The 55,824-nt window shown below is 64.6% G+C and carries 57 protein-coding genes (1 of these 57 only partly in view); 25 read left to right on the top strand and 32 right to left on the bottom strand.

All coding sequences use genetic code 11. The annotated features are described in order from the left end of the window. Positions 1-232 precede the first annotated feature (232 nt). The gene (locus tag FJ414_RS14265) at positions 233-469 is read left to right on the top strand and encodes a hypothetical protein (protein WP_140645019.1); all 237 of its coding nucleotides are present in this window, start codon (positions 233-235) and stop codon (positions 467-469) included. An 8-nt stretch (positions 470-477) separates the two neighbouring features. On the opposite strand, the gene FJ414_RS14270 is transcribed toward FJ414_RS14265, so the two are convergent. The 9 genes from FJ414_RS14270 to FJ414_RS14310 form a co-directional block, all read right to left on the bottom strand. After that, positions 478-2,085, bottom strand: a complete 1,608-nt coding sequence (locus FJ414_RS14270) for an FGGY-family carbohydrate kinase (protein ID WP_140645020.1) — start codon at positions 2,083-2,085, stop codon at positions 478-480. A gap of 152 nt (positions 2,086-2,237) precedes the next feature. Continuing rightward, positions 2,238-2,966: an SDR family oxidoreductase gene (locus FJ414_RS14275; protein ID WP_140645021.1), complete on the bottom strand. Its 729-nt coding sequence runs from the start codon at positions 2,964-2,966 to the stop codon at positions 2,238-2,240. A gap of 24 nt (positions 2,967-2,990) precedes the next feature. Then, positions 2,991-4,244 carry a sugar ABC transporter permease gene (locus tag FJ414_RS14280; RefSeq protein ID WP_140645022.1) on the bottom strand — a complete coding sequence of 418 codons (1,254 nt, stop codon included), beginning with the start codon at positions 4,242-4,244 and terminating at the stop codon, positions 2,991-2,993. Beyond that, positions 4,241-5,077, bottom strand: coding sequence for an ATP-binding cassette domain-containing protein (locus tag FJ414_RS14285; protein WP_140645023.1), 837 nt, complete (start codon positions 5,075-5,077; stop codon positions 4,241-4,243). Before FJ414_RS14285 ends, FJ414_RS14280 begins: the two co-directional genes overlap by 4 nt. A gap of 67 nt (positions 5,078-5,144) precedes the next feature. Beyond that, positions 5,145-6,227 (bottom strand): sugar ABC transporter substrate-binding protein, encoded by a 1,083-nt coding sequence (locus FJ414_RS14290; RefSeq protein WP_140645024.1) that lies wholly within the window; start codon positions 6,225-6,227, stop codon positions 5,145-5,147. A gap of 323 nt (positions 6,228-6,550) precedes the next feature. Continuing rightward, positions 6,551-7,435 (bottom strand): AraC family transcriptional regulator, encoded by an 885-nt coding sequence (locus tag FJ414_RS14295; protein WP_140645025.1) that lies wholly within the window; start codon positions 7,433-7,435, stop codon positions 6,551-6,553. A gap of 238 nt (positions 7,436-7,673) precedes the next feature. After that, positions 7,674-8,624: an ABC transporter permease gene (locus FJ414_RS14300; protein ID WP_140645026.1), complete on the bottom strand. Its 951-nt coding sequence runs from the start codon at positions 8,622-8,624 to the stop codon at positions 7,674-7,676. Positions 8,625-8,640: 16 nt separating this feature from the next. Further along, positions 8,641-10,203, bottom strand: a complete 1,563-nt coding sequence (locus FJ414_RS14305) for a sugar ABC transporter ATP-binding protein (RefSeq protein WP_181181619.1) — start codon at positions 10,201-10,203, stop codon at positions 8,641-8,643. 66 nt (positions 10,204-10,269) lie between these two features. Then, a complete protein-coding gene (locus tag FJ414_RS14310) occupies positions 10,270-11,376 on the bottom strand; it encodes a sugar ABC transporter substrate-binding protein (protein WP_140645028.1) in 1,107 nt (368 codons plus the stop codon). Between the two features lie 332 nt (positions 11,377-11,708). On the opposite strand from FJ414_RS14310, the gene FJ414_RS14315 reads away from it, so the two are divergent. Both FJ414_RS14315 and FJ414_RS14320 read left to right on the top strand, forming a co-directional pair. Next, complete coding sequence (locus tag FJ414_RS14315) at positions 11,709-12,911, top strand: SGNH/GDSL hydrolase family protein (protein ID WP_140659548.1); 1,203 nt, start codon at positions 11,709-11,711, stop codon at positions 12,909-12,911. Positions 12,912-12,956: 45 nt separating this feature from the next. Next, positions 12,957-14,117, top strand: coding sequence for a glycoside hydrolase family 25 protein (locus FJ414_RS14320; protein WP_140645030.1), 1,161 nt, complete (start codon positions 12,957-12,959; stop codon positions 14,115-14,117). A gap of 6 nt (positions 14,118-14,123) precedes the next feature. On the opposite strand, the gene FJ414_RS14325 is transcribed toward FJ414_RS14320, so the two are convergent. Next, complete coding sequence (locus FJ414_RS14325; protein WP_140645137.1) at positions 14,124-14,966, bottom strand: AraC family transcriptional regulator; 843 nt, start codon at positions 14,964-14,966, stop codon at positions 14,124-14,126. A 247-nt stretch (positions 14,967-15,213) separates the two neighbouring features. On the opposite strand from FJ414_RS14325, the gene FJ414_RS14330 reads away from it, so the two are divergent. The 6 genes from FJ414_RS14330 to FJ414_RS14355 all read left to right on the top strand — a co-directional run bounded on the left by FJ414_RS14330 (position 15,214) and on the right by FJ414_RS14355 (position 24,209). Beyond that, entirely contained in the window at positions 15,214-16,680 is a 1,467-nt protein-coding gene (locus FJ414_RS14330; RefSeq protein ID WP_140645031.1) for an alpha-glucosidase/alpha-galactosidase, read from the top strand. 105 nt (positions 16,681-16,785) lie between these two features. Further along, positions 16,786-18,864 (top strand): ABC transporter substrate-binding protein, encoded by a 2,079-nt coding sequence (locus tag FJ414_RS14335; RefSeq protein ID WP_140645032.1) that lies wholly within the window; start codon positions 16,786-16,788, stop codon positions 18,862-18,864. Between the two features lie 110 nt (positions 18,865-18,974). After that, on the top strand, positions 18,975-19,982 hold the full coding sequence (locus FJ414_RS14340) for an ABC transporter permease (RefSeq protein ID WP_140645033.1): 1,008 nt from the start codon (positions 18,975-18,977) through the stop codon (positions 19,980-19,982). Next, positions 19,983-21,137, top strand: coding sequence for an ABC transporter permease (locus FJ414_RS14345; protein WP_140645034.1), 1,155 nt, complete (start codon positions 19,983-19,985; stop codon positions 21,135-21,137). Positions 21,138-21,146: 9 nt separating this feature from the next. Next, complete coding sequence (locus FJ414_RS14350) at positions 21,147-22,817, top strand: ABC transporter ATP-binding protein (RefSeq protein WP_140645035.1); 1,671 nt, start codon at positions 21,147-21,149, stop codon at positions 22,815-22,817. Positions 22,818-22,838: 21 nt separating this feature from the next. Further along, positions 22,839-24,209 carry an alpha-glucosidase/alpha-galactosidase gene (locus tag FJ414_RS14355; RefSeq protein ID WP_140645036.1) on the top strand — a complete coding sequence of 457 codons (1,371 nt, stop codon included), beginning with the start codon at positions 22,839-22,841 and terminating at the stop codon, positions 24,207-24,209. On the opposite strand, the gene purD is transcribed toward FJ414_RS14355, so the two are convergent. Next, positions 24,210-25,481: a phosphoribosylamine--glycine ligase gene (gene purD, locus FJ414_RS14360; RefSeq protein ID WP_140645037.1), complete on the bottom strand. Its 1,272-nt coding sequence runs from the start codon at positions 25,479-25,481 to the stop codon at positions 24,210-24,212. Positions 25,482-25,664: 183 nt separating this feature from the next. Further along, a complete protein-coding gene (locus tag FJ414_RS14365; protein WP_140645038.1) occupies positions 25,665-26,459 on the bottom strand; it encodes a phytanoyl-CoA dioxygenase family protein in 795 nt (264 codons plus the stop codon). Positions 26,460-26,548: 89 nt separating this feature from the next. Here FJ414_RS14365 and FJ414_RS14370 point away from each other — a divergent pair, with 89 nt between their 5' ends. Further along, the gene (locus FJ414_RS14370; protein ID WP_140645039.1) at positions 26,549-27,460 is read left to right on the top strand and encodes a LysR family transcriptional regulator; all 912 of its coding nucleotides are present in this window, start codon (positions 26,549-26,551) and stop codon (positions 27,458-27,460) included. Positions 27,461-27,541: 81 nt separating this feature from the next. Next, entirely contained in the window at positions 27,542-28,525 is a 984-nt protein-coding gene (gene ubiA / locus FJ414_RS14375; protein ID WP_140645138.1) for a 4-hydroxybenzoate octaprenyltransferase, read from the top strand. 207 nt (positions 28,526-28,732) lie between these two features. Here the strand turns inward: ubiA and FJ414_RS14380 are convergent, their stop codons facing one another. The 3 genes from FJ414_RS14380 to FJ414_RS14390 form a co-directional block, all read right to left on the bottom strand. Further along, on the bottom strand, positions 28,733-29,299 hold the full coding sequence (locus tag FJ414_RS14380) for a DUF6101 family protein (protein ID WP_140645040.1): 567 nt from the start codon (positions 29,297-29,299) through the stop codon (positions 28,733-28,735). Between the two features lie 184 nt (positions 29,300-29,483). Beyond that, positions 29,484-30,917, bottom strand: a complete 1,434-nt coding sequence (locus FJ414_RS14385) for an FAD-binding oxidoreductase (protein ID WP_140645041.1) — start codon at positions 30,915-30,917, stop codon at positions 29,484-29,486. Between the two features lie 19 nt (positions 30,918-30,936). After that, positions 30,937-31,899, bottom strand: a complete 963-nt coding sequence (locus FJ414_RS14390) for an L-threonylcarbamoyladenylate synthase (RefSeq protein WP_181181621.1) — start codon at positions 31,897-31,899, stop codon at positions 30,937-30,939. Positions 31,900-32,073: 174 nt separating this feature from the next. Here FJ414_RS14390 and FJ414_RS14395 point away from each other — a divergent pair, with 174 nt between their 5' ends. Further along, positions 32,074-32,583, top strand: coding sequence for a hypothetical protein (locus FJ414_RS14395; protein WP_140645043.1), 510 nt, complete (start codon positions 32,074-32,076; stop codon positions 32,581-32,583). Positions 32,584-32,687: 104 nt separating this feature from the next. Further along, the gene (locus tag FJ414_RS14400; protein ID WP_140645044.1) at positions 32,688-33,077 is read left to right on the top strand and encodes a hypothetical protein; all 390 of its coding nucleotides are present in this window, start codon (positions 32,688-32,690) and stop codon (positions 33,075-33,077) included. A gap of 114 nt (positions 33,078-33,191) precedes the next feature. Here FJ414_RS14400 and FJ414_RS14405 read toward each other — a convergent pair whose 3' ends face one another. From FJ414_RS14405 to FJ414_RS31790, 3 genes are all read right to left on the bottom strand, one after another. Then, positions 33,192-33,551 carry an ATPase gene (locus tag FJ414_RS14405; RefSeq protein ID WP_140645045.1) on the bottom strand — a complete coding sequence of 120 codons (360 nt, stop codon included), beginning with the start codon at positions 33,549-33,551 and terminating at the stop codon, positions 33,192-33,194. Between the two features lie 264 nt (positions 33,552-33,815). After that, positions 33,816-36,086, bottom strand: a complete 2,271-nt coding sequence (glyS, locus tag FJ414_RS14410; protein ID WP_281405799.1) for a glycine--tRNA ligase subunit beta — start codon at positions 36,084-36,086, stop codon at positions 33,816-33,818. Continuing rightward, a complete protein-coding gene (locus FJ414_RS31790; protein WP_348640002.1) occupies positions 35,974-36,639 on the bottom strand; it encodes a DUF559 domain-containing protein in 666 nt (221 codons plus the stop codon). The genes glyS and FJ414_RS31790 overlap by 113 nt, the downstream gene beginning before the upstream one ends. A gap of 182 nt (positions 36,640-36,821) precedes the next feature. On the opposite strand from FJ414_RS31790, the gene FJ414_RS14420 reads away from it, so the two are divergent. Beyond that, entirely contained in the window at positions 36,822-37,004 is a 183-nt protein-coding gene (locus FJ414_RS14420) for a hypothetical protein (protein ID WP_140645047.1), read from the top strand. Here the strand turns inward: FJ414_RS14420 and FJ414_RS14425 are convergent. Further along, the gene (locus FJ414_RS14425; RefSeq protein ID WP_176480037.1) at positions 37,001-37,924 is read right to left on the bottom strand and encodes a glycine--tRNA ligase subunit alpha; all 924 of its coding nucleotides are present in this window, start codon (positions 37,922-37,924) and stop codon (positions 37,001-37,003) included. The genes FJ414_RS14420 and FJ414_RS14425 overlap by 4 nt on opposite strands. A gap of 189 nt (positions 37,925-38,113) precedes the next feature. Between FJ414_RS14425 and FJ414_RS14430 the strand changes: the two genes are divergently transcribed. Beyond that, complete coding sequence (locus FJ414_RS14430) at positions 38,114-38,575, top strand: GNAT family N-acetyltransferase (RefSeq protein WP_140645048.1); 462 nt, start codon at positions 38,114-38,116, stop codon at positions 38,573-38,575. Positions 38,576-38,865: 290 nt separating this feature from the next. Here the strand turns inward: FJ414_RS14430 and FJ414_RS14435 are convergent, their stop codons facing one another. The 6 genes from FJ414_RS14435 to FJ414_RS14460 form a co-directional block, all read right to left on the bottom strand. Beyond that, entirely contained in the window at positions 38,866-40,641 is a 1,776-nt protein-coding gene (locus FJ414_RS14435) for a tetratricopeptide repeat protein (RefSeq protein WP_140645049.1), read from the bottom strand. Between the two features lie 10 nt (positions 40,642-40,651). Then, positions 40,652-40,906 carry a hypothetical protein gene (locus tag FJ414_RS14440; RefSeq protein ID WP_140645050.1) on the bottom strand — a complete coding sequence of 85 codons (255 nt, stop codon included), beginning with the start codon at positions 40,904-40,906 and terminating at the stop codon, positions 40,652-40,654. Between the two features lie 43 nt (positions 40,907-40,949). Continuing rightward, positions 40,950-41,366 carry a DUF1284 domain-containing protein gene (locus tag FJ414_RS14445; RefSeq protein ID WP_140645051.1) on the bottom strand — a complete coding sequence of 139 codons (417 nt, stop codon included), beginning with the start codon at positions 41,364-41,366 and terminating at the stop codon, positions 40,950-40,952. Further along, positions 41,363-41,971 (bottom strand): biotin transporter BioY, encoded by a 609-nt coding sequence (locus tag FJ414_RS14450; RefSeq protein WP_140645052.1) that lies wholly within the window; start codon positions 41,969-41,971, stop codon positions 41,363-41,365. The genes FJ414_RS14445 and FJ414_RS14450 overlap by 4 nt, the downstream gene beginning before the upstream one ends. A 336-nt stretch (positions 41,972-42,307) precedes the next feature. Continuing rightward, a complete protein-coding gene (locus FJ414_RS14455) occupies positions 42,308-42,973 on the bottom strand; it encodes a GntR family transcriptional regulator (RefSeq protein WP_140645053.1) in 666 nt (221 codons plus the stop codon). Between the two features lie 107 nt (positions 42,974-43,080). Further along, positions 43,081-44,094, bottom strand: a complete 1,014-nt coding sequence (locus FJ414_RS14460) for a polyprenyl synthetase family protein (protein ID WP_140645054.1) — start codon at positions 44,092-44,094, stop codon at positions 43,081-43,083. 178 nt (positions 44,095-44,272) lie between these two features. Here FJ414_RS14460 and FJ414_RS14465 point away from each other — a divergent pair, with 178 nt between their 5' ends. From FJ414_RS14465 to FJ414_RS14495, 8 genes are all read left to right on the top strand, one after another. After that, the gene (locus FJ414_RS14465; protein ID WP_027164594.1) at positions 44,273-44,497 is read left to right on the top strand and encodes a DUF2007 domain-containing protein; all 225 of its coding nucleotides are present in this window, start codon (positions 44,273-44,275) and stop codon (positions 44,495-44,497) included. Then, positions 44,497-45,294, top strand: coding sequence for a methyltransferase (locus tag FJ414_RS14470; RefSeq protein WP_181175342.1), 798 nt, complete (start codon positions 44,497-44,499; stop codon positions 45,292-45,294). The genes FJ414_RS14465 and FJ414_RS14470 overlap by 1 nt, the downstream gene beginning before the upstream one ends. A 3-nt stretch (positions 45,295-45,297) precedes the next feature. Further along, on the top strand, positions 45,298-45,534 hold the full coding sequence (locus tag FJ414_RS31490; protein ID WP_181181622.1) for a hypothetical protein: 237 nt from the start codon (positions 45,298-45,300) through the stop codon (positions 45,532-45,534). Beyond that, entirely contained in the window at positions 45,531-46,388 is an 858-nt protein-coding gene (locus FJ414_RS14475; RefSeq protein WP_140645055.1) for a S49 family peptidase, read from the top strand. The genes FJ414_RS31490 and FJ414_RS14475 overlap by 4 nt, the downstream gene beginning before the upstream one ends. Positions 46,389-46,472: 84 nt before the next feature. Continuing rightward, positions 46,473-46,658 carry a membrane protein gene (locus tag FJ414_RS14480; protein ID WP_027164591.1) on the top strand — a complete coding sequence of 62 codons (186 nt, stop codon included), beginning with the start codon at positions 46,473-46,475 and terminating at the stop codon, positions 46,656-46,658. Positions 46,659-46,680: 22 nt separating this feature from the next. Next, complete coding sequence (locus FJ414_RS14485; protein WP_140645056.1) at positions 46,681-47,577, top strand: 4-(cytidine 5'-diphospho)-2-C-methyl-D-erythritol kinase; 897 nt, start codon at positions 46,681-46,683, stop codon at positions 47,575-47,577. Then, a complete protein-coding gene (moaB, locus tag FJ414_RS14490) occupies positions 47,564-48,121 on the top strand; it encodes a molybdenum cofactor biosynthesis protein B (RefSeq protein WP_140645057.1) in 558 nt (185 codons plus the stop codon). Before FJ414_RS14485 ends, moaB begins: the two co-directional genes overlap by 14 nt. Before the next feature lie 124 nt (positions 48,122-48,245). Beyond that, positions 48,246-48,671, top strand: coding sequence for an aldehyde-activating protein (locus FJ414_RS14495; RefSeq protein WP_140645058.1), 426 nt, complete (start codon positions 48,246-48,248; stop codon positions 48,669-48,671). 48 nt (positions 48,672-48,719) lie between these two features. Here the strand turns inward: FJ414_RS14495 and FJ414_RS14500 are convergent, their stop codons facing one another. Next, complete coding sequence (locus FJ414_RS14500) at positions 48,720-49,223, bottom strand: glycosyltransferase (RefSeq protein WP_140645059.1); 504 nt, start codon at positions 49,221-49,223, stop codon at positions 48,720-48,722. Between the two features lie 149 nt (positions 49,224-49,372). Here FJ414_RS14500 and FJ414_RS14505 point away from each other — a divergent pair, with 149 nt between their 5' ends. Both FJ414_RS14505 and FJ414_RS14510 read left to right on the top strand, forming a co-directional pair. Beyond that, positions 49,373-50,527: a PA0069 family radical SAM protein gene (locus FJ414_RS14505; protein ID WP_140645060.1), complete on the top strand. Its 1,155-nt coding sequence runs from the start codon at positions 49,373-49,375 to the stop codon at positions 50,525-50,527. Between the two features lie 196 nt (positions 50,528-50,723). After that, a complete protein-coding gene (locus FJ414_RS14510; protein WP_140645061.1) occupies positions 50,724-51,419 on the top strand; it encodes a ribonuclease HII in 696 nt (231 codons plus the stop codon). A 446-nt stretch (positions 51,420-51,865) separates the two neighbouring features. On the opposite strand, the gene FJ414_RS14515 is transcribed toward FJ414_RS14510, so the two are convergent. The 6 genes from FJ414_RS14515 to FJ414_RS14540 all read right to left on the bottom strand — a co-directional run. Further along, a complete protein-coding gene (locus tag FJ414_RS14515; protein ID WP_140645062.1) occupies positions 51,866-52,357 on the bottom strand; it encodes a F0F1 ATP synthase subunit B in 492 nt (163 codons plus the stop codon). A 12-nt stretch (positions 52,358-52,369) separates the two neighbouring features. Continuing rightward, positions 52,370-52,951, bottom strand: coding sequence for a F0F1 ATP synthase subunit B (locus FJ414_RS14520; protein WP_140645063.1), 582 nt, complete (start codon positions 52,949-52,951; stop codon positions 52,370-52,372). 61 nt (positions 52,952-53,012) lie between these two features. After that, entirely contained in the window at positions 53,013-53,237 is a 225-nt protein-coding gene (locus FJ414_RS14525; RefSeq protein WP_027164582.1) for a F0F1 ATP synthase subunit C, read from the bottom strand. Between the two features lie 76 nt (positions 53,238-53,313). Beyond that, complete coding sequence (locus FJ414_RS14530) at positions 53,314-54,075, bottom strand: F0F1 ATP synthase subunit A (protein WP_140645064.1); 762 nt, start codon at positions 54,073-54,075, stop codon at positions 53,314-53,316. Positions 54,076-54,140: 65 nt separating this feature from the next. Then, the gene (locus tag FJ414_RS14535) at positions 54,141-54,533 is read right to left on the bottom strand and encodes an AtpZ/AtpI family protein (RefSeq protein WP_140645065.1); all 393 of its coding nucleotides are present in this window, start codon (positions 54,531-54,533) and stop codon (positions 54,141-54,143) included. A 289-nt stretch (positions 54,534-54,822) separates the two neighbouring features. Then, on the bottom strand, positions 54,823-55,824 hold the 3' portion of the coding sequence (locus FJ414_RS14540; RefSeq protein WP_140645066.1) for a cell wall hydrolase. Its footprint extends 174 nt past the window's final position; the window shows 1,002 of its 1,176 coding nt (coding positions 175-1,176); its start codon lies beyond the right edge, outside the window — the gene reads right to left on this strand; its stop codon occupies positions 54,823-54,825.

The raw sequence follows: 55,824 nt of genomic DNA on the forward strand, positions 1-55,824 counted from the left end.
AGGCGTTACCACGGTCCAGAATTCTGCTCCGCTGCATCCCTCGCGCGAGATCACGGAATGGATCCTCGGGTCTGCGCCCCGTCGCTTCGCTCCTTGCTTCGCCATAGAATGACGAAATCGCGACGGCCAAGGCCAATTTTCAAGGCTGCAATTGCCGCTGAAAATTTCTACGACGAACTGTATCCGGCTGGTATTATCGGCGATTGCAGACCAAAGCGAACCGGAACACCCCATGCTTGCCAGACCCGACGCCTATCGCTGCATCGAATGCGGCCTGCCTTACCGGGCGCCCGGGTTCTCGTACTATCACGGCATGATCGAGGAAGGCCCCGCCTACTGGACCGATCCCGGCCTATTGTGCTCGCCGCAATGCTCGCTCGCGCGTCACAAGAAGCGCAAGGCGGAAGGCACGCTGCCGCAGGAGCCGGCGCCCGATCCGTTCGAAGTCCCGTCGCTGTTTAGGCGCTGATCGATCCCTCAGCGTATGCTGCGACCCACCGCCTGCAGCGCCAGAAAGGCCTCGTAGCGGCGATCGTGCCACGTCCGCATGGCGTCGGCCGCCGGCCTGAAAACATCACCAAGCCGGGACATGGCAGGCATGGCGGTCGAAAGGTCCGCATACCGGCCGGATGCCACCGCTCCGAGCATCGCGGCACCCAGCAGCACCGGCTCGGGCGATTGCGGGGCGGCGACCGGCAGGCCGGCAGCGTCGGCAAGCAACTGGCGCACCAGCGGCGACTGCCCGGCGCCACCGCTGATGACGATGGTGTCGACGGCAAGACCGGATGAGGCCATCGCCGCCACGATCTGACGCACGCCATAGCCGAGGCCGCAAAGCCCGGCGACATAAAGGCCGACGAGACTTTCGACGGAACGGTCGGTGCCGAGCCCGGCGATCAGGCCGCGCGCATCCGGATCAGCCAATGGCGAACGATTGCCGAGGAATTCTGGTACGACATGGATGCTTCCCGCAAGCGTGGCGGCAGCCGACAGGTCGGGCGAAGCCGCCGTGGCGGCCGCGGCCAGCCAATCGACCAGCGATTTGCCTTCGGCCGCGGCGCGCTCGGAAGCCTCCGCTGCGGCCGGATGGAAACGCACCAGCAGATCGATCGCCGCCCCGGCCGCCGACTGACCGCCCTCGCTCAGCCAGAATCCCGGCACCATGGCGGAATAATAGGGTCCCCATACACCCGGGACGAAGGCCGGACCTTCGCTGCTTGCCATGGTGCAGGCCGAGGTGCCGAGCACATAGGCCATGCGTGAGGCGATGGTACCGGCATCGCCGGCAGCGCCCACCGTGCCGACGCCGCCGGCATGGGCATCGATCAGCCCGGCGGCCACGATTGTGCCCGCAACCAGTCCCAGTTCGGCCGCAGCCTTCTCCGTCAGCCCGGCGCCAAGCGCCGTGCCGGGATCGACCACTTCGGTGCCGATGCGGGCAAAGCCCTCGTCGGCAAGCTCGCCGAGCCCGACGGCATGGAAATAACTGTCGTCCCAGCGCCGCTCATGGCCGAGATAGGTCCATTTGCAGGCCAGCGTGCAGACCGAGCGGGCAAGGCTGCCCGTGGCGCGCCAGGTCAGGTAATCGGCGAGGTCGAAGAAATGCCGCGCCCCGGCGAAGGTCGCGGGCAGGTTCTCCTTGAGCCACAAAAGCTTCGGAGTCTCCATCTCCGGCGAAATGACGCCGCCGACATAGTCGAGGACCGGAAGCCCCAGGGCGTTGATGCGCCTGGTCTGGTCGAGGGCGCGATGGTCCATCCAGACGATGATGTTTCGATCGCTGTCTCCCGAACGGCCGACCGGCAAGGGCTCGCCATCGTCGCCGACCACCACCAGGGAACAGGTCGCGTCGAAGCCGATGCCGCAGATTTCCCGGGGATCGACGCCCGCCTTCCCGACCGCCTCGCGCACACTGGCGCACACCGCCTGCCAGATGTCGCGGCTGGATTGCTCGGCGATCTCGCCGGGCTCGACGAACAGAGCAATGTCGCGCTTGGCGGAAGCAAGGAGTTCGCCGCGCTCGTCAAAGACGCCGGCGCGCGCGCTGCCGGTGCCGACATCGATGCCGAGGAAATGGGAAGGCATGGGAACCTCAAAGGTAAGGCAGTAGGCAGTAGGCAGTAGGCAGTAGGCAGTAGGCAGTAGGCAGTAGGCAGTAGGCAGTAGGAGATGGTCAATGCTGGATGGCCGGACGCAAGGGCCTCTTTCCCTATTCCCTACTGCCTAATTCCTATTGCCTACAGATCATTGCTCTGCGGCAGGATCACCAGATCGCGAATGGTGATGTTTCTTGGCCGCGTGAGCATGAACAGGACGGCTTCCGCGACCTCGGTGGGCTGCATCAGCCCGCCGGCCGCCAGCTCGTCCTCTAGCTTCTGCTTTGGCCAGTCGCTGATCAGCGCCGTCACCACCGGCCCTGGCGCGACTGCGCCGACGCGCAGGCCGTGCTTGGCCACCTGCCGGCGCAGCGTGTGGACGAAGGCCTGTATGGCATGCTTGGAGGCCGTGTAGACCGGCTCCCAGACGACAGGCACAAGACCCGCGATCGAACTGGTGACGACGATGTCGCCGGTCTTGCGCCCGACCATGTGCGGCAGCACCGCGTGCACCGAGCGGAACACCGAATTGATGTTGAGGTTCAGCATGCGGTCCCACGCGTCCGGATCGCCGTTGAGGATCTCACCGCCGACATAGGAGCCGGCATTGGCGTGAAAGATGTCGAGCTGGCCGGTCTTTTCGAGGATACCGGGCAGCATGGTCGCCACGCTGGCGGGGCTGGTGAGGTCGACCACCAGCGGGATCGCGCCGGCGCCGAGCTCGGCGACCACCTCCTTCAGCCTGTCCTCCGCGCGGTCGACCAGCACGACGCGGGCGCCGGCGGCAAGCATCGCCCTGGCGCATTCGAGGCCGATGCCCGATGCCGCGCCGGTGACCGCGGCGACTTTTCCCGAAAGATCTTGAGCCATGTGTACCCTTCTCGTTTGAACTGTTCAGGCGCGGCCGTGCGAAGCACGGGAACGGCGCGCTAGGGAGTCGACGATCACGGCGATGGCCAGAACGGCACCGGTGATCATGTAGCGAAGCGACGAGGACAGATCGAGCAGCGTCAGCCCGCTGGCGATCGACTGGATGACGATGATGCCGAGCAGCGCGGAATAGGCGCTGCCGCGGCCGCCGAACAGGCTGGTTCCGCCGATGACCGCGGCCGCGATGGCGTTCAGGTTGACGTCGCCGGTGCCGGCCTGCTGGCTGGCGGAAGCGAGCCGCGCGGCGGCCAGCACGCCGCCCAGCGCGGCGAAGAGCGAGCACAGCGCGAAGGCGCTGAGGTAGATGGCGCGCACCTTGATGCCGGCGCGGCGCGCCGCCTCGCGGTTGCCGCCGACGGCCGTCATCGAACGCCCCCACTTGGTCCGGGTGAGCGCATAGTTCATCGCCACGACGAGGCCGACGAAGAGGCCGAACATCCACGGGATGCCACGTGACTGGTTGAGATAGGCGACGATCAGCTCGAGGCCGACGGTAATGATGGCGACGCGCACGATGAGCCCGGTCGCGGACGGTGCCGACAGGTTGGCCGCCCGGCGGCGCGCGAAGGTGCGAAGCCCGGAGATCAGCAGCGCCAGGCCCGGGATCGCGGCCAGCGTGTACGATACCCATTTCGGCATCACCATCAGCTGGCCGAAATCCACCAAAGCGGAGCCGTATGGCAGGTTGATCGAGCCGGTGGAGCCGAGGATGTAGAGCTGCATGCCAAGCACCGCGAGCAGACCGGCCAGCGTCGAGACGAAGCTCGGCATGCCCAGACGGTTGAACAAAAGGGCATAGAGCGAGCCGATCAGGGCGCCAAAGGCGAGCGCCGCCAGGATGGCGAGCGCGACGGGCCAGCCCTGGTTCACCCAGAGCGTGCCGACCATTGCCGAAGCGAAGCCGCTGATCGAGCCGACGGAGAGGTCGATCTCGCCGACCATCAGCACGCAGACGATGCCGAGCGCGATGACGCCTACCGTCGAGCAGTCGAACAGGAGATTGACCAGATTGCTGCTGGAGACGAAGACGGGGTTGAGGCTGGTGAAGACAGTCCAGATGACCACAAGCCCGACGATGACCGGCAGGGAGCCGAGATCGCCGCTGCGCACGCGATCCAGGAAGGCGCGGAGCGCGCCGCCGAAGCCGGCTTCATGCTTCACCCGCGCATCGGCGCGGTCGAGCGCCATTGGGGCGGAGGTGCTTTTCTCTGCCGTCATGGGCGCTGCTCCCCCGCCTGTGCGCTGCCGCTGCGATCGCGCTCCGTGCGCAGGCGCTCGACCCGGCGCGACACCGCGTTGTTGGACGCGCCGGTGATGGCGCTCACCAGATCCTGGTTCGAGGCGTCGGGCTCGAAGACACCGTTGTTGCGCCCCAGCCGCAGCACCACGATGCGGTCGGCGACGGCGCGGACATCCTCCATGTTGTGGCTGATCATCACGACGCCGAGGCCGCGCGCGCGGACGCGGTCGATGAGGTTGAGCACTTCAGCCGTCTGGGCGACGCCAAGTGCGGCGGTCGGCTCGTCGAGCAGGATGAGTTTCGGTTCGAGCAGCAAAGAGCGCGCGATGGCGACGGTCTGGCGCTGGCCGCCGGACAGCGAGGCGACCGCCTCGCGCACGCTCGGGATGCGCGCCGACAATTCGTTGAGCAGCGTCCAGGCGCGCATCTCCATCGCCACCTCGTCCAGCCGCAGCGGGCTGAGCTCGTTGCCAAGGAAAATGTTGGCGACGACGTCGAGGTTCTCGCAGAGCGCGAGGTCCTGGAACACCGTGGCGATGCCGAGCGTCAGCGCCGCGCGCGGGTCGGGCAGCGTCACCGCCCTGCCGCGGAAATTGATCGTTCCCGAGCTCGGCTGATGCACGCCCGCGAGGATCTTGACCAGCGTCGACTTTCCGGCGCCGTTGTCGCCGACCAGCGCGACGACCTCGCCGGCATGGACGTCGAAATCAATATCGGTCAGCGCCGAGACGGCGCCGAAATTCTTCGATATGCCACGCAGGCTGAGCACCAGCTCGCCGACGGAAGCCGATCTTTCGAAACTCTCACTCATGCGCCGCCTTTCGTGACAGTCGTTCCCTGGACATCCGGCCGCCGACGGGCGGCCGGATGTCCTATGATCAGTTGGTGATGCCGAGCTTCTTGCAACCCTCGGCATAGCGGTCGACGCACAGCTCGGCGGCCGTGTTGATCTTCTTGTCGATGATCTCGGCCTTGAGGTTCTCCTGCGTCACCACCGCCGGCGTGAAGAGCTGCGAGGGCGTGTCGTAAAGCGTCATCTCGGCCTTCGGCGTCTCGCCCGACAACAGCTTGACGGCAACGTTGGCGGCAGCCGCGGCGACGATCTCGCTCGGCTTGGAGATGGTGTTGTACTGGTCGCCGGCGATGATCAGTTGCAAGGCCGCGATCGTCGCGTCGTTGCCGGTCACCGGCGGAACCGGATCGACGCCGGCCGCCTTGAAGGCCGCGATCGCGCCGCCGCCGGTGCCGTCATTGGCGGCGACGACGCCGAGGATCTTGGCGCCGAAGCGCGTGATCTGGCCGCTCGCCCATTGCTGGGCCTTCGGCGGCGCCCATTCCGGCGTGTCGAACTCTGCCAGGATCGGATAGCCGCTGTTGTCGAGGCCTTCGTGGATGCCCTTCTTGATCAGGCCGGCGGCCGCGTCAGTCGGCGAGCCGTTGATCTGCAGCAGGCCGCCGCCGGCCGGGTCGACCTTGAGGGCTTTCAGATGCTCGACCAGCGAGTCCGCGATCGCCTTGCCGATGCCTTCATTGTTGAAGGACACGTAGAAATCGGCGGGCGCAGTCGGGATCGGCCGGTCATAGGCGATGACCTTGACGCCCTGGCTCTGCGCAAGCTTGACCAGCGAGGCGGCGGCGGTCGAATCGACGGGATCGAGGACGATCGCCTTGGCGCCCTGCGAGATCACAGAATTGAACTGCTGCTGCTGGCGCGCCGCATCGGCATCGGCGTTCTGGTAGATCACCTTGCAGACCGGGCAGAGCTTCTTCATCTCGGCGACGAAGCCGGGATAGTCGTGCTGCTCGTAGCGGGTCGATGCCTGGTCGGGCATCAGGAAGGCAATCGTGGCGTCGGTGACCGTGTCGGCGAATGCCGCCGTGGCGCCGAGCAGCGAGAGCGCGAACGCGGCCGCGATTGTCGATTTCAAGGCAAACGGCGATTTCCATGCATATCTGGTCATTCGAATGTCTCCGTTTTCAAGCAATGGTTTCACGAGGACCTGCGCGATGGCTGGCGCGTCAGGCCTGACTGCATGTCGAACTGTTGGAAGGAGTATGATCAGCGACGGCCAAGGATCGATCCGATCCCCATAAGCCGCGCAAACATCCTCCTGAACGTGCTGGATCTCGGGACAAGCGATCCCCAGCACAGGGTGACCTGCACCCCGCGTCCTTCCTTCCCTGAATGTCTCTCTGTTTGACGCAATTCCGGACGGAGGCTACGGCAAGGTCGCCGCGTTCAACCGCTTCGTAATTGCTCTAAGCTCCTCCCGCTTCCTCCCTGTTAGGCGGCAATCTCCGCGTTGATGTTCTCAGCCAGCAAGGCCCTGAAGCGCGAAGGCGACATGCCCTTCTGCGCCAGGAACTGGCGGTTGAAATTCGAGATGTTGTTGTAGCCGGCGGCGTAGCAGATTTCGGTGATCGACATCTGCGCCTCGCTCATCAGCAGCTGGCAGGCGAGGTTGATGCGCAGCCGGTTGACATACTGCACCAGCGCCATTCCGGTGTGCCGTCGGAAGCTGCGCGAGAAGGCGCTCGGACTGCGCCCGGCGATCTCGGCCAGAGTGCCTTCGCTGAAGGGCTCGGTCAGGTGGCAGTTGATATAGGCGAGCGCCTGGTTGATGCCGGCCGACATGAAGCCGGACGGGTCGGGCAGATAGCCCGCGCTGGCCAGCGTGCGGACGTCGCCGGCGCGGTTCAAGATATCGAGCACGGCCATGAACAGCGACAGCCGGCGCACGCCCTGCGCCTCGGTCAGCTCCGCCAGCAAGGGCGCCGCGAGCTCAGCCGTCGCCGCCGAGAACAGCGCGCCGCGGCGGCTGGTTTCGAGGATGCCGGCGCAGGCGGCAAGTTCGGGCAGCGCGGAGGAAGCCTCGGCGATGAATTCTTCGGAGAACTGCACGACGCGGCCGCGCAGCGGCACGGTTTCGCCCGGCGGTACGTCGCTGACCCAGTTGTGCGGCAGGTTGGGCCCGGTGAGCACCAGATTGCCCGGCTCGAACTCGCCGATGAAGTCGCCGACGAAATAGCGGCCGGTGGTGGCGACGACCAGATGCAGCTCGTATTCAGGATGGAAGTGCCAGCGCACGGTGCGGAAAGGATAGCCGTGGGCCCAGGCCTTGAACGACTCTCCCTGTCTGATCTGGACGACTTCCAGGTCCGGATTCATCTTCATTTCCTCCCCGCGCGGGTCCGGTCTTGTGACCGGTTGCTGCGCTTCGTTGGGCAACCCGTGTATTCCCACTGGCCGCCTCTATTGAAAGCTTAGGCGGCAATTGAAGCGCCTGCCACCACGGCTTGTCCACCCGACCGATACTTTTTTGACGTTTCGGAGCAGGTGGAGAACGGCTCACGAACATAAACAGCGACGGATGCGGTGTGCGGCGCGCACCGAGAAACACCCGCACTCAGACCGATCCCTGCTCCTCGCCACGCACCCGGAAAGCGTCGACGGCAATCGCCAGCAGGATCATCGCGCCGCCGATCATCTGAATGTAATAGGCGGACACGTTGATCAGCTGCAGCCCGGTCTGGATGACCGTGATGAGGAGCGTGCCGCCGAGCATACCGAGCACCCGTCCGCGCCCGCCAAGCAGGGATACGCCGCCGATGACAGGAGCCGCGACCGCGTAGAGCAGGGTCGTGCTGCCCACGGTGACGCTCACGCCGCCGAGATAGGACGCGTAGAGGAAGCCGGCGAGACCGGCAAGGAAGCCTGACGCGGCGAAAGCGCCGAGCCGAACGCGCCGCACGTTGATGCCGGCCGCATGCGCGGCCCGCCGGTTGCCGCCGGTGGCGTAGAGATTGCGGCCCCAGGCCGAATAGGCAAGCACGATATGCGCCGCCAGATAGATAACGAACAGCGCGACCGGCATAATCGGCCATGTGCCGATCGTCGCGCTGCCGATATAGGCGTATCCTTCATCGGCTATGACCAGCGTGCGGGCCTGCGTGGCGCCGAGCACCGCGCCCTGCAGGAACAGGCCCATGGCCAGCGAGGCGATGAGCGAGTTCATCCGCATGTAGGAGACGAAATAGCCGTTGACGGCGCCAATAAACGTGCCCGTCAGCACGGTCACCGCGACGGCGGCGGTCCAGTGCGCGCCGTATTCCTGCATGGCATAGGCGCCGATCATGCCGGAAAAGACGAGATTGCCGACGACCGACAGATCGATTTCGCCGATCAGCAGCGTGAAGGACACGGCCAGCACCAGCACGCCCAGCGTGGTGGCCTGCACCAGCACGTTCTGCAGGTTGCCTTCCGACAGGAAGAACGGATTGAGGACGCCGGCAAGGAGGCTGAAGACGATGATCAGTATCCACACCACATTGTCGAGAAGGAATTTCCTGCCGTTCATGTCGTCCTGCGTCCTGTCATGGTTTTTCCCTCAGGGACCTGGCGTCGGCGATGGCGCCGACCGTCAGGCCCTCGGCCGAAAGCGAGCGTTCGATGCGGCCCTTGGAAAAGACGACCACGCGGTCGACCAGCCGCTGCATCTCGTCGGGATCCTGCGCGATCAGCAGGACCGCGACGCCGCGTTTGGTGGCGTCATCGATGAGGCGATGGATGTGTTCCTTAGCCGCCACGTCGACGCCGATCGTCGGTTCGTCGAGCAGCAGGATCGCCGGGTTTCGCTCCAGCAGGCGGCCAAGTAGGATTTTCTGTTGGTTGCCGCCACTGAGCTTGCGGATTTCCTGATCCGGCCCGTCCATCACGACGTCCATTGCCGCGCGCGCCCGGCGCACGCGGCCGAGCATGCCGGAGCGGCTGATCGCCCATCCGGCCTGGCGAGGCCAGTTGCCGAGGCTGAGGTTTTCCGCGATGGACATCGAAGCGACATGCCCTTCGCCGATACGGTCATGCGTCAGATAGGCGATGCCGGCGGCAAGGCTATGGGCCGGCGAACCGAGCCGGACTGGACGGCCGTCGACCAGAACGCGGCCGGACATGACCGGGAGGAGCCCGCCGAGCGTGCGCAGCAACTCTTGCGGGCCCTCGCCAAGCAGCCCGACAAGCCCGACGATTTCGCCGCGACCGATGGTGAGATCGACCGGGCCGCCGCCGGGGAAGCACAGATCGTCTATCTTGACGACCGGGGGCTTTGGTGCCGCCGACCTGGCGCGCCGGAATTCCTTCACATCGCTTCCGGTGATCAGCCGCGCCATGCCGTCGGCGGACAGCGATCCTGCGACGCCGCCTGCTGCGACCTTGCCGTCGCGCAGCACGGTGTATTCGCTGCAAAGCTGGCGGACCTCGTCATTGTGATGCGAGATATAGACGAAGGACGTGCCTTGGGCGGTCAGCGCCTCGACCCATTCCATGAGATGCTGGCGCTCGCGCGCCGCAAGCCCCGCCGTCGGTTCGTCGAGGATGATCAGCCTGGCATCGCCGGCCACGGCCTTGATGATGGCGAGCCGCCTGCGGTCGCTGGCATTGAGATCCCCCGCGCGCCGCCGCGAGGGGACGTGCATGGCGTGACTTTCCAGGAGAAGGGCGGCCTGCCGGTGCAGTTTGCCCCAGTCGACCAGGCCGCGGCGGCGCGGTAGGTTCGGCAAAAGCAGGTTCTCGCCGATCGACAGGTCCTCGAAAATTTCGGAGTGCTGCGACAGCAGATACAACCCACGCTTGTTGCGCGCGGTGAGCGACAGCGACGAGACATCCTCGCCGTCGAGCAGGATATTGCCCGCGTCGGCGCGCACGAAGCCGGCGACGACATTGGACAGCGTCGATTTGCCGGCGCCGTTCTTGCCGAGCAGGCCGTGGATCGCGCCCTTGCGTACAGACAGCGACACGCCGTCGAGCGCCGAAACCGGCCCGTATGCCTTAAAGACGTTGTCGACGACCAGCACGGGCCGGCCGGACGGCGTCGCCGCGGCAAACGGCCCTTCGCGTGTCCGGCGTGCGCCGTCTGCCGGCTCGCGATCTGACTGCGTCATCGGCCGCCTCCCCATTCCAGGTCAAGGAGGGCGCGGCCGATACCGCGCGCCCTCGCCCGCCGGTTCTCAACCGGCGTTCTGTTCCATCTTCCAGACCTTGGTGACGACGTTGGCCCAGTGGCGCGGATCGTCGGCGTTCTCCTTGGTCAGGAAGTAGGGTGGTATGGTCAGGAGCGGCCCGGACGGGCTGTCGGCGATCGTTCCCTTCTCCCAGAAGTACTTCTTGTTCTCATACGGGCCGGTCGGCACCAGCTGACCCTTGAGCGTGTACTGCTCCAGCAGATCCACGACGATCTCGACATAGGCGATCGGATCCTGGGCGATGTCGGCATCGATCTCGCCGGCCTTGACCCATTCGAGCGCGTTGGGCGAGGCGTCGATGCTGGTCAGGATGATGTGCTTCTCATGACCGACCGGGAAGAGCCGCTTCTGCGTCTCCATGGCCTTGCGGGCATCGACGACGAAGATGTCGGTGGGCATGTGGATGGCGTCGAGGTCGGGGCGCTCGCGCAGTGTGGCGGAGACGACGGCCAAAGCCTCTTCATGCTGGTTGTTCTGCGGCCGCGAGATGATCTCGATGTCCTTGTATTTGGACTGCAAGGTCTCCTCGAAACCCTCCTTGCGGTTGCGCAGGGCGACCGCCGTCAGCGAGCCGTAATTGTTCAGCACGCTGCCCTTGGGCGAACCATATTTCTTGGTCAGCAGTTCGGCCGTCTTTTCGGCCGCCATGACGCCCGACTGACGATTGTCGAAGGTGACCGAAGCGGCGACGGTGCCGCCGGTGAGCGGCGTGTCGACCATGCCGACCGGAACGCCAAGCGACTTGGCCTTCTTCGTAAGCGGGATGAGCAGTTCGGAATCGAGCGCGTCCGAGATAAGGTAGCGCGGCTTCTGCAACAGCAGGCTGTTCCAGTCGTTCACCTGCGCGTTGGAATCGCCGTTGGCGTCCTTGCCGACGAATTGCAGTCCCAGGCTTTCGGCCTTGCGCTTCAACGCCTCCTGCAGGACGACGAAAAAGAAAAAGCCGAGATAGGGCGTTTCCCAGGCCACCACTTTCGAGAGCTCCTGCGCGCCGGCGGAACCGCTTCGGGCCATTACGCCAGCGGCGGCGCCCGCCGCGGCGCTTGCAAGCAAAGCTCGGCGGCTCAGTCTGAAATTCATGATGTTCGACATGGTTATCCTCCCTTCCCAAAGGCAATTGACCGGTCGCGGGTGCGACACGCACCAGCCCGCGAAACCGCTCGCTGGCCGGCAAAGGCTCCTCCACTGCCGGCTGCTACGACGGAAAAGCTAACCAAGCGAAAATGGCGATGCCACCACGCCCCTGACGCATGACCGATACTTTCTTGTGCTTCGAGCGCGACCGTGATGGCGGCGGTCCTGCGCTGGATGCAGAGGCAAGCCGCGAGAGCAAGAAAGTACCAGGCAGGCATCGGATTTCTGGTGGTGAAGCCAATTGCGCGTTGCTAGCGTTGCCGCTGCTCGATCCACGAGGAGGCGACGGGATGACCGGACATTGGATGGGAACGTGGGCCGCCAGCCCGATGAATGTCTGGCCGGGCGATGCCGTTCTTTACGGCTTCCACAACCAGACGGTCAGGCAGGTTGTGCGCATCAGCAAGGGTGGCACGCGCTTTTGTGTGCGGCTTTCGAACGAGCATGGCAGCGACCCGATCGACATCGGCGCGGCATCCATCGCCAGGGCCGCCGACGGCGGCAGCATCGAGGGCGGGAGTTTGCGCCGGTTGACCTTCGGCGGCTCGCGCGCAGCCAGGATCTTGCCCGGCGCGCCGCTTTTGAGCGACCCGGTCGAGCTCGCGGCCGGCGACCTCTGTGACGTCGCCGTCAGCCTGTATTTCAGCGGTTTCGCGCCGATCCAGACCTATCACTACGAGGCCCAGCAGACCGCCTATATTTCCGATTACGGCGAGTTCGTTCACGCCGAGCGCATGCCCTTGCAGCAGACCTCCACCAGCCGCTATTTCCTGACGGCCGTTCTTGTCGAATGCGAGGCCGACAGCCGCTCGATCGTCTGCTTCGGCGATTCCATAACCGACGGCTTCGGATCGACGGTGGATGCGAACGCCAGATGGCCGGATCGCCTGGCCGAGCGGCTTTCGGCGGCCGGATTGCTTGGCCGTCTCGGCGTTCTCAACCATGGCATCGGCGGCAACCGGGTGACCGCGAGCCGGGCACGCGGCGCGAGCGCGCTCGCTCGTTTCGACCGCGATGTGCTCGGCCTGCCCAATGTCGGCCAGATGGTGCTTCTGGAAGGCATCAACGACATCGGCTGGCCAGGAACGATGCTGGCCGGGCCGGCCGAGGCCGTCTCGCTGGAGGATCTGGTCGGCAGCTACCGGCAACTGATCGCGCGCGCCCACATGCGCCGCATCAAAGTCATCCAGGGCACGCTCACGCCCTCTGCCGGCGCGTTCGCGGGCGAGGCCCTGCGCACGTTCCACTCGCCCGAGAAAGAACGGGTGCGCCGCTCCGTCAACGATTGGATAAGAGCCTCCAGTCCCGCCGATGCCGTCATCGATTTCGACCGGGCGCTGGCCGACCCGAAAGACAGCTCCCGCATTCGTCCGGAATTCGACTGCGGCGACGGCCTGCACCCGTCCGATGCCGGCTACAAGGCGATGGCCGATCTCTTCGACCTCGATCTTTTCGGCCCGCCGACGACACAGGCGATCGAAGCACTTCCTTAACCATAGCGGTTCAGGATCGTCCCCTGGTCAGTGGGGACACCCTGATTGAAAAAGCCGGCGCGCCCTCTTCGCCGCCTGGCGCTTCTCGCGGCGGCGATTGCGCTGGGCACGGCGGCACAGGCCTCGGATTTCTCCGAGCCGTGGAAGAATGCCGACCGCCCGCTGGTCATCGACGCCTACGAATACAATTCGATCGACTGGCAACAGCTCGTGACCGACAAGCGTGTCGCCGGCTTCATCAACAAGGCGTCCGACGGGCTGCCGCCGCCCTATTTCTGCTTCGGCGCCGAGGCCGACGTCAAACTCTGCAAGGCGCAATGGAAGCGCTACGCGGTGACACGTGAGTTGTTCCAGACGCGCAAGGTGGTGGCCAAGGCGCTTGGCCTGAAATGGGGCGCCTATCACCTCGCCCGCCCCGGCAACCCGGTCGAACAGGCCAACAATTTCATCGATTTCGCGGAACCGGCTCCGGATGAACTGATGGCCCTCGACATCGAAGGCATCGACGCCACGCAATGGATGTCGATGGAGGACGCGGAGGAGTTCGTACGCCAGGTGCATCGCCGCCTCGGCCGCTTCCCGGTGCTCTATGTCAACGGCAAGACCGCCCAGTACATCGCCGAAAATCGCTACCAGTATCGGCTCTTGTCGCGGCTGCCGCTGTGGTACGCTCGCTACAAGCCGGACATCGACGTGCATTTCCCGATGGGCAACTGGCAGGGCTACGCACTGTGGCAATTCTCGGCGCAGGCCAATTGCGGCCGTTTCTCCTGCCCTTACCGGGTGCCCGGCACGCCCCACGACATCGACGTCAACGTCGCGCCGATGAGCGCCGACGAATTGCACCGGCAGTGGGCCTTCGGCGGGCTGATCGACGTGCCGACCGATTACCTGGCCTCGATCCCGGTGCCGCTGTCGCGCCAGGCGGCGCTCGCCGGGAAGGTCACCATCACCTATGCCGATGTGGCGACGCCGCCGACCGTCGAGGAGATGGTCGCGGTGCTCGGGGCGCGCTGGGAGAAATTCCGCGACGGGTTCCGCATGCCGGTGGTGAAGACGGTGCCGACGCGGCCGGGTATCGGCATCGTGCAATATGTCGCCTGGAAACGGTCCGGGCAGCGCACGCCCGAACAGATCGACGCAGCGTTTGCCGCGGCGGCCGACCCGGTGAGCACCGCCTCGACAACGCTTGAGGCCAAGCGCTGAAATGCTTCAGCGGTGGCTGCCCAGGCTGGCATACATGCCGGTGGTGCGGAACTGCGTCGGGTTGATGCCGTAACAGCGGCGAAAGACCTTGGAGAAGTAGTTCGAGTCCTCGAAGCCGCACAGCACCGCGACTTCCTTGACCGGCAGGAAATCCGCCTTGGTCAGGAGTTTCGCCGCCCGCTGCAGTCGCTGCTGCAGGACGAATTCGGCCGGCGGCAGTCCTTCGCTCTCGGCAAAGCAGCGCGAGAAATGGGCGCGGCTGAGGCCGCTGATTTCCACCAGCTCCGCCACCGGCAGCGGCTTGTCGAGATTGGCGTTGATGTGGTCGATGACGGGCTGCATGGCGCTCTGCTTCTCTGCGAAGGCGTGTGAGCCGAAGATGTCGTCGTAAAGCGCCATCGCCGCCTCATAGGCGATCGCCGAGGCGGCGCCGGGCGAAGCCGCACCCTTGATCAGGCGCAGGCTGCAATCGGCAAGGTGATCGATGGTCGCCGGCTGCAGCCGGAATACCGGGCCCGAGACGCTGAGGATCGACTTGTGGATGCGCAGCGCCTCCTCGCCGTTCATCGAGATCCAGAAATATTCCCAGCGATCGCCCTTCGCGAGCCAATAGCGATGGTTGTGCGGCACCAGAACCAGCAGCGTGTCGTTCGCCTGCAGGCGATAGTTGCGGCTCTCGTAGCGCAATTGGCCGGTGCCGCTGATCGTATGCTGGAGGACCGTGAACGGGGTCTGGCCGCGCTTCCTGCCGTCCCAGTCGTAGGTCTCGTCCTCGCGCAGCTCGTAGCCCGTGCTGGTCGGCATGGCATGCAGGCGCTGGCGGCCGCGCGGCAGCGAGATCGTGCGCATCAGCTTTCCGTTGGCGATCAGGTCCTGCAGCACAAAATTACCCTCGAAAGCATAATCCTTCTCTGGCCGCGCCGGCGAATAAGCGCATAATCCGGCCCTCAAGACGCGAAAGACCCGCGGTCGAGGAGCGGGCGGGAGGAGAAAAGAGCCGGATTTCCGGCTTTGAGTGGCGGGCGCGCTGTTGCGTGCGGCCATATCCTCCCTTGCTGCTCCTTGCCTAGCATTCGATTGGATCGAGGTGAAGGTGATGAGTTTCAAAATCGCTATTATCGGCGCCGGCAGCGTCGGATTCACCAAGAAGCTGTTCACCGACATCCTGTGCGTGCCGGAATTCAAGGACATCGAATTCGCGCTGACCGATGTCAGCGAGCACAATCTGGCGATGATCAAGGCGATCCTCGACCGGATCGTCGAGGCGAACAGATTGCCGACCAGGGTGACGGCGACCACGAACCGCCGCGAGGCGCTGGAGGGCGCGCGCTACATCATCAGCTGCGTGCGCGTCGGCGGGCTCGAAGCCTATGCCGACGACATTCGCATCCCGCTCAAATATGGCATCGACCAATGCGTCGGCGACACGATCTGCGCCGGCGGCATTCTCTACGGCCAGCGCAACATTCCGGTGATCCTCGACTTCTGCAAGGATATAAGGGAGGTCGCCGCCACCGGCGCCAAGTTCCTGAACTATGCCAACCCGATGGCGATGAACACATGGGCGGCGATCGAGTACGGCAAGGTCGACACGGTCGGGCTCTGCCACGGCGTCCAGCACGGCGCCGAGCAGATCGCCGAGGTGCTCGGCGCGAAATCGCCCAAGGAGCTCGACTATGTCTGCTCCGGCATCAACCACCAGACCTGGTTCATCGAGCTCAGGCTGAACGGCCGGCCGATCGGCAAGGACGAGCTGGTCGCCGCCTTCGAGGCGCATCCGGTCTATTCGAAGCAGGAAAAGCTGCGCATCGATGTGCTGAAGCGCTTCGGCGTCTACTCGACCGAAAGCAACGGGCATCTGTCGGAATATCTGCCCTGGTACCGCAAGCGTCCCGAGGAGATCACGCGCTGGATCGACATGTCCGACTGGATCCATGGCGAGACCGGCGGCTATCTGCGCTACTCGACGGAAACCCGCAACTGGTTCGAGACGGAGTATCCGCAATTCCTCGAAGCGGCGTCGAAGCCGATCGACCCGGCCAAGCGCTCCAACGAACACGCCAGCCACATTCTGGAAGCGCTTGAGACCAATCGCGTCTATCGCGGCCATTTCAACGTCAAGAACGACGGCGTGATCACCAACCTGCCGCAGGACGCCATCATCGAGTCGCCCGGCTTCGTCGACCGTTTCGGCATCAACATGGCCGCCGGCATCACGCTGCCGGAGGCCTGCGCGGCGACTTGCATGGCCTCGATCAACGTCCAGCGCATGTCGGTGCACGCGGCGATCGCTGGCGACATCGACCTGCTCAAGCTCGCCGTGCTGCACGATCCGCTGGTGGGTGCGGTATCGACGCCGGAAGAAGTCTGGCAGATGGTGGACGAGATGGTCGTCGCCCAGGCGCAGTGGCTGCCGCAATATGCCGATGCCATTCCGGCGGCAAAGGAGCGGCTCTCGAAATCCAAGGTCAAGACCCGCGAATGGGCGGGCGCGGCGCGCCGCAGCGTCCGCTCGATCGAGGAATTGCGCGCCGAAAAGGCGGCGCTCAAACAAGCCGGCTGAGATCCCCGGCAAGCAGGCGGACGCGCAGGAGGCGCGTCCGCCGGATCAGCCGTCCAGAAACAAGAGGCGGGCAGCAGCAGGCGTCCAAACAACTGGGAGGAGACGATGAGGACCTTACGCAGAATTGGCTTTGCCGCCGGACTGGCGATGAGCGTTGCCGTTCCGGCATACGCCTTGGCATCCGAGCCGACGATCCCGCCGGAGCCGGCGACGTTCCCGGCCGAGGGCAAGATCCACTATGTGGCGCGCGACTCCATCCTGGAGTTCAAGGCGCTGCCCGAATATCACGAGCCGGACTGGGTGACGGAGAGATACGTCAAGACCGGCAAGCTGCCGCCGGTCAAGGACCGGTTGCCCAAGGAGCCGCTGGTCTTCAAGACGGGCAACATGCCGGACGGCATCGGCGTCTACGGCGACACGATGCGTCACGTCATCGGCGGCAGGCCGGAGGGCTGGAACTACGGCGCAGGCCAGACGCAGGGTTGGGGCGGGATCGATATCGGCCTGTCCGAATGCCTGACGCGCACGGCGCCGCTGTTCCAGGTCGAAGCCAAGGACACCGAGCCGCTGCCCAACCTCGCCAAGAGCTGGGACTGGTCGAGCGACGGCCACAAGCTCACCATGCATCTGATCGAAGGCGCCAAATGGTCCGACGGCGCGCCCTTCAACGCCGACGACGTCATGTTCTACTGGGACGATGAGGTCGTCGATCCGAACGTCTCGCCGCTGAACGGCGCCACGCCGGAAACCTTCGGGGTCGGCACGACGCTGAAGAAGGTCGACGACTACACCGTCGAGTGGACGTTCAAGGAGGCGTTCCCGCGGCAATATCTCTATGCGATGGCCTACGGCACCTTCTGTCCCGGCCCTTCGCACATCCTGAAGCCGCAGCATCCGAAATACTCGAAGAACACCTACGACCAGTTCAAGAATGCCTTCCCGCCGGACTATATGAATATGCCGGTGATGGGCGCCTGGGTGCCGGTCGAATACCGGCCGGACGATATCATCGTCATGCGGCGCAACCCCTACTATTGGAAGGTCGACGAAAAGGGCAACCAGCTGCCCTATCTCAACGAGCTGCAATACAAGCTGTCGACCTGGGCCGACCGCGACGTCCAGGCGGTGGCGGGCTCCGGCGACTTCTCCAACCTCGAGCAGCCGGAGAATTTCGTCGCCTCGCTGAAGCGCGCTGCCGACTCGAACGCGCCGGCCCGGCTTGCCTTCGGCCCGCGCCTCATCGGCTACAATCTGCGCATGAATTTTTCCGCCAATGGCTGGGGCAACCCGGACGAGCGCAGTCAGGCGGTGCGCGAATTGAACCGCAACGAGGACTTCCGCAAGGCGGTGACCATGGCGCTCGACCGCAAGGCGCTGGGCGACTCGCTGGTCAAGGGTCCATTCACCGCCATCTATCCGGGCGGCTTCTCGTCGGGCACCAGCTTCTACGACCGCAAATCGACGGTCTACTATCCGTTCGATCTCAAAGGCGCCAAGGCCGAGCTTGCCAAGGCCGGGCTGAAGGACACCGACGGCGACGGTATCGTGAACTTCCCGGCCGGCACCGCTGGCGGCAAGAACGTCGAGATCGTGATGCTGGTCAACAACGACTACACCACCGACAAGAGCCTTGCCGAAGGCGTGGTCGCGCAGATGGAGAAGCTCGGGCTGAGGGTCGTGCTCAACGGGGTTAACGGAACGCAGCGCGACGCCATCCAATATTCCGGCCGTTTCGACTGGCTGATCCGGCGCAACGAGACCGAGCTGACCTCGGTGGTGCAAAACACCGAACAACTTGCTCCCGTCGGCCCGAAGACCAGCTGGAATCACCGCGCGCCGGAAAGCGGCGAGGTCGACCTGATGCCCTTCGAGAAGGACCTCGTCGACATCGTCAACAAGTTCGTGACGACGCAGGACAACGACCAGCGTGCCGACCTGATGCGAAAGTTCCAGAAGATATCGACCGAGCATGTCTACAATGTCGGGCTGACCGAGTATCCGGGCGCGCTCATCATCAACAAGCGGTTCTCCAACATCCCGCAAGGCACACCGATCTACATGTTCAACTGGGCCGAGGATTCGATCGTCCGCGAACGTGTCTTCGTCGCCGCCGACAAGCAGGCGAAGCACGAATTGTATCCGGAGGAGCTTCCCGGCAAACCGGGTGACAAGGGTCCGATGTAAGGTTTACCTCCCCTGACGAAAAGACGTCCGGCCGCGCCGCGGCGCGGCCGGACAACGAAACCTCCGAACGCACCTCAGGGAGCGACCGGCCAGAAAGGAAGCTGACCCCCATGCTGCGATTCCTGCTTATGCGCATAGCGTCGGCGCTTCCCGTCCTCGCCATTTTGAGCCTCGTCACCTTCGCCATCATCCAGGCGCCGCCCGGCGACTATGCGGATTATATCCGCTCGCAGCTGATCAACCAGGGCGGCGCTTCCTACGCCGAGGCTGAAGCGCAAGCCCAGGCCTACCGCGTCGAGCATGGCCTCGATAAGCCGCTGCCCGTCCAGTACCTCAACTGGATCGGCGGTATCGTCACCCGCGGCGATTTCGGCTACAGCCTCTACTACAACAAGCCCGTGGCCGACGTGGTGGGCGAGCGCCTGCCGCGCACCTTGCTTCTGGCGCTGGTCTGCCACCTGCTCGCCTCGGTGCTCGGCATCAGCTTCGGCATATGGGCGGCGACGCGGCAATATTCCTGGATCGACTCGACACTTTCGGCGATCTCGTTCCTCGGCATGACGGTGCCGCGTTTCCTGATGGCGCTGATCATCGTCTATCTGCTGGTCTTCCAGTTCAACGTCTCCGAGATCGGCTCGTTCTTCTCGCCGCAATATGGCGGCGCGCCGTGGTCGTGGGCGAAGCTCGTCGACCTGGTCAAGCATGTCTGGCCGGTGGTGGCGATCGCGACCTTCGGCGGCCTCGCCTACAATATGCGGGTCATGCGCGGCAACCTGCTCGACACGCTCAACGCGCAATATGTCGAGACGGCCAAGGCTAAGGGCCTGACCGGCGGCGCCGTCGTCATGCGCCATGCCGTGCCCAACGCGCTGCATCCGCTGGTGATGTATCAGGGCGTGGTGCTGCCCTATATGCTGACCGGCGAGATCGAGACGGCTATCATCTTCGCGCTGCCCACCGTCGGTCCGGCGATCGTCGGCTCCATGGCGGTCGGCGACGTCTATGTCACGGCCACCTTCATGATGGTGCTGTCGGCGACGCTGATCGTCGGCAACATCATCGCCGACATGCTGCTCGTCCTGCTCGACCCGCGCATCCGCCAGTTCGGGGAGCGCTAGATGCTGGCCCGCGATCCCTCACCCCCGCCCCCATCCCTTACGCCCTTGCCGGCCGAAGGCGTAACCAAAGCCGAAGCCGCGCATGGCAATGAGAGCTACATCGCGCTCGTCTGGCGCCGGCTGAAGCGCTCCTGGACCGGCATGGCCGGGCTTTGGCTGGTCGTGCTGCTGCTGGTCATGGCGGTGTTCGCCGAATTCCTGGCGCCGATGGACCCCAAGGCGACCGACGTCGCCTTCGCGCCGCCGCAAGTGCCCGCTTTCCACGACAAGGACGGCAATTTCGTCGCGCGGCCGCGGGTCTATGCGCTGGCCGATTCGGCCGATCTCGATCCGGTCACCTTCCAGCCGATCGTCGGCCCCGACTACGATCATCCGCGGCTGCTCGGTTTCTTCGTTGAGGGCGCGCCCTACAAGCTCTTCGGGCTCATCCCGATGAACCGGCACTTGTTTTCCTCGATGGACGGCCAGCCGGTGCATTTCCTCGGCACCGACAAGTTCGGCCGCGACGTGCTGTCGCGCGCCATCCACGGCTCGCGCGTGTCGCTGATGATCGCGCTGACGGTGGTCTTCATCATCACGGTCATCGGCACCAGCGTCGGCATGATCTCCGGCTATTTCGGCGGCCGGTTCGACGTCTGGATGCAGCGCTTCGTCGAGCTTGTGCTCGCCTTCCCGCAACTGCCGCTTTATCTGGCGCTGACGACGCTGATCCCGGTCACCGCGCCGACGAATGTCTTCCTCGCCTTCGTCATCATCGTCATGTCGGCGCTGGGCTGGGCGCAGATGTCGCGCGAGGTGCGCGGCAAGACGCTGGCGCTGGCGCGGATCGACTATGTGCGCGCCGCCATGGCGGTCGGTGCCACCGACCGGCGCATCATCATGCAGCACATCTTCCCCAATGTGATGAGCCATGTGATCGTCGCCGTGACGCTGGCGATCCCGACGGTGGTGCTGCTCGAATCCTTCCTCGGCTTCCTCGGCTTCGCGGTGAAGCCGCCGCTGATCTCCTGGGGCCTGATGCTGCAGGACACCGCGACCTATTCGGTCATCGGCACCTATCCATGGATCCTGTCGCCGGTCGGCTTCGTGCTGATCACCGTCTTTGCCTTCAACGCGCTGGGCGACGGCCTGCGCGATGCCGTCGATCCTTATTGAGGTGGCCGGATGACGACGATCGCGCTCGCAGAAAATTTCGCACCGGCCGTCCGGCATGATCATGGCGGTCGCCATGACCAACCTGTCATCGACGCCCGCAACATCGAGGTCGCCTTCAAGGTCGAGCACGGCACCGTCGAGGCGGTGAAGGACGTCTCGTTCCAGCTCTATCGCGGCGAGACGATCGCGATCGTCGGCGAATCCGGCTCCGGCAAGTCGGTGACGGCGCGCACCGTCATGGGGCTGTTGTCGCGCCGCGCGACGGTCTCGCCGCGGTCGAGCGTCGACTATCTCGGGCAGAACATCCTGAAGTTCCCGGAGAGCTCGCGGCGCAAGCTGCGCGGCAACCGCATCTCGATGATCTTCCAGGAGCCGATGAGCTCGCTCAACCCGATCTACACGGTCGGCAGCCAGATCGTCGAAGCGATCCGGGTGCACCGCAAGGTGAGCCGCAGGCAAGCCTGGGCGCGCGCGCTCGAACTCCTGCGGCATGTCCAGATCCCTGAGCCGGAGGCGCGGCTGAAGCAATATCCGCACCAGCTCTCGGGCGGCCAGCGCCAGCGCGTCATGATCGCCATGGCCTTGGCCAACGACCCCGACGTGCTGATCGCCGACGAGCCGACCACGGCGCTCGACGTCACCGTGCAGGCGCAGATCCTGAACCTGATCCGCAACCTGCAGAAAGAGCTGCGGATGGCGGTGATCCTGATCACGCACGATCTCACCGTGGTGCGCAAATTCTCCGACTACGTCTATGTCATGCAGCATGGCGAGATGCGCGAGCATAACGTCACCGAGCGGCTCTTTGCCAATCCCCAACATCCCTACACGCAGCGGCTGCTCGCTTCCGAGCCACACGGACGGCCGAAGGTGCTGCCCGACAAGTCCCGCACGATCCTCGAGGCAAATGGCGTGCGCGTCTGTTTCATGCTGCGCCACGGCTCTTTCATGAAGCCGGACTGGCGCGAGCTGGTCGCCGTCGACGATCTCGACCTGAAACTTTGCCGCCATGAGACGCTTGGTCTGGTCGGCGAATCCGGCTCCGGCAAGACCACTTTCGGGCAAGCCCTGCTTCGGTTGCTCGACGCCAAGCGCGGCGAGATCCGTTTCGACGGCCAGCCGATCGAGAAGCTGTCACGCGCCGGAATGCGGCCGCTGCGCTCGCGCATGCAGATCGTGTTCCAGGATCCTTTCTCCTCGCTCAACCCGCGCATGACGATCGGCCAGATCATCGAGGAAGGGCTGGTCGTCAACCGGTTGGGCGCGACGCGGCGCGAGCGGGTCGAGCGGGTCCGCGAAGCGCTGGCCAGCGCCGGCATGCCCGGCAACATCCTGTCGCGCTTCCCGCATGAATTCTCCGGCGGCCAGCGGCAGCGCATCGCGATCGCGCGGGCGATTGCGCTGGAGCCCGAATTCATCCTGCTCGACGAGCCGACTTCGGCGCTCGACCTTTCCGTGCAGGCGCAGATCATCGACCTGTTGCGAAAGCTGCAGGACGAGCGCGGCCTGAGCTATCTCTTCATCTCGCACGACCTCAAGGTGGTGCGGGCGCTGTGCCACCGCGTCATCGTCATGCAGCATGGCAAGATCGTCGAGCAGGGGCCCGTCGACGAGGTCCTTTCCAATCCCAAGACCGCCTACACCGAACGGCTCGTCAGGGCCGCTTTCGACGTGGCTTAGAGAAGTGCCGGAGGCTTTAAAGTGGCAAGAAATCCCAGGATCACGTTCATCGGCGCCGGCTCGACGGTTTTCATGAAGAACATCGTCGGCGACGTGCTGCAGCGGCCGGCGCTGTCGGGCGCCACCATCGCATTGATGGACATCAATCCGCAGCGGCTGGAAGAGAGCGCCCTCGTCGTCAACAAGCTGATCGCGACGCTCGGCGTCAAGGCGAAGGCCGAGACCTATTCGGACCAGCGCAAGGCGCTTTCCGGCGCCGACTTCGTCGTCGTCGCCTTCCAGATCGGCGGCTACGAGCCCTGCACCGTGACCGACTTCGAGGTGCCGAAGAAATACGGCCTGCGCCAGACGATCGCCGACACGCTCGGCGTCGGCGGCATCATGCGGGGCTTAAGGACTGTGCCGCATCTATGGACAATCTGCGAGGACATGCTCGCCGTCTGCCCGGAGGCGATCATGCTGCAATATGTCAACCCGATGGCGATCAACACCTGGGCGATCGCCGAGAAATATCCCACGATCAAGCAGGTCGGGCTTTGCCATTCGGTGCAGGGCACGGCGATGGAACTGGCGCACGACCTCGACCTTCCCTATGACGAGATCCGCTACCGCTCGGCCGGCATCAACCACATGGCGTTTTATCTCAAGTTCGAGCATCGCCAGCCGGACGGTTCCTACCGCGACCTTTATCCCGATCTCCTGCGCGCCTATCGCGAGGGCCGCGCGCCGAAGCCCGGCTGGAACCCGCGCTGCCCGAACAAGGTGCGCTACGAGATGCTGACCCGGCTCGGCTATTTCGTCACCGAAAGCTCCGAGCATTTCGCCGAATACACGCCCTATTTCATCAAGGATGGCCGCCCCGACTTGATCGAGAAATATGGCATCCCGCTCGACGAATATCCAAAACGCTGCATCGAGCAGATCGAGCGCTGGAAGGGCCAGGCCGAGGCCTACCGCTCGGCGGACCGGATCGAGGTCGAGCAGTCCAGGGAATATGCCTCCTCGATCATGAATTCGGTCTGGACCGGCGAGCCGTCGGTGATCTACGGCAATGTGCGCAACAATGGCTGCATCACCTCGCTGCCCTTCGATTGCGCGGCGGAAGTGCCGTGCCTGGTCGATGCTTCCGGAATCCAGCCCACTTACATTGGCGAATTGCCGCCGCAGCTCACGGCGCTGATCCGCACCAACATCAACGTCCAGGAACTGACGGTGCGGGCGCTGATCAGCGAGAACCGCGAGCACATCTACCATGCGGCGATGATGGACCCGCATACCGCGGCCGAGCTCGACCTCGACCAGATCTGGTCACTGGTCGACGACCTGCTTGCCGCTCACGGCGACTGGCTGCCGGCCTGGGCACGCAACGGCGGCAGGAGCCAGGCCGCCTGATCAGGCGCCTTTCTCACGCTCGACAGCGCGCCAGCCGATGTCGTGGCGATAAAAGCCCTGCGGCCAGTCGATGCGATCGATCGCCGCGTAGGCCTTTGCCTGCGCCTCGCCGACGGTGGCGCCCAAAGCGGTGACGTTGAGCACACGCCCGCCATTGGCGACCAGCGCGCCGCCATTGACGGCAGTGCCGGCATGGAAGACCTGGACGCCTTCCACCTTGTCGAGACCGCGGATGACGGAGCCCTTTTCCGGCATGCCCGGATAGCCCCTTGCCGCCATCACCACGGTCAACGCCGTCTCGTCGCTCCAGCGCACCGACATATGCGCGAGCTGGCCGTCGACGGCGGCGTTGAGCAGGACGAGCAGGTCGTCCTTCAGCCGCATCATCAGCACCTGGCATTCGGGATCGCCGAAGCGGGTGTTGTACTCGATCAGCTTCGGCCCGCTGTCGGTGATCATCAGGCCGGCGAAGAGGATGCCGGCGAAGGGCGCGCCGATATTGGCCATGCCGCGCATGGTCGGCTCGATGATCTCGCGCATGGTGCGCTCGGTCATTTCCGGCGTCATCACCGGCGCCGGCGAATAGGCGCCCATGCCGCCGGTGTTCGGCCCGGTATCGCCGTCGCCGACGCGCTTGTGGTCCTGCGCGGTGCCGAAGGGCAGCGCCGTGGCGCCGTCGCACAGGCAGAAGAAGCTCGCCTCCTCGCCGGTCAGATACTCCTCGACCACCACCTCGGCTCCAGCGGCACCGAAAGCGCCGTCGAAACAGGCTTCGAGCGCGGCGTGCGCCTCCTCCAGCGTCATGGCGATCGTGACGCCCTTGCCGGCGGCAAGGCCGTCGGCCTTGATGACGATCGGCGCGCCGGTCTCCTCGACATAGGCCTTTGCCGAGGCAAGGTCGCTGAAGCGGCCATAGGCGGCGGTCGGGATGTTGAACTTCGCGCAAAGATCCTTGGTGAAGCCCTTCGAGCCCTCGAGCCGCGCCGCCGCCTTTGACGGACCGAAGACGCGGATGCCCCAGGCGCGCAGGTCGTCGGCGATGCCGGCGACCAGCGGACCTTCCGGACCGACCACGACCAGGTCGATCTTCTTCTCCTGGCAGAAGGAGGCGACGGCGGAGTGGTCGGCGACGTCGAGCTTGACCAGTTCGGCGACACGGCCGATGCCCGGATTGCCTGGCGAGGCATAGAGCTTCGTCAGCAGCGGCGAGGCGGCCATCTTCCAGGCGAGCGCATGTTCGCGGCCACCCGAGCCGAGAAGAAGAACATTCATGGCCACCTCTTGCTGCCGATCGTCCTCGTCGAGAGAACCCGCTATTGGTCCGCGGGCGATGGGTCAAGGCATCTTGGCATTTTGGCGGCAATTGCGCACGGGAACATGGCCCGCATCGAGGGGAATGAGGCAAGTCCCGTCGCCGGCCGGGCCGGAAAAACGACTCAAGCCCGGAAGACGACTCTAGCTCTGGAAAACGACCGGGAACCAGTCCTCGCGCAATTTCTGGCCGGGCTTCATGTCGTGGCCGGTATAGGGCGGCGAGGTGCGGCCGGGACGCTCGACATAATGCGCGTCGTCGCCGACCCAGCGCAGCGACAGCGCCCGGCGGCGTGCCGAAGTCAGGTTGCCGCGCGCGCCGTGCGCCGTGCGGAAATCGAACAAGATGGCGTCGCCGGGCTCCATCTCCCATTCGAGCACCTTCATCGAGGGGTCGTTGTCTGGATCCGGCACCGGCCGGTAATCGCCCTCGCCGGCATAGAAGTTGTCGTCGTTCAGCCAGCGTACCGGCAGCACCATCTTTTCCCATTTGTGCGAGCCGGCGATCAGCCTCAGCGTCGCTTCCTTCACCGGATCGATCGGGATCCAGAAGCTCACCGTCTGGCTGCCGTCGACGAAGTAATAGGGAATGTCCTGGTGCCACGGCGTCGGCTTCTGGGTGCCGGGCTCCTTGACCAGGACGTGGTCGTGGAAGAACTGAGCGGTGCGCGACTGCATGACCGCGGCCGCGAGCTCGGCGGCCGGCGATTCCCTGACGATCCTGACGAATTCCGGGATGCGCTCCCAGTTGCAGTAGTCGTCGAAGAAGCTGCCCTTGCCGCCGGCAATGTCGGAAGCCGTGGCGCTGCGGTTCTCAATGTTGCGCTCGATGCCGTCGGCGATGACATCGACCCAGTCCTTGAAGGCACCACGGATGCAGACAGCGCCGTCGCGCTGATAGTCGGCAATCGTCGAAGCATCGATCTTTGGGCTGGCCATGGCGCTCTCCTTGATTAGGCGAGCGACTATCGCAAGCGCTGGACATCGCGTAAAATAATAACTTGTCATCTAGTTTATAGTTTTTACCTATGAGACCGACCCTCACCCAGTTGCGCTATGTCGTTGCCGTGGCCCGCTATGGCAGCGTGACCTCGGCCGCCTCGGCGCTCAATGTTTCGCAGCCGTCGATCTCCGTGGCGATCGACAATGTCGAGGATGCGCTTGGCCAGAAGCTGTTCGTGCGCCAGCGGGGAAGCGGCGTTGCGCTGACATCCTTCGGCCGCAGGGCCGTCGCCAAGGCAAGGCAGGTGCTGGGCGAAGCGGACGAGCTCGCGGCGCTCGGATCGCGCGATGCCGATGTCGGCGGCGAATTGGTGCTCGGCTGCTTCGAGGACCTGGCGCCCTATTTCGCGCCGGCGCTGATGCGCGCCTTCGCCGAGCGCTGCCCAGCCGTCACGGTCGTCATCGGCGACGAAACCTTCGACACGCTGGGGCGGCGGCTGGCCGACAGCGCCGTCGATCTCGGCCTCACCTACGATCTTGGTCTGCCCGGGCATTTCAAGCGCATTCTGCTGCATGAGTTGCGGCCGCACGCGCTTTTGCCGGCGGGCCATGAGCTTGCGGACAAGCACGCCGTCAGCCTGGCGGAACTGGCGCAGCATCCGCTGATCACCACCGACCAGCCGCACAGCTGGCAGCACATGCTGGACCTTTTCCTTAGCCGCGGCCTGTCGCCGATCGCCCGGGCGGCGACGAGCTCGTTCGAATTGCAGCGCTCCATGGTGGCCAACGGGTTCGGCGTCGCGGTCAGCTATACGAGGCCGCATGGCGACCGCAGCTATGACGGGCTGCCGTTGGTCTGCAAGCCGCTTTCCGATCCGCTGCCCATGCAGCGCATCATCCTGACCCATGACACGCGCCAGCGCCTGTCGAAGGCGGCCGTGGCCTTCATCGACGTCGCCAAGGCATGGTTTGCCAGTCACGATGTTTTCACCGCCTAGGGCTTCAACGCCCAAGTTTTCAACACTTGAGCGACAACGCGGCCGCTTGACGGCGCTGCTTGCTGCTGCCACTCCAGCGTGATGGAAACCGTCCAGTCGAAAGCAGCACAGGGCCGGGTCGCCGACGCGCCGAGCGGCCATTGGGTCTACCGGGTGCTGCCGCGCTGGCTCTGGCCCTACGCGCAGCTCGCGCGCTGGGACCGGCCTATCGGCTGGCAGCTCTTGTTGTGGCCGTGCTGGTGGTCGGCGGCACTTGCCGCGGGCGCCTATCCGCGCCCGACCGACCCGTTGCTGACGCTGCTTCCGGCGCCCTGGTACCTGTTCCTGTTTTTCGTCGGCGCCGTGGCCATGCGCGGCGCCGGCTGCACCTACAACGACCTCGCCGACGTGGACATCGACAACCAGGTCGAGCGCACCCTCTCGCGGCCGTTGCCGGCCGGCAAGGTCACGCGCCGCCAGGCCTGGGCTTTCGTCATCATCCAGGCGCTTATCGGGCTTGCCGTGCTGTTGCAGTTCAACAGCTTCGCCATTCCGCTCGGCATCGCCTCGCTGGCGATCGTGGCCGTCTATCCCTTCATGAAGCGCATCACCAACTGGCCGCAATTTGTGCTGGGGCTCGCCTTCTCCTGGGGCGCGCTGATGGGCTGGGCGGTCGAGTTCGGCGACATCGATGATCCAGCCATCATGCTCTATATCGGCTCGATCCTGTGGGTGATCGGCTACGACACGATCTACGCGCATCAAGACAAGGAAGACGACGCCATCGTCGGCGTGCGTTCGACGGCGCGGCTGTTCGGCGACAACACCAAGACCTGGCTGGTCGGGCTCTATGGCGGCGCGCTGGTCTGCTTCGCCATCGCCTTCGCTTCGGCGCAGGTGCCCGTGGTGGCGCTGGCCGGGCTGATCGCCGCCGGCGCGCATATGGCGCGCCAGATCATCCGGCTCGACATCGACAATCCCGACCAGTGCCTGAAGCTGTTCAAGTCGAACAACCAGGTCGGCTGGCTGATCTTCCTCGGCCTGATCGGCGGTTCGGTGTGGATATGGCTGAAGCCACTGGTGTAGTCTTCCTTCTCCCCGTTCCACGGGGAGAAGGTGGCGGCAGCCGGATAAGGGGCGGCGCCAACCTTGAAGGTTAGATGAAATACGCGGCGGCGCTGTCGCGAGTGATTGGGTTTTGAGGTGGCCAAACACCTAGGTCGGCGCTGCCCCTCATCGCCCTGCCGGGCACTTCTCTCCGTATAGTGACGGGGAGAAGACTGTCACCGGCGGCTACTCCCTTGCGATAATCTCCTGGCCGTCGATGACCAGTCTCAGGCCAAGGTTGCCGGACTTGCGGCGGGCAAGGAAGCGCGGGCGGCGCATGTTGGAGACGCGGCCCTTGCGGCGCTCCTGCGGCGGCAGCGACTTGATGGCGGCGCCGAGCGATTCCTCCAGCGTGCGGGCTATGCCGTCGGCCTCGATCAGAAGCATCGGCAGGCGATAGGCATCGGCCCAGGCGCGCCAGTCGGCGGCGACGTCGTCGAGGTCGTCGGCGACCAGAAGCGGCACCGACAGCATCGGATCATTGTGCAGAAGCTCCAGCGTCACCGTGACATTGCCCTCCGGATCCTCCATGGCGCGGGCGGCCACGCCGCGGAACGCCTTGGCGGGCAGCGCGATGATCGCCGGCACGCCGCTCATCTCCAGCACACGGCGGATGACGGCGCCGCGCTGGTCGATGGTGAAGGTTACATCGCCATAGTCGTCGCGGGTGGCATAGCTCACCATCTGCGGTAGGCGAAACGGGTCGAGACGCATGTTGCGCCCGGCCCAGACTGGCTTCAGTCCAGTGTTCATCGATGTCTTCCCTGTTAGTCCTGAGGGCCGTTTTCCGGTTCTCTCAGGGCCGGTTTTTCCGGCCTCGTTATGGGAAGAAACATTAGCGCTCGCTTCTTACCGGCGCGCTTAAGAAAGTCGGTTAAATTTTGCTGATCTGAGCCGATGGTTATCGGAATGCGACCAGCGCCCGATGTGGTGAGGATCAGATAACCTTACCGGGATTCATGATGCCGGCCGGATCGAAGGCCGCTTTCACGCGGCGCATAAGGTCGATCGCCATCGGCGGCGCCGTGGCGATCAGCTCGTCGCGCTTCAACTGGCCGATCCCGTGCTCGGCCGAGATCGAGCCATGGAAGGAGCGCACGACATCGTGCACCGCGTTGTTCATGGGATGGTAGAGCTCGAGGAACGCCTCGTCCTGCCAATCCACCGGACGCGAGATGTTGTAGTGAAGATTGCCGTCGCCCATGTGGCCGAAGCAGACGACGCGCGCGCCGGGGCAAACCCGCTCAACCACGCCGGCCGCTTTTTCGATGAACTCGGGGATCGAGGCGATCGGCACGGAGATGTCGTGCTTGATCGAGGCGCCCTCCGGCTTCTGGCATTCGGGGAGCGTCTCGCGGAAATTCCAGAAAGCATCGCCCTGGGCAAGGCTTGCCGAGACCACGGCGTCGCCGACGATGCCTTGTTCAAGGCCGGCTGAAAGAATCTCTTCGATCAGCGCCCTGCCGTCTTCTTCGGAACGGCCGGAAGAGACCTGCATCAGCACATACCATGGCCAGCCGTCGGCCAGCGGCCGGGTGATGCCTTGCCCGTGCTTGAGCGTAAAGTCGTAGGGCCTTCTGGCGATCAGCTCGAAAGCGGTGAGCGAGGCGCCGGCGCGATCCATCGCCAGCGTGAACAGCGAAAGCGCGTCGTGCGGGGACGACGGCAGGCCGGCAAAAGCGACCTCCCTGCCTTTCGGCTTCGGGAAAAGCTTCAGCACCGCGGCGGTGATGATGCCGAGCGTGCCTTCGGCGCCGACGAACAAGTTCTTCAGATCGTAGCCGGTGTTGTCCTTCTTCAATTTGCGCAGGTCGTCGAGCACCTCGCCGGTCGGCAGCACGACCTCGACGCCGAGGCAGAGCTCGCGCGCATTGCCATAGGCCAGCACGCCGGTGCCGCCGGCATTGGAGGAAAGATTGCCGCCGATCTGGCAGGACCCCTGGGCGGCGAGCGACAGCGGAAACAGCCGGCCAGCGGCGTCAGCCGCTTCCTGCAGGGTCTGCAGGATGACGCCGGCCTCGGCGGTCACCGTATTCGACAGGACATCGATCTCGCGGATGCGGTTCAGCCTGGACAGCGACAGCACGATGTCGTGTCCGGATTTGTCCGGCACCTGGGCGCCGACCAGCCCGGTGTTGCCGCTCTGCGGCACGATCGGCGTTCCGGTCTCGGTCGCAAGCCGCATGATGCGGCTCACTTCCTCGACGCAGCCGGGGCGCAGCACCAGCGATGTCCGGCCATGCCAAAGGCCACGCCGCTCGGTGATGTAAGGCGCGATGTCGGCCGGGTCGCGCAAGGCATATTTGTCGCCGACGATGGCCGTGAAGCGGTGGATGACGGCGGGATCGAGATCGAAGGGCTGATCGTTCATGAAACAAACCCTAGGGCGCTCAGGCAAGCTTGTCACGTGGCGCGGCGGCGCGGGCAAGCCGGTCATTGATCGCCTCGCCCAGGCCCTCCAACGGGATCGGCTCGACGGCGATGGTCGCGGCGCCGACACGATCGAGCGCCTGCATGAAGGCGAACAGATTGCTGGCTGCCTCGCGCAGGTCGCCCGTTTCGGAGAGGTTGCGCAACGCAGCGGCCCGTTCCCAGCCCTCGGCGCGATCGCGGCCGAACGCAAGCAAAGCCTCGCCTTCGGCAACATCCCCGACATTAAGCCGCATCGCGGCGCCCGGCGCGTAATGCGAGGCAAGCATGCCCGGCGCCTCGATACCGCTCGCGCCGCGCGATAGTTTCGCGCCGGCCACCGCCTCGATCTCCTCGGCGCCGATGCCGCCGGGCCGCAGCAGCCGCAGCCTGCCGTCCTCGACCTTGACGATGGTCGATTCCAGTCCGACAGGCGTCGCGCCACCATCGACGACCAGCCTAATCCTGTCACCGAGATCGGCGGCGACCGCGCCTGCCGTCGTGCCGCTGATCTTTCCGGAGGAATTGGCGCTGGGGGCCGCGAGCGGCCGGCCGAGCCGCGCGATCAGCCCGCCGCCGAACCCGCGCGGCATGCGCAGCGCGATCGTGTCCAGCCCCGCGGTGACCAGCGGATGGATGCCGCTGTCCGCCCTGTGCGGCAGCACCAGCGTCAGCGGGCCGGGCCAGAAGGCTTCGGCCAATCTTGCCGACAGCGGATCGAAGCCGGCGATACGGTCCGCCATGGCGCGATCCGCGACATGGGCGATCAGCGGGTTGAAGCGCGGCCGGCCCTTGGCCTCGAAAATGCGCGCCACGGCAACGCCATTGGTGGCATCGCCGGCCAGGCCGTAAACCGTCTCGGTCGGAATGGCGACGACGTCGCCGCCTTCGAGCAACGCCAAAGCCCGCTCCAGAGCCTCGCCGATCGCCAGTATCTCAGCCAAATTCGCCACCAGTCCTGAACATGCCGGTCCCGTAATACGGCCGCTTGCATCGGGCAAGTGCGGGCATTGGCGATTTATCAATCCCTAAAATGTTAAGTTTCCAAGCAAGCCGGCTTCAATGTGCCGGTCCTAAGGTGTGGGTTTGATGCGGTTGCGGGCTGGGGAGTTCTTGTGATGCGTTTGCTTGGAGCGTTCGGTATCGGCCTTCTGGCGATGAACGGCGCGGCACATGCCTCGTCGATCGTCGTGGTCGGACCCTCGACCTCGACGCCTTCCGTCGTCAGGCTGAATGCGATCGAGCCGACCAAGCTGTCCGCGGCCTCGACGCCGTCGATGATCGCGCTTGGCGACCCTATGCCCGCCGTCACCGATGAAAAGGTCGCGGCGATCCCCGAGAAATCCGGGCACCAGCAGCCCCCGATGATCATCCGGGGCGGTATTGTCGGCGGCGCTTTCGCAGCGCCGGCGGCGACCGCGTCGGCCAAGCCTGCAACAGCCACAACCACACCCGCCACCACCGCGCCGGCAAACCGCACTTCGCCGGCAACGCCCGCGAACGGCACCGCGTCCGCTTCGAACGGCAGCGGCAAGACCGCCGCCCAGCCAGGCGCGACAGCCGATGCGCAGCCACAGGCGCAACCGCAAACTGCCCAGCCACTGCCGCGCGTCGGCAAGGCGATGTAGATCACACTGGATACCACCTCGATATGCTAGGCGCTTGAACTTTGTCCGATCTCCGTCATGCGGATCGGGCACGATGGCGCTGGCGTTTCAAAAAGGGGGATTTCATGACTGTTTCGAAAGCAATCGCCGTCGCCGGCCTGATGGCGGCAACCGCGCTGGGCGCGGGCACGGCGAGTGCCGATGATATGCTCGGCTCTTACACGGCGCGGATTTCCGATCGCGATCATCGCGCCAGCGACGGCTATCCGCTCGGCAGCGCGGCGCAGATGGTGCGGCAGGACCGCGCCAACTGGCACAAGTTCCATCGGCGCGACGGCGACGACCAGGGCGATCCCTGGTTCCGCAGCGACGGCTCGCGCGCCGACCTGCAGCGCATGCTGGAACGCGGCGGCGCCATGAGCAACTCGACCCGGCGCGCGATCGTCAATGGCGAGCCGCTGATCGAGGTCGACGTCTATCCGGACAGCGTCCGGGTCAGCATCGTGGAAGACTGACTAGGTCAGCTTCTGAAGATTGACGGGTCAATCTTCCTGGGAGATTGACGAGCCTGACGAAAAAGGGCGACGCGTAACGCGCCGCCCCTCATGCTTCACACAACAGGAGACGGCTCAGGCCGCTTCTTCCTTGTCGTCATCGTCGGACTCGTCGGCGTCGTCTTCATCGTCCTCGCCATCTTCATCCTCGTCGTCGGACTCATCGTCGCCCGAGGCTTTGGCTTCCTCGTCGGCGTCATCGTCTTCGTCGTCGCCGTCTTCGTCGTCATCTTCATCCTCGTCTCCCGACTCATCGTCGGCCGAGGCAGTGGCCTCCTCGCCGTCTTCGTCATCTTCCTCATCGTCCTCGGACGGATCGGCAGATTCGACCGCTGCGGCAGCGGCGTGGTCGAGGAGGTTTTCGGAAGCGGATTCGATGGCCTCGGCGGCGGCCGAGGTCTCTTCAATCAGGTCGATATCGTCAACGGAATTCATGGCATGCCTCCGTGTTTGGGAACGTCTTACGGCGCGCCGCGGGAAACGATCTCGGGGAACGCGCCTTAAGTCTTTGGTTGATGCATGTCGTTGCCCCAGAACCGCTCGGCGATTCTGGACGACATGCATCCTTGTCCCATGCGGAGGTCATCGCCGTGTGACTGTAAGCCGGCTCCGGCGCATAAAATTTCGGGCGCCGAATTGTCGAGGAATGCTCGCATTCTAGCGAATGCGGGCCAGTTGAAAGGCGCGATTTTTGCGCTGTCAGCCGACGATTTTTGAAAAATCCGCGACCTGGTCGGTGGCGGCGCGGATGCGGGCGAGCAGCGCCAGACGGTTGGCGCGCACGGCCTGGTCCTCATCATTGACGAGAACGCCCTCAAAGAATGAATCAACCGGTTCGCGCAAAACGCTAAGCGCCAGCATGGCGGAGGAAAAATCTTCGTTCTGAATCGCTTGGCCGGCTTCCTTCTCAGCCTGATTCACCGCGGCATAGAGCTTATTTTCCGCTTCCTCGCGGAACAATGCCGGCTCAACAGTCTCGGCGACCAGCGTTTTCTTCTTCTCCTCGGCGGCGAGAATGTTGGCCGCGCGCTTGGTACCGGCTAGCAGGTTCTTGCCTTCGTCGGTGTCGAGCAAGGAACCCAGCGCCTCGACGCGGCGGACGATCTGCAGCAGGTCATCGGACTGCGGCGTGATGACGGCATCGATCAGATCGTGCCGCGCGCCTTGGTCGCGGAGATAGACTTTCAGGCGGTCGTGGAAGAAAGCGAGGAGATCGAGCGCGCCTTCATCAATGCTTCGGCCTCCTACCGACCTGATGATTGAAAAGGCGGCGTCTCCCCCTACGATAAACGCTGTACTTTGATCGGATGCTGCTTTCGCCTTTTCCAAGCGTTGGCGAGTGGCAACGTGCGCCTCATGCCGCCGCACCTCTCGAAAGTGGGGCGACATCACCGTTGCGAGTTCAATGTCCAATCCGTTCTCAATCAGAATTCTCACCACGCCAAGCGCCGCCCGCCTCAAGGCATACGGATCTTTGGAGCCTGTCGGTTTCTCGTCGATTACCCAGAAGCTAATGAGAGTGTCGAGCTTGTCGGCGAGCGCCACCGCAACCGAGAACGGATCGGTCGGCACGCGGTCGGATGGGCCTTGCGGTTTGTAGTGCTCCTCGGCCGCCGCAGCCACGGATGCATGCTCGCCCTGCAGCAGCGCGTATTTGCGGCCCATGGCGCCTTGCAGTTCCGGAAACTCGCCGACCACTTCGGTCTGCAGATCGGCTTTGGCGAGCACCGACGCGCGGGCGACGAGCGCGCTGTCGGCGCCGACGACCGAGGCAAGCTCCTCAGCCAGCCGCTTGATGCGCGCGACCCTCTCCCCTTGCGTGCCGAGCTTGGCATGGAAGGTCACGTTGAGGTGGTCGAGGCGCGCCATGCGCTGGTCGAGCGGCTTCTTCAAATCCAGGTCGAATTTCGCCGCCGATTCCCCGAGTTGGTCGAGGTCCGGCAGGTCGCCCTGATCGGTCTTCCAGAAATAGAGCGCATCGGACAGACGCGCGCGCACCACCTTGCCGTTGCCGTAGGCGATCTCCTTGCCGCCATCCTTCGCCTCGATGTTGGCGACCAGGATGAAGCGGTTTGACAGGTCCTCGCCTTTGCCCTGCGGCCGGGTGACGAAGCATTTCTGGTTGGCGCGAATGGTGAGGCGGATGACCTCGCCCGGAATGGTGAGGAAATCCTGCTCGAACTCGCCCATCAGCACGACCGGCCATTCGACCAGGCCGGAGACTTCTTCCAGCAGGCCCTCGTCCTCGACCAGGTCGAGGCCGTTGGCGAAGGCGATGTTGCGGGCGTCTGCCAGGATAATCTCCTTGCGCCGGTCGGCATCGAGCACGACCTTGGCCGCCTCCAACTTTGCCATATAGTCGTCGAAGCGGCGCACGGTGATCGGGCCCGGCGCATGGAAGCGATGGCCGTAGGTGACGTTGCCTGAGCGGATGCCGTCGATCTCGAAATCGACGACGACCGGTTCCTCGGTCTCCGGGCCGAAGGTGCAGACGATCGACTGCAGCGGCCGCACCCAGCGCAGCGAGCCGGGTTTTGCCGAGGCCGGCCCCCAGCGCATCGATTTCGGCCAGGGGAAGTTCCGGATGATGCCCGGCACCAGCTCGGCGATGATTTCTTCGGCTGCCCTGCCCGGCTTCGCGATGTGGGCGACGTAGAAGTCGCCCTTCTTCGGGTCGGAATGGACATGCGCCTCGGCGATCGATGACAGGCCGGCCTTGCGCAGGAAGCCCTGCACCGCCTGCTCGGGCGCCGTGGTCGACGGCCCCTTGATCTCCTCGCGGATGTCCTTGGAGCGCGCGGTCAGGCCCCTTATGTCGAGCGTCAGGCGCCGCGGCGTCCAATATTCACGCGCCGCCTCATAGGTCAGACCCGCCTCGACCAGACCGTCGGTCAGCATCTTCCTGAGGTCGCCGGCCGCCTTGCGCTGCATGCGGGCGGGGATTTCCTCGGAGCGAAGTTCCAAGAGCAGGTCGGGCATAGTTAAGCTCCCCACCCTCCCCTTGATGGGGAGGGTCGGCGCGCAGCGCCGGGGCGGGGTGGCGGCCTCTCAGCCGCCAATACCTTCGGCACCATCGCGCAGATGCAGGTGTGATTTCCGTTCTTCCATCGCCGCATAAATTGTATCGAGCACAGAATCCAGTTCGTTTTTTTATCTCATGGTTCCAGAAGCGGACGACGCGATAGCCCTGGCTTTCAAACCATCGTGTTCGAACTTCATCACGGCGCAGTTGATCGTCAGCGCTGTGGTGGGCGCCGTCCACTTCGACAATCAGCTTCAGCCGATGCGAGATGAAATCTGGATAGTAGGCGCCGACTGACGCCTGTCGGCGGAAGTGTGTCCCTTCGACCGGGATGCGCCACAGGTGCCGCCAGAGCAGCCGTTCTTCGTCGGTCATCGAGGCGCGGAGCCTTCGTGCTGATTGCAACTTGAAACGGTCAAGTTTTGGCATAGGGAAGCGCCAGTCACCCCCATCCGCCGCTTCGCGGCGACCTCCCCCATCAAGGGGGAGGTAAGAGCGCATAGCAACTCGGCCGGCCGCTGTCACCCCGCAAGCAGACCGCCTCTTCAATCGATTTCGCGGAATTTTGCCACCCACTGTCGGGTTGGTGCCGGTCCACCCGTCCTTGGAGCAGAACTTCCCATGAACCGAACGCTGCGCTGAAGCGACAAACGCTCAGGCAGAGACCTATTGGCTGAACGACGATGAAGACGGCATCGAGAACCCTGCAGATCCTGGCGCTCAGCGCCTGCTTCGCCGCCCAGGCGCATGGCACGATCACGATGCCGGGGGTCAGGCAGGCCATGCGTACGATCGACGGCGCAACGGCACAGATCGCGTTGCCGAGCGCCGCCGCCGCCGAGACCGTGAAAGCCGTGTCGGCTTAAGCCGCCGCCAGCCCGCCCGCCCGCGTCTTCAGGAACGCCTCGCCGCACGCCTTGGCCAGATTGCGCACGCGCAGGATGTAGCTTTGCCGCTCGGTGACCGAGATCACGCCGCGCGCGTCGAGCAGGTTGAAGACGTGGCTCGCCTTGATGCATTGGTCGTAGGCCGGAAAGACCATGCGGTGCATCGCCAGATTGTCGCTCGGCTTGGGCGTGCCGGCATCGAGCAGCGCCTTGCACTCGGCCTCGGCGTCCTCGAAGTGTCTCAGCAGCATCGCGGTGTTGGCGAATTCGAAATTGTGGCGCGAATATTCCTGCTCGGCCTGCAGGAAGACGTCACCGTAAGTGACCTTCTCGGCGCCTTCGCGGCCGTTGAAGTTCAGGTCGTAGACATTGTCGACGCCCTGGACATACATGGCGAGCCGCTCCAGGCCGTAAGTCAACTCGCCCGCCACCGGCGCGCATTCGATGCCGCAGACCTGCTGGAAATAGGTGAACTGCGAGACTTCCATGCCGTCGCACCAGCATTCCCAGCCGAGCCCCCAGGCGCCCAGCGTCGGGCTTTCCCAGTCGTCCTCGACGAAGCGGATGTCATGCAGCAGCGGATCGACGCCGATCGCCTCGAGCGAGCCGAGATAGAGTTCCTGCAGGTTCGGCGGATTGGGTTTCAGGATCACCTGATACTGGTAATAATGCTGCAGGCGGTTCGGGTTTTCGCCATAGCGGCCGTCCTTCGGCCGGCGCGAGGGTTGCACGTAAGCGGCGTTCCAGCGCAAGGGACCCAGCGCGCGCAAGGTGGTTGCCGGGTGGAAGGTGCCGGCGCCGACTTCCATGTCGTAGGGCTGCAGGATGAGGCAACCATAGTCCGCCCAGTAATTGTGCAAGGTCAGGATCAGCCCCTGGAAGGAGCGGCTGGGATGCATATGGGCGGGGATCTCGATGGTCACGGCGGCCTCGGAAAGCGCAGGATGACGCTTCCCTAGTTGCCGGGCCGGCAAGCGTCAAGGCGGCGGCTCGCGTCCCGCAAGTGGAAAGCATTGCGGCGGGCTGGCCCATTGCTGTCGAGCAGCGGCCACTGTTTGCTCCGTTGGTTCAACGACAAAGGTTTCGCCATGTCCGGTCAACTCACCGTGCGCCCCGTCACGAGCCAGGATTACGAGCGGTGGCTGCCGCTGTGGGATGGCTACAACGCGTTTTACGGGCGCTCCGGCCCGACGGCGCTAGCCGGCGAGATCACGCAGATGACCTGGTCGCGTTTCTTCGACGCCTATGAGCCGGTGCATGCGCTGGTGGCCGAGCGCGAGGGGAACCTGCTCGGTCTCGTGCACTATCTCTATCATCGCTCGACGACATCGATCGCGCCGAGCTGCTATTTGCAGGATCTCTTCACCACGCAAGCCGCGCGCGGCCAAGGCGTCGGCCGGGCGCTGATCGAGGGCGTCTACGAACGCGCCAGGCAGGCGGGCGCGAACCGCGTCTACTGGCTGACGCATGAGACGAACCACACGGCGATGCAACTCTACGACAAGGTCGCCGAGAAGTCCGGATTCGTCGTCTACAGAAAGATGTTCTAGCTTCTCGACACAGGGATTTGAAAGTCGCCATTTGTCGACGGGCAAGATTTTGACCGATCACTTCCGTGAAATCGGCACAAACGCTGAGGATTGGCTGAAGCCTCCCAACCTCGTCATTCCAGGGCGGAGCAGCCGCGAAGCGGCGTCGCGCAGACCCTGGAATGACGACGGGTGGGCATTTCGACCGATCTCCAACGCATGCCGCCTGCCAACGCCTAAGCTCGGCAGACGCCGAGCTAAACGAAAACGGGGCTCGTCGAGCCCCATTTTCTTGAACGCTGGCGAGCGGGCTAGCCTTTCGGCGCGGGCGTCGGCTCCGGCTTCACCTTCGGGGTTTCCTGCGCGGTGTTGGATTCGATCGGCGGCAGGCCCTTGAGCAGCTTCTGTTGCAAGGTGGCGAGCACATCCGGATCCGGCTTCAGGTCACGCGCCTGGGTCCACTGATAGGTGGCCTCGAGCTTGCGGCCGACGCGCCAGTAAGCATCGCCGAGATGGTCGTTGAGGACCGGATCCTCCGGCTTCAGCGAGACGGCGCGCTCCATCTCGCGCACGGCGTCGTCGAAGCGACCCATGCGGAAATAGGCCCAACCAAGCGAATCGACGATGTAGCCGTCGTTCGGCCGCAGATCCACGGCCTTCTGGATCATCGCCAGGCCTTCCTTGAGGTTCATGTTCATGTCGACCCAGGAATAGCCGAGATAGTTCATGACCTGCGGCTGGTCGGGCTGCAGCTCCAGCGCCTTGCGGAAGTTCGGTTCCGCCTTCGGCCATTCCTTCAGCCGCTCATAAGCGATGCCGCGCTGGTAGAAGATGTTCCAGTTGGCGGCGGTCGGCGTCTTCAGCTGCTCGACGGCCTTGTCGTAGAGATTGGCGGCCGAGCGGAAATCTTCCTTCGAGCCATAGACGCCGCCAAGCGCCAGATAGGCGCGCATGTCCTCCGGATGCTTGTCGAGATAGGCCTTGAGGTGGGAAATCGCTTCGTCGTGCTTGTCGAGATCGGCAAGGTTGAGGCCGATCTGCAGGTCGGAGAGCTCTTTGAGCGGCGAGGACGCCGGAATACGGCGGTATAGCGCGACCGCGCCTTCACCGTCCTTGAGCTGCTCGGCAACGGCGGCAAGCTGCACCAGGGCCGCGTCGCTGTCCGGCTTCAGCGCCAGCGCATATTGCAGATAGAGGCGCACGAAAGGCTCGCCGCCGCCGCGGTTGAGCGCGGTGGCAAGGTCGAGCAGGATTTCGGACGCGCCGTCGGCCGGGCCGGCCACCAGCGGCTCGATCTTGTCGCCCTTGGCAATGCGGTCGCGCAGCGTGGTGATTTCGAGCTTGCCCGGCGCGAAGGCCTCGGCCTGGTTCAACACCGCCAGCGCCTTCGACTTGTCGCCCTTGCGGACGAGGAAGGAGGCATAGGCCTGCGCATTGCGCATCCAGGTTTCGGGCGCGGAGCCGCCGGCCGTGGTGTCGGCCAGGGTGGCGGCGTAGAGTTCATCGGCCTTGTCGTTGAGCCCGGCGGCGTCGGCGATCAGCGCGCGGTGGAACGATTTGAACAGGCCGAACCAGTCCGGGCCCTTGAGCTTGTCAACGGAATCCATGGCCTCGGACGCGTTGCCGGCGCCTTCCTTGGCCCAGCCGTCCATCACGCCGGAAAGCAGCCGGTCGAGATCGGATTCGAGCGAGAGCTTCAACCAGTACTGCGCCTTGGCATAGTCCTTCTTGTGGAAGGAATCGATGGCCAGCGCCAAGCGCGAGAAGCGCTCGACATCCGGCACTTCCTTCAGCTTGTCGGCATAGACCAGCGATTCCTCGAAGCGGCCTTGGGCGACCAGGGCCAGCATCAGGCTCTGCTGCAGATCCTTGTCGTCCGGCGCAAAGGCCAGCGCCTGCTTGTAATAAGCGATCGCGTCGTCGAGGTCGTTGTCGCTTTCAGCGATATGAGCCGCGAGATACGCGCCCGAGAAAGACGTGATCTGGAGCGGTTGGGCATCTTCCTTGGCTTGGACCGGCAGCACCCAAAGCGCCACACCGGTCAAAAATGCCAGCCTCGTCAGCCAGCGCGCACGTCCTTGCCGCATCGTATCCCTTTCAGCCAGATGCGATCCCGCCCTTGGAGGACCGCCCACAAACTCGATCTTTTCCGGTCAAAGCATGGCCTTTTTGGGGTCGGGCTTCAATCGCCAAGCGAATCACAATGCAATCATCCGGCTTAAAAAACGATGCCGCGCCACCGAAAAATCCCGCGCGGAGGCCCGGGATGCCCATATGCCGGCATCGGGCTGCCTGGATCAGGATGACGTTGCGTTGAATCGCCATCCTGATCCAGTTCTTTTGTTGGAGCATGATCTTTTCCGAAAACCGCGGCCCACTTTTTCGGGATCATGCTCTAAAGACGCGTGTCGCTGAATCCGTCGGCGGCAACCGCGTCGCACAGGCCGGACCATTCGCAGCCGGAGCACGCCTGGCGCGTCAGGCCGACGGAAAAAGCCTTGCGCATCCCTGCCAGACTGGAGGCGTCCAGCATGAAACGGTCTCCGGCCTGGATCTGCCGGCCGAGGAAAGCCCCCACGTCGCGCGCGGCGAGCCCGTCCCGCTCAGCGGCGCTTTGGCGCAGGCAATGCGGCTCCGGTTCTCCGAGCAGCGGTGCGCAGATGTCGTCCGGACCGGAAACGATCACCACCCCCTCGCCCTCGCCCAGCCGCTTCACCACCTTGTCGTAGTTGGCGGTGAAGGCCGGCGAGTAGCCCTTGCCGACATAGGTCAGCAGGCAGAGCAGGTGATGGGCGCGCAGCCTGACGGTCATCGCGTCCCGGACGAGCGGTCGCGCTGTTCCGCCCGATAGGTGGAAAAGAGCTTCAGCGTCGCCGCGCCCAGCGCCGACTTGAGCAGGCCGCCGACGATGAAGGGCAGGAAGCCGAAGGTGATGGCCTTCTCGGCGCCGATCATGACGGCGAGCCAGGCGGTGCCGAGAACCAGGCAAAGCAGGTTGCCGATGAGCATGGCGGCGAAGGCGAGCACGACGCGATTGCCGTTCCAGCCGCGTTCGGCCAGCCAGCCGACAACGGCGCCGACGACCGGGAAGGCGAAGAGATAGCCGCCGGTCGGGCCGACGAAATGTTGTATCCCGGCCGCTCCGCCCGCCAGCACCGGAAACCCTGCCGCGCCTTCGACCAGCCAGGCGGCAATGGTGAGCGCACCGAAGCGCCAGCCATAAAGCGCGCCGACCAGCGTGACGGCGAAAGTCTGCATGGTCACCGGCACCGGCACCATTGGCACCTCGATATAGGAGGACAGCGCCAGGAACAGCGAACCGAGGATGACGGCACCGATCTGCCAGGCGAGTGACCGGCTGTGCAGCCGAAGCGGGCTGAAGGAGGGCTTGTAGGTCGAAACGGCTGCGTTGGTCACGGTGTCTTCCTTGGCTTGTGTGAAATTATAGATAATTTTTGAACTTCATCTATTATCGAATCCATATTTTGAAACGAATGGCAAGCGCCTGCCCTCGAATTCGTCATTCCAGGGCGGAGCAAGGAGCGAAGCGACGCGCGCAGACCCTGGAATCCATGTCGTTACGCGGGCCGAAGAATGCAGCGGTGCAGAAGGCGACTGTCTACTCCGGTACCGGTGCCATTGTCTGGATCGCCTCGAAGCTCTTAGGTCACGGAATGGATTCTAGGGTCTGCGCGCGTCGCTTCGCTCCTTGCTCCGCCCTAGAATGACGACCGCGTGAAGGTCGAGCCAACGTCACCCCACGATGGCGAAGGCGTCTCGGGTTCTGCCGGAGGCGGTCTTGACCGGCTTCTGGCCGATCCATTGCACGTGACGACCGAGGGTCGCGGCGGCCGATTCGGTGTTGCCTTGTCTCAGCGCGCTCAGGATCGCGCGGTGATCCTGGTCGGTGCGGATTTCCCACTCGGAGCGCCAGGCCGCGAACAGGAAACGCGCGCTCGCGGCGTGCAGGTCGTCGATGGTGGAGAGCAGGCGCGGCATGTTGCAGGGCGCCAGGATCAGCCGGTGGAAGGTGCGATTGGCCTCTTCCCAGGAGCGCACGTCGCGGGACTTGTCGCCGGCCTTGGTCGCCTCCTCGGCCAGGTCGAGGATCGACGCCGTCAGATGCGGCGCGGCATGGCGCAGCGCCAGCACTTCGAGCGCCGCCCGCATCTCGGCCACTTCCCTCACCTCGCCGAGATCGAAAGAAGCGACGCGCACGCCGCGGCGCGGCTCGCTGATCGCCAAGCCTTGAGCCTCCAGGCGGCGAAAAGCCTCGCGCACCGGGACATGGCTGGTGTTGAATTCCTCCGCGACATGATCCTGGCGCAGCCGCGAGCCGGGCTCAATGGCGCCCGAAATGATGCGGTCCGCCAGTTCCTTGCTGATGCGGACGGCGATCGTGTCTTCTGTGCTGGCCATATTTTATAGATAATTTGCCGGACCGCCCTTTGTCGAGACGGCCGGCGCGCGATTCACAGGCGCCCCGCCCGGCGGATGCCAGGCAAGTCCCGAGAAGACAGACCGGCTCAGTTGACGCGGCTGATGCAGAAATCGATGACGTCGATCAAAGCCGACTTCTGCGGCGTCGCTTCCAGCGGCGCCAGCGCGTCGCGGGCGATCTCGCCGAAATGGCGGGCGCGGCCGATCGTGTCGGCGATGGCGCCGTGGCGGGTCATCAGGCCGATCGCCTTTTCGAGCCCGGCGTCGTCGGCGACATTGTCCTCGATGGCGCGCTTCCAGAAGGTGCGCTCGGCCTTGGTGCCGCGCCGGTAGGCGAGGATCACCGGCAGCGTCACCTTGCCCTCGCGGAAATCGTCGCCGACATTCTTGCCAAGATCCTTGCTCGAGCCGCCATAATCCAGCGCGTCGTCGATGAGCTGGAAGGCCAGGCCGAGATTCATGCCGTATGAGCGAAGCGCGGCGCGATCGGTGCGCGAGGCCTGGGCGATGACCGGCCCGACTTCCGCCGCGGCCGAAAACAGCGCCGCGGTCTTGGCCTTGATGACGGCGAAATGCTCATCCTCGGTGGTCTCGAGGTTTTTCGCGGCGGCGAGCTGCATGACCTCGCCTTCGGCGATGATGGAGGCCGCGGCCGACAGGATGTCCAGCGCCTCCAGCGAACCGACCTCGACCATCATGCGAAACGCCTGGCCGAGCAGGAAATCGCCGACGAGCACGCTCGCCTGGTTGCCCCAGATCATGCGCGCCGTCTTCTTGCCGCGGCGCAGCGCGCTCTCGTCGACCACGTCGTCATGCAGAAGCGTCGCGGTGTGCATGAACTCGACCGCCGTGGCGAGCTTGACATGGCCTTCGCCGGAATAGCCGAACATCTGCGCGGCGGCGAGCGTGAGCATGGGCCGCAGCCGCTTGCCGCCGGACGAGATCAGGTGGTTGGCGATCTCCGGGATCATCTCGACGTCGGAGCCGGCCTTGGACAGGATCAGCTCGTTGACCCGCCCCATGTCGGCCGCCGTCAGATCGATCAAATCCTTGATGGAAGCGGGTTCCCGCTTGCCTTCGATGTTGAGAACGACACCCACCACGACAACTCCCGTCTCTTCAACGCGCACGAGTTAACGCGCACGACGGCACCCTTAATCCCGCACCGACTCTAGGGCGGCACAACCGGGCACGGCAAGAGGCGAATTGGCGCGGCTTCGCCGACGGTGTGTCTATCCGCACGTTTACAGGAACGCCGCAACCTGCGACTTTCGTTCCATGATCGAGCTTGTCCGCACCAACGATGCCGTCGTGATCTCCTTTGTCGAATCGCTGATGCGCGACGCCGGCATCGCCTGTTTCGTCGCCGACCAGAATATGAGCGTGCTCGACGGCTCGCTCGGCATCCTGCCGCGGCGGGTGATGGTCGATGCCGAGAAGGTCGATGCGGCGCGCCGCATCCTCAAGGATGCCGGCATCGAGAACGAGATCCGCAAAAAATAATGGCAGCCAACACCGCCCCCGTCCCGGATACGCCGGCGCACACGGTCGATGCCTTCCATCGCGGGCGCTTCTGGCTGGTGCAGCCGAGCCGGGGCGGTCATCGCGCCGGCATGGACGCCATGATGCTGGCGGCGGCCGTGCCGTCCGGCTTTTCCGGCCGGCTCGCCGATTTCGGCGCGGGCGCCGGCGCGGCGGCCCTTGCCGTGCTGTCGCGCTGCCCGGCGGCGCAGGCAGTGCTCGTCGAACGCTCGGCCGAAATGGCCGGGTTCGCCGCCGCCACGCTTTCGCATCCCGGCAATGCGCATCTCGGCGACCGCGCTTCGGTGCTGGCGGCCGACGTGACGCTGGCCGGCCGGGCGCGTGCGGAAGCCGGCCTTGCCGACAACCAGTTCGATTTCGTCATTATGAATCCGCCGTTCAACGCCGCCGAGGATCGCGCCACCCCCAACGCGCTGCGCAGGGAGGCGCATGTCGTCGAGGACGGGCTGTTTGAGCGCTGGATCAGGAGCGCCGCCGCCGTCGCCAGGCCGCGCGGCGGCCTGGCCGTCATCGCCCGGCCCGAGCAATTGGTCGCCATCCTCGATGCGATCGAGGGGCGCTTCGGCGACGCCGAGATGCTGTGCGTGCATCCGCGGCCGGACGCGGCGGCGATTCGCATCGTCGTCAGGGCGGTGCTCGGCGCGCGTGGAAAACTGTCGATCCGCCCGCCGCTCACCTTGCACGGACCATCGGGCAACGCGCCGGCGGAGCGGACGGAAATGATCAATAACGGCCTGGCATCGCTGTTCGGCGATTGATCCTTGAAGCGCGTCGCGTTGAAATGGATTCTAGCGACGCGCTTCAGGTTTTGTTTTATGCATGTCTTTTTCGCAAAATCGCTGCACACTTTTGCGCGACATGCACTGGCTGGCGATGCGGCATTGCCGTTGGCCAGCGAATTCCTACATGCCCAAAGCAAGCTGACGCCCGTGAAACAGACCAACCGACCTGATCTCATCTTGCTGCTTTGCAAATCGACCGGAGACATTCCTTCGTGAAACGCCTCTTCAACCGCCTGCTGCCGAAATCCTGGCGCTCGACAGCCGTCACCATTCCGGTCATCCGGCTGCAAGGCGCCATCATGGCGGGCGGCGGCCAATTCCGGCCGAGCCTGTCCCTCGCCTCGACGGCCGGCGTCATCGAAAAGGCATTCAGCTTCGATGCGCCGGCGGTTGCCATCTCCATCAATTCGCCGGGCGGCTCGCCGGTGCAGTCGCGGCTGATCTTCAAGCGCATCCGCGACCTGGCGGCGGAAAAGGACAAGAAGGTGCTGGTCTTCGTCGAGGACGTGGCGGCTTCCGGCGGCTACATGATCGCGATCGCCGGCGACGAGATCTTCGCCGACCCGTCGTCGATCGTCGGCTCGATCGGCGTGGTCTCGGCCTCGTTCGGTTTCCCCGAGTTGATGAAGAAGATCGGCGTCGAGCGGCGTGTCCACACCGCCGGGCAGAACAAGGCCGTGCTCGATCCGTTCAAACCGGAAAGGAAGGAAGACGTCGAGCGGCTGAAGGCACTGCAGCTCGACGTGCACGAGACCTTCATCGACCTCGTCAAGGAGCGGCGCGGCAGCAAACTCAAGGACGACCCGGACCTGTTCACCGGCCTGTTCTGGACCGCCAAACGAGGCCTCGAGCTCGGCCTTGTCGATGCGCTGGGCGATATGCGCGGTGTGCTCAGGACGCGTTTCGGCGAAAAGACGCAGCTCAAGTTGATCACCGCGCCGCGCGGGCTTTTCGGCCGATTTGGCCTGTTCGGCTCGCGTGTTTCGGCGCCGGATATCGCGGCGGCCGCCGCCAGCGGCGTCCTCGATGCGGCGGAAGAGCGCGCGCTATGGGCGCGCTTCGGGCTTTGAAAAAGCCATGAATGCGGCTAGCATGGCTGCTTGACCGACCCATTCGACCGGCCTTGCCGCGAGGACGCGGGAGGAGTTTTAGAGATGCCGCAGATCATTTTCTTCGCCGTTGTCGGCGCCGCCGCTTACTTTGGTTACCGCGCTTTCGTGCGCGAGGCCGAGCGCGTGACGGCAAAAATCCGGCGGACCGAGAAACAGGCGGCGAACGGCACGATGGGCACACTGGTCAAGGATCCCAAGACCGGCGAATACCGTCTCGCCAAGGACTGATCCCATCTCGCCAGCAGCCGACATTCTCGAGCCCGGCGCAGAGATCCGGACATGGCTTGCGCCAGCCAAGATCAACCTGGCGCTGCATGTCACCGGACAGCGCACCGACGGCTACCATCTCATCGACAGCCTTGCCGTCTTCACCCGCTTCGGCGACCGGCTCGAGATCGAGCCGGCGGAGCACGACGAGTTCTCGGCATCCGGCCGTTATGCCGCCGGCCTGCCGCTCGACGGCGACAATCTGGTGGTGAAGGCGCGCGATGCCTTGCGCCGGGAAGCCGGCGCGCAGCATGCGCCGCCGGTTGCCATCAAGCTGGAGAAGAACCTGCCGATCGCGTCCGGCGTCGGCGGCGGCTCCAGCGACGCGGCGGCGGCGCTCAACGGCCTTGCGCGGCTCTGGAAGCTCGTTATCGACGACATTTCGCTGGCGCGGATCGGCCTATCGCTCGGCGCCGACCTGCCGATGTGCCTGACGTCAAAACCGCTGGTCGCACGCGGCATCGGCGATGAGGTGTCACCGCTCTCCGCATTTCCGGCGCTTGGCTTGGTCCTGGTCAATCCGGGCGTCGCCGTCCTGACGCCGGACGTGTTCAAGGCGTTGTCCAGCCGCGACAACGAGGCGCTGCCGCCGCTGCCGAAGCGCCTCGACTTCCACGCCATCCGCAACTGGCTGGAGACGACGCGCAACGATCTCGAGGCACCTGCCCGCTCGATCCAGCCGGCGATCGGCGAGGCGCTGAAGGCGCTCAAGCGCGCCGACGCAGCTTTCGTGCGCATGTCCGGCTCGGGCGCTACGTGTTTCGGCCTGTTCGAGACCGGCAATGTCGCCAAGCGCGCGGCGATCGAGATCCGCGCGCGCCATCCCGACTGGTTCGTCGCCGCGACGCGCAGCATGGAGGCGACCGATGGCGAAGCTTGACGAGAGCCGGCCCTTCATCCCCGTGCGCATCGCCGTGCTGACCGTGTCCGATACCCGCAGCCTTACCGACGACAAGTCTGGCCAGACGCTGGCCGACCGCATCACGGAAGCCGGCCATACGCTTGCCGCCCGCGACATCGTCACCGACGACCGCGAGAAGATCCGCGACAAGGTTCTCGGCTGGTCGAAGGACGAAAACATCGATGTCGTCATCACCACCGGCGGCACCGGCTTCACCGGCCGCGACGTGACGCCGGAAGCGCTGGAGCCGATTTTCGAAAAGCGCATGGACGGCTTTTCGGAAGTCTTCCACCGCATCTCCTATGACAAGATCGGCACTTCGACGATCCAGAGCCGGGCGACAGGCGGCGTCGTCAACGCCACCTTCGTCTTCGTGCTGCCGGGCTCGCCCGGCGCCTGCAAGGACGCCTGGGACGGCATCATCAAGGCGCAGCTCGACTACCGGCACATGCCATGCAACTTCGTCGAGATCATGCCGCGGCTGGACGAGCATCTCAGGCGCGGCGGCAAGACTGGTGCATAACTAAAGGCAAAACATCCCGACCGGCATCCGGTTTGCAGGCGGAATGGCGCTCTCGCCTACGAGCAGCCATTCCGAAGCCGCGACCGGCAAAGTACCTTGTGCTGCGAACAAGGGACAATCTGCCATGACCGTTCACAGCGGCGGATGCCATTGCGGCAACATCCGCCTGAGCTTCTCCACCGCGCTCGATCCGGCCGGACTGGAAATTCGCGCCTGCCAGTGCTCGTTCTGCACCCGGCACGGCTCGCGCGCGGCCGCCGATCCGAACGGACGCCTGAGCATCTCAGTCGAAGACAAGGCACGGCTGCAGGTCTACCGCTTCGGCCTGCGCACCGCCGACTATCTCGTCTGCCGCGAGTGCGGCGTCTATGTCGCGGCAATCGCCGGAGACGGTGAAGACGCCATGGCGGTCGTCATCGTCAACGCGCTTGACGATCGCGAGTTGTTCTCCCGCCAGCCGGTCGCCGTTCGGTTCGATGCCGAAACGCGCGACCAGCGTGTCGCCAGGCGCCACAGGGCCTGGATGCCCGTCGAAATCAGAGGGACCTGACTGGGCAGGGACAGCGCTTCTTCCTTCTCCCACAAGGGGGAGCCTGCATCACTTCGGCGGAGCCACCCAGATTTCGGCGTTCAGCCTTCTGGCGGCAAGGCCGCGCGCCAGGGCCTCGGCGCCGCGCGCGCTCTTTGCCAGGGCCGAGGCCTGACGCTTGCTGATGACAAGACCCTCGGCCAGCGCGCGGTTGCCCGAAAAGACGCGGGCCAGGAAAGGCGCGCGGTCGGCCCGGGCACGTGAAAACCGCGCCGGCATGGTTTGCTTCGCCGCGTGCGCCACCACCTCGTCGATCCATCCGTCGGCAAGCCGCGCGCCGGGTTCCAGAAAAAGCAGCCAATCGCCCTTGGCCTGGCCGATGCCGGCGCCGATGCCGCCGGTCACATAATGGCAGCCGGCATGCTCGGCCACCCGATGCGTCTGGTCGGTCGAACCCTGATCGCAGACGATCACGTCGCGCACCACGCCCTCGACCGCGCCGCCGACCAGCGAGGCGAGCGTACGGGCAAGACCCTCTTCGTCGTTGCGGGTTTCGATGAGAACGCTGAGCATCCTTAGCCGAATAGCGGAAAGCCGCGACTTGCGCCAGTTACGGCTTTTCGCCGAAAAAGTTCTTGCTTTGTTCTCTTCGGTAAAATAGGAATAGTTTCATGAACAGAGCGATTCGACAGCCTGCCGACAGTCCCTGGGAGAGGGCGAAAATGGAACAGATCGTGCGTGCCGACATTGCTGCTTTCGGAGCAGGCAGGGCCGAGATGGCCAATGCGATGATCGAACAGAGCGGCATGCGCGTGCGGCCCGACCGCAATCGCGGCCGCTCGGCCGGCATCAACCCGTCCGGCCGGTTCGAGCCGGTCAGCCGCCATGTGTTCGACGACGGCTGGAACTCGCTGGAGGAACTGCCGCCGTTCAAGACGGAAGTGCAGGTCGAGAAGCCGCGCACGATCATCACCCGCAACGAGTCGCCGGACATCTCGTTCGACCGTTCGATCAACCCCTATCGCGGCTGCGAGCATGGCTGCGTCTACTGCTTCGCCAGGCCGACGCATGCCTTCATGGGCCTGTCGCCGGGGCTCGATTTCGAATCGAAGCTGTTCGCCAAGCCGGATGCCGCGCGCATGCTGGACAGGGAATTGTCCAAGCCCGGCTACCAGCCGCGCACGATCGCCATCGGCACCAACACCGATCCCTACCAGCCGATCGAGAAGCAATACCGCATCATGCGCGAGATTCTGGAAGTGCTGGAGGCGCGCGGCCATCCGGTCGGCATCGTCACCAAGTCGGCGCTGGTGACGCGCGACATCGACATCCTGTCGCGCATGGCCGAGCGCGGCCTTGCCAAGGTGGCGCTGTCGGTGACGACGCTTGACCGCATGCTGGCGAGAACCATGGAGCCCCGCGCGTCGACGCCGACGAAACGGCTGGAGGCGATCAGGCAGCTTTCGGATGCCGGCATTCCGGCATCGGTGATGGTGGCGCCGATCGTTCCGGGCCTCAACGATCCGGAGATGGAACGCATCCTCGATTCGGCCAGGGCCGCCGGTGCAAGGGAGGCGGGATACGTCATCCTGCGCCTGCCGCTTGAAGTGGCGCCGATCTTCAAGGATTGGCTGCTGCGCCACTATCCCGACCGCTACCGGCATGTGATGTCGCTGATCCGCTCGATGCGCGACGGCAAGGACTACGATTCCGAATGGGGCAAGCGCATGAAGGGCGCCGGTCCCTATGCCTGGCAGATCGGCCGGCGCTTCGAGATCGCCGCCAAGCGGCTCGGCCTCAATGTCGAGCGGCGGCAGCTTCGCACCGACCAATTCGTCGCAGGTTCGGGCGCCGGCGAACAGCTGATGCTGCTTTAACCTCAGTGCCGGCCATGACGGGCCGGCGCTAAGCAATTCCAGGCAAAGCGATTTTCCGTCTGGAATTGTCATCCTTTTCAAGAATCCCGTCCGGCCACTGTCCCCCGGCCGCGAGACGGTGCCTTCCCGGTCCGACGCCCCATCCGACCCGGAAGGACTTGCGGAGAATCGGAGCCGATGCGAACCTCGCCGCACCATGGCTCGCGCGCGTTCCGATTCTCCGCTTCTCTTTGAAATGGTCGAGAAGCCCGACTTCTCGATCGAGACGAAGGCGATGGCCGACGGGCTGTGGCCAGTCGCCGGCATGGACGAGGCAGGGCGCGGTCCGCTCGCCGGACCGGTGGTGGCCGCCGCGGTGGTGCTCAACCCCGCCAATATCCCGGAAGGCCTCGACGATTCCAAACGCCTCACCCACTTGCAGCGCGAGGCGCTGTTCCTCAAGATTCTCGGCTCGGCGCTCAGCGTCTCGATGGCCTCGATCAGCGCCGAAGGTATCGACAACAGCAACATCCTGAAAGCCAGCCTCGAAGCGATGCGCCGCGCCGCCGCCGGCCTGTCGTTGCAGCCGAAGCTCGCTTTGGCCGACGGCCGCGACATTCCGCCGGGTCTCGCCTGCGAAGGCCGGGCGCTCATCAAGGGCGACCAGCGCTCGCAATCGATCGCCGCAGCCTCGATCGTCGCCAAGGTGATGCGCGACCGCATGATGTGTGGCTGCGGCGGACACCACGAACATTACGGCTTCGAGGTGCATATGGGCTACGCGACGGTCCGGCACCGGACTGCGATCGAGATGCATGGGCCAGTGGCAAGGCTGCACCGGGCCTCGTTCGCGCCGTTCAGGCTGGGCGGGGCGGAGATGGTTGAGGAAGAGAGCTTGGCCGGGCTGGAGTAGTTAGCTAATCTCCCTCAATGTGGTTGCGGCTTGCGGACATCCTCTGTCACTGGCGTGACTGATCGGCGCAGGTTTGATTGCCACGTGGTTCCCCAATCCGTCGCTGCTTCGCAGCGCCACCTTTCTCCCCTCCGGAGGGAAAGGAAGGTAGTCTTGCCGGACGAGCGTTAACGGCAAAAAGCTGGCGCCTTCCTCTACCCCGTCGATCGGGGGAGAGGTGGCTCGGCGAAGCCGAGACGGAGTGGGGGTCGACCAGCGCTACATTAAACAATGCATGCGCCAAGCTGCCATGCACGCTATCGCCAAAGACCAGCTGCTCGGAAATGTGTGCATAGCGTAGCCCCTTGTGGGGGAGATTAGCAGCTTCGGCGCCACGCTCCCTTTCAAACAACAAAAAGCCGCCGGGTTGCCCGGGCGGCTTTTGATTTCGAAGCTTCGACGCAAGCTTAGTTCAGCTTGGCCTTGACGTCATCCAGCGCCGACTTGAACAGATCCGCACCGGCCTTGACGTCGACCTTGGCGGCGAGCAGCGCGCGGGCGGCCTCGACGGCGATGTCGACGGCCGAGGCGCGCACTTCGCTGATGGCCTCGCGCTCGGCCTGGCCGATCTTCTGCTCGGCAAGCGCGGTGCGCCGGGCGACATAGTCCTCGGTCTTCTTGGCCGCTTCGGAAGCAAGCAGCTCAGCCTCGCGCTTGGCGGCGGCGACGATGTCGGCGGCCTCCTTCTCGGCTTCCCTGCGCTTCTGCTGATACTGGCCGAGCAACTGCTGGGCCTCTTCACGAAGCTTGCGCGCTTCCTCGAGCTCGCCGCTGATCTTGGCCGCGCGGGCGTCGAGCGACTTGGCGAGCATGCCCGGCACCCTCAGGTAGACGACAGCGCCCAAGAAGATGAGCATCGCAATGGTTGCCCAGAGCGTGGCGAGTGATGTGGCGTCCATGATCCTCGCTCCTCACCGGCTCGCGGATTTGACCGCGGCCGCGATCTCGGCCTTGTCGGTCTTACCGCCGACAAGCGCCTCGACGATGGCCGACGTGGTGTCCTCGGCGATCGTGCCGACTTCCTTCATCGCCTTGGCCTTGATCGAGGCGATGCTCGCCTCGGCCTCGCCAAGCTTCTTCTCGAGCTCGGCCTCGAGCTTCTTGCGCGTACCCTCGGCTTGCGCCTTGGCGGCGTCGTTCGCCTGCTGGCCGATCTTGTTGGCATTGGCCTTGGCCTCCGCCAGTTCCTGCTCATAGGCGGCAACCGCGGCGTCCGCCTCGCCCTTCAGCCTTGCGGCATGGTCGAGATCCTGGGTGATGCGGTCGTTGCGGACATCGATGATGCCGCCAAGACGCGGCATCACAACCCGCTTCAGGAACAGGTAGAAGAGCCCGAAGGTGATGACCAGCCACAGGATCTGCGACGGGAAGGTCTTGGCATCGAACGGCGGGAACGTTTCATGCTCCGCGGCAGGCACGGCGGTGCCTGCATGCGTATCGCCCTCGGCCGCGGCCGGCGCTGCTTCTTGCGCATAGGCAGATGTCACGAACATCTCATTCCCCTGTCCCTAGAACGGGGCCGCACCATGCGGCCCCTTTCGTCAGCTCTGGCTCTTACTTGAAGACCAGGAGCAGAGCGATCAGGAGCGAGAAGATGCCCAGAGCTTCGGTCACGGCGAAGCCGAAGATCAGGCGGCCGAACTGGCCGTCGGCAGCCGACGGGTTGCGGAGCGCACCCGAGAGGTAGCTGCCGAAGATGTTGCCGAGGCCGATGCCCGCGCCGCCCATGCCGATGCAGGCGATACCAGCGCCGATAGCAGCTGCTGCAGTTGCGTCCATTTCAAAACTCCTGTGGTTTCTCTATTCGTTGCAGGTTGGTACGTTGGGTAAGCTGGCGCCGGGGCGCCGGTGAAAATCAGTGGCTCGGATGCAGGGCGTCGTTCAGATACATGCAGGTCAGCACCGCGAACACATAGGCCTGCAGGAAGGCGACCAGCAGTTCGAGCGCGGAGAGTGCAACGGCCATGGCAAGGGGCAGCACCGAGCCGGCGATACCGACGGCGCCGAACGCGCTCAGGCTGACAACGAAGCCCGAGAACACTTTGAGCGTGATGTGGCCAGCCAGCATGTTGGCGAAAAGACGAACCGAGAGGCTGACCGGACGCGAGACGAAGGAGATGATTTCGATCGCCACCACCAGCGGCAGAAGGTAGCCCGGCACGCCCTGCGGCACGAACAGCTTGAGGAAGCCGAAGCCGTGCTTGGCGAAGCCGTAGACGAGGACCGTGCCGATGACCAGGATTGCCAGCGTGAAGGTGACGATGATGTGGCTGGTGACGGTGAAGAAATAAGGAAACAGGCCGATCAGGTTGGCGACCAGCACGAACATGAACAGCGAGAACACCAGCGGGAAGAACTGCATGCCCTGCTTGCCGGCGGCGTCGCGCAGCATGTTGCCGACGAATTCGTAAGCCATCTCGGACACCGACTGTAGCCTGCCCGGAATGAGCGCGCGGCTGGCCGTGCTCATGTAGAGGAAGGCCGACGCCAGCACGATCGTCACGACCATGAACAGGGAGGAGTTGGTGAAAGAGACGTCGTAGCCGCCGATATGCAGCGGGATGATCGGATGGATCTGGAACTGGTGGATCGGATCGACCTTGTCAGCAGCAGCCACTTTAAATCCCCGTCAAAGCCACAACCGGCTTTTTAAGTTCACTTAGCGCCCTGCGGCGCCCCACTTCATTCTTTCGGCTCGCGCGGCTTGCCGCCCTGGCCGAATTCGGATGCAAGTCCCGCCGAGCGCAGGACATTGAGTATACCAGCGCCAAAGCCCAGCAACAGGCCGACGATCAGACCCCAGGGCGCTGTTCCCGCCAGGCGGTCGATGATCCAGCCCAAGCCGACACCAACCACCACTCCGGCGATGAACTCGCTGGACAGCTTCAGCGCCTGACCGTAACCGGTCGCAGCTCTCGCTTCGTCTTTCCCCTCGAACCGGTCCGTGCGTCTCGTCGCAAGCGATGCTTCAAGACTACGCCGGCGGCGCTCAAGTTCGTCGTCGCGGATGGTGGCTTCTGGCTGCCTGCCGCGGCCGGTTTCTCCGGTTCCGTCTGGCCCGGTTTTGTCGGCCATCGCAACCCCCCTGCCCGGGCAGACGATTGCCGTCCGTCCGCTTCTAAAGTCGCCGGCAACATAGTTAGAGGGTCCGCCCCCGTCAAGCCACGGACCGAACTTCCAAGCGATGTATTTTTGGTAGTTAAATCAATGATTTATCGAGGTGCGACATCGTGCCCTTCACGGCCGCGTGAGGACTCGGCGCGAATCCGCGCAACAAGGCGCGTCCGCCGAGGCATTGCCGGGCGTCGAAGGAAGGATAGCCGGGGCGGTGGTTAAGGCGGCTCAGCTCGAGCCGCCAGCCGGCTCAACTCCAGCCGCCGCCATAGGTGCGGTAGAAGATATGCAGGCCGATCCTGGTCATCTTGTGCATGGCTCGCGCCCAGCCCGGATGGACGTAATTGGCGTAGTAATGCGTCGATGAGCCGACCTCGGGAATGAAGATCTTGCCGGCGGTCACCGCCATGGCAACCTCCTGGGCGGTCTTGTAGGAGGCCTGGTCGGTGATGGTCTTCTTCCTGCCGTCGCAGGCAAAGGAGAACTGGCAGCGGTTGAACCAGTTGTCGTTCTGGTAGACGACGCCGCAGATCGTCCTGGGATAGGCGGGGTTGCGGACGCGGTTGAGGATCACCTGAGCAACCGCCGCCTGGCCGCGCACGGGCTCGCTGCGCGCTTCGAAATAGATGCCCTTGGCGAGGCACGCCTGTTCCGGCTGGGAGAAGACGCCTGCGGGCAGCGGGTTCTGGATCCACGAATGGTCACCCTTGCCCATCGGCGGGATGAAGCGGCCATCGTTCGGATCGTCCTGCAGCAGCGCCTCGAAGGGCGAGGCCTTGGCATAGTCGGGTGCGGACTGGGCATAGGCGGTGGCGAGGATATCCGGCTTGTCGTTGTTGACGAGGGCGACAAGTGCCGCCGGCAGCGCCGGATCCGGCTTCTTGTCCTCGCGAAGATGGAAGGCCTGGGCGATCTGGACTTCCTTGCCCTTGATGCCAGGCTTGGCGAAGGTGAGCTTCAGCCCGCTGTCCATGCTCGGGCGAAGCAGCGAGGAGGTGCGCTCGAAGATCGAGCCGGCGCTGAAATTCTTGGGCGGCGCGACCGGTGCCATCTTGACCAAACGGCCCTTCTTGTCGGCGCGCATGACGCGGTCTTCGTCGGGCGTGGCGCCTGCGACATTGCCCTTGCCGCGAAAGGCCACCGTGCCGACGCCCGGCAGGTCGACGCCGGAACCGGAGAGCGAGCCGGTGGTGAGGGAATCGACAAACGGCATTTCGGCGGCATGCACCGAGCCGGCGGCGGATTTCTCGAT

The sequence above is a fragment of the Mesorhizobium sp. B3-1-6 genome (genome assembly GCF_006439555.1).
GTDB lineage: Bacteria > Pseudomonadota > Alphaproteobacteria > Rhizobiales > Rhizobiaceae > Mesorhizobium.

Coding starts and splice junctions, on each gene's coding strand:
- FJ414_RS14265 (WP_140645019.1), top strand. CDS start 233: ATGCTTGCCAGACCCGACGCCTATCGCTGCATCGAATGCGGCCTGCCT.
- FJ414_RS14270 (WP_140645020.1), bottom strand. CDS start 2,085: ATGCCTTCCCATTTCCTCGGCATCGATGTCGGCACCGGCAGCGCGCGC.
- FJ414_RS14275 (WP_140645021.1), bottom strand. CDS start 2,966: ATGGCTCAAGATCTTTCGGGAAAAGTCGCCGCGGTCACCGGCGCGGCA.
- FJ414_RS14280 (WP_140645022.1), bottom strand. CDS start 4,244: ATGACGGCAGAGAAAAGCACCTCCGCCCCAATGGCGCTCGACCGCGCC.
- FJ414_RS14285 (WP_140645023.1), bottom strand. CDS start 5,077: ATGAGTGAGAGTTTCGAAAGATCGGCTTCCGTCGGCGAGCTGGTGCTC.
- FJ414_RS14290 (WP_140645024.1), bottom strand. CDS start 6,227: ATGACCAGATATGCATGGAAATCGCCGTTTGCCTTGAAATCGACAATC.
- FJ414_RS14295 (WP_140645025.1), bottom strand. CDS start 7,435: ATGAATCCGGACCTGGAAGTCGTCCAGATCAGACAGGGAGAGTCGTTC.
- FJ414_RS14300 (WP_140645026.1), bottom strand. CDS start 8,624: ATGAACGGCAGGAAATTCCTTCTCGACAATGTGGTGTGGATACTGATC.
- FJ414_RS14305 (WP_181181619.1), bottom strand. CDS start 10,203: ATGACGCAGTCAGATCGCGAGCCGGCAGACGGCGCACGCCGGACACGC.
- FJ414_RS14310 (WP_140645028.1), bottom strand. CDS start 11,376: ATGTCGAACATCATGAATTTCAGACTGAGCCGCCGAGCTTTGCTTGCA.
- FJ414_RS14315 (WP_140659548.1), top strand. CDS start 11,709: ATGACCGGACATTGGATGGGAACGTGGGCCGCCAGCCCGATGAATGTC.
- FJ414_RS14325 (WP_140645137.1), bottom strand. CDS start 14,966: ATGCGCACGATCTCGCTGCCGCGCGGCCGCCAGCGCCTGCATGCCATG.
- FJ414_RS14330 (WP_140645031.1), top strand. CDS start 15,214: ATGAGTTTCAAAATCGCTATTATCGGCGCCGGCAGCGTCGGATTCACC.
- FJ414_RS14335 (WP_140645032.1), top strand. CDS start 16,786: ATGAGGACCTTACGCAGAATTGGCTTTGCCGCCGGACTGGCGATGAGC.
- FJ414_RS14340 (WP_140645033.1), top strand. CDS start 18,975: ATGCTGCGATTCCTGCTTATGCGCATAGCGTCGGCGCTTCCCGTCCTC.
- FJ414_RS14345 (WP_140645034.1), top strand. CDS start 19,983: ATGCTGGCCCGCGATCCCTCACCCCCGCCCCCATCCCTTACGCCCTTG.
- FJ414_RS14350 (WP_140645035.1), top strand. CDS start 21,147: ATGACGACGATCGCGCTCGCAGAAAATTTCGCACCGGCCGTCCGGCAT.
- purD (WP_140645037.1), bottom strand. CDS start 25,481: ATGAATGTTCTTCTTCTCGGCTCGGGTGGCCGCGAACATGCGCTCGCC.
- FJ414_RS14365 (WP_140645038.1), bottom strand. CDS start 26,459: ATGGCCAGCCCAAAGATCGATGCTTCGACGATTGCCGACTATCAGCGC.
- FJ414_RS14370 (WP_140645039.1), top strand. CDS start 26,549: ATGAGACCGACCCTCACCCAGTTGCGCTATGTCGTTGCCGTGGCCCGC.
- ubiA (WP_140645138.1), top strand. CDS start 27,542: ATGGAAACCGTCCAGTCGAAAGCAGCACAGGGCCGGGTCGCCGACGCG.
- FJ414_RS14380 (WP_140645040.1), bottom strand. CDS start 29,299: ATGAACACTGGACTGAAGCCAGTCTGGGCCGGGCGCAACATGCGTCTC.
- FJ414_RS14385 (WP_140645041.1), bottom strand. CDS start 30,917: ATGAACGATCAGCCCTTCGATCTCGATCCCGCCGTCATCCACCGCTTC.
- FJ414_RS14395 (WP_140645043.1), top strand. CDS start 32,074: ATGCGTTTGCTTGGAGCGTTCGGTATCGGCCTTCTGGCGATGAACGGC.
- FJ414_RS14400 (WP_140645044.1), top strand. CDS start 32,688: ATGACTGTTTCGAAAGCAATCGCCGTCGCCGGCCTGATGGCGGCAACC.
- FJ414_RS14405 (WP_140645045.1), bottom strand. CDS start 33,551: ATGAATTCCGTTGACGATATCGACCTGATTGAAGAGACCTCGGCCGCC.
- FJ414_RS31790 (WP_348640002.1), bottom strand. CDS start 36,639: ATGCGCTCTTACCTCCCCCTTGATGGGGGAGGTCGCCGCGAAGCGGCG.
- FJ414_RS14420 (WP_140645047.1), top strand. CDS start 36,822: ATGAAGACGGCATCGAGAACCCTGCAGATCCTGGCGCTCAGCGCCTGC.
- FJ414_RS14425 (WP_176480037.1), bottom strand. CDS start 37,924: ATGCATCCCAGCCGCTCCTTCCAGGGGCTGATCCTGACCTTGCACAAT.
- FJ414_RS14430 (WP_140645048.1), top strand. CDS start 38,114: ATGTCCGGTCAACTCACCGTGCGCCCCGTCACGAGCCAGGATTACGAG.
- FJ414_RS14435 (WP_140645049.1), bottom strand. CDS start 40,641: ATGCGGCAAGGACGTGCGCGCTGGCTGACGAGGCTGGCATTTTTGACC.
- FJ414_RS14440 (WP_140645050.1), bottom strand. CDS start 40,906: ATGCTCCAACAAAAGAACTGGATCAGGATGGCGATTCAACGCAACGTC.
- FJ414_RS14445 (WP_140645051.1), bottom strand. CDS start 41,366: ATGACCGTCAGGCTGCGCGCCCATCACCTGCTCTGCCTGCTGACCTAT.
- FJ414_RS14455 (WP_140645053.1), bottom strand. CDS start 42,973: ATGGCCAGCACAGAAGACACGATCGCCGTCCGCATCAGCAAGGAACTG.
- FJ414_RS14465 (WP_027164594.1), top strand. CDS start 44,273: ATGATCGAGCTTGTCCGCACCAACGATGCCGTCGTGATCTCCTTTGTC.
- FJ414_RS14470 (WP_181175342.1), top strand. CDS start 44,497: ATGGCAGCCAACACCGCCCCCGTCCCGGATACGCCGGCGCACACGGTC.
- FJ414_RS14480 (WP_027164591.1), top strand. CDS start 46,473: ATGCCGCAGATCATTTTCTTCGCCGTTGTCGGCGCCGCCGCTTACTTT.
- moaB (WP_140645057.1), top strand. CDS start 47,564: ATGGCGAAGCTTGACGAGAGCCGGCCCTTCATCCCCGTGCGCATCGCC.
- FJ414_RS14495 (WP_140645058.1), top strand. CDS start 48,246: ATGACCGTTCACAGCGGCGGATGCCATTGCGGCAACATCCGCCTGAGC.
- FJ414_RS14500 (WP_140645059.1), bottom strand. CDS start 49,223: ATGCTCAGCGTTCTCATCGAAACCCGCAACGACGAAGAGGGTCTTGCC.
- FJ414_RS14505 (WP_140645060.1), top strand. CDS start 49,373: ATGGAACAGATCGTGCGTGCCGACATTGCTGCTTTCGGAGCAGGCAGG.
- FJ414_RS14510 (WP_140645061.1), top strand. CDS start 50,724: ATGGCTCGCGCGCGTTCCGATTCTCCGCTTCTCTTTGAAATGGTCGAG.
- FJ414_RS14515 (WP_140645062.1), bottom strand. CDS start 52,357: ATGGACGCCACATCACTCGCCACGCTCTGGGCAACCATTGCGATGCTC.
- FJ414_RS14520 (WP_140645063.1), bottom strand. CDS start 52,951: ATGTTCGTGACATCTGCCTATGCGCAAGAAGCAGCGCCGGCCGCGGCC.
- FJ414_RS14525 (WP_027164582.1), bottom strand. CDS start 53,237: ATGGACGCAACTGCAGCAGCTGCTATCGGCGCTGGTATCGCCTGCATC.
- FJ414_RS14535 (WP_140645065.1), bottom strand. CDS start 54,533: ATGGCCGACAAAACCGGGCCAGACGGAACCGGAGAAACCGGCCGCGGC.